The 56,379-nt window shown below is 69.8% G+C and carries 53 protein-coding genes (2 of these 53 running past the window's edge); 30 read left to right on the top strand and 23 right to left on the bottom strand.

The features are described 5' to 3' along the window. From KF887_18660 to KF887_18645, 4 genes are all read right to left on the bottom strand, one after another. On the bottom strand, window positions 1-217 hold the start of the coding sequence (locus KF887_18660) for a DinB family protein (protein ID QYK41362.1). The gene continues 308 nt to the left of window position 1, outside the view; only the first 217 of its 525 coding nucleotides appear in the window; the start codon lies at window positions 215-217; its stop codon lies beyond the left edge, outside the window. Beyond that, the gene (fahA, locus tag KF887_18655; GenBank protein QYK41361.1) at window positions 214-1,470 is read right to left on the bottom strand and encodes a fumarylacetoacetase; all 1,257 of its coding nucleotides are present in this window, start codon (window positions 1,468-1,470) and stop codon (window positions 214-216) included. The genes KF887_18660 and fahA overlap by 4 nt, the downstream gene beginning before the upstream one ends. After that, window positions 1,467-2,360 carry an MBL fold metallo-hydrolase gene (locus tag KF887_18650; protein QYK41360.1) on the bottom strand — a complete coding sequence of 298 codons (894 nt, stop codon included), beginning with the start codon at window positions 2,358-2,360 and terminating at the stop codon, window positions 1,467-1,469. The genes fahA and KF887_18650 overlap by 4 nt, the downstream gene beginning before the upstream one ends. A gap of 87 nt (window positions 2,361-2,447) precedes the next feature. After that, window positions 2,448-3,557, bottom strand: coding sequence for a hypothetical protein (locus tag KF887_18645; protein QYK41359.1), 1,110 nt, complete (start codon window positions 3,555-3,557; stop codon window positions 2,448-2,450). Between the two features lie 122 nt (window positions 3,558-3,679). Between KF887_18645 and maiA the strand changes: the two genes are divergently transcribed. Next, on the top strand, window positions 3,680-4,342 hold the full coding sequence (gene maiA, locus KF887_18640; GenBank protein QYK41358.1) for a maleylacetoacetate isomerase: 663 nt from the start codon (window positions 3,680-3,682) through the stop codon (window positions 4,340-4,342). Continuing rightward, the gene (bktB, locus tag KF887_18635) at window positions 4,339-5,514 is read left to right on the top strand and encodes a beta-ketothiolase BktB (protein ID QYK41357.1); all 1,176 of its coding nucleotides are present in this window, start codon (window positions 4,339-4,341) and stop codon (window positions 5,512-5,514) included. The genes maiA and bktB overlap by 4 nt, the downstream gene beginning before the upstream one ends. Before the next feature lie 23 nt (window positions 5,515-5,537). Here bktB and KF887_18630 read toward each other — a convergent pair whose 3' ends face one another. Beyond that, window positions 5,538-6,275 (bottom strand): endonuclease/exonuclease/phosphatase family protein, encoded by a 738-nt coding sequence (locus KF887_18630; GenBank protein QYK41356.1) that lies wholly within the window; start codon window positions 6,273-6,275, stop codon window positions 5,538-5,540. 209 nt (window positions 6,276-6,484) lie between these two features. Between KF887_18630 and KF887_18625 the strand changes: the two genes are divergently transcribed. Continuing rightward, complete coding sequence (locus KF887_18625; protein QYK41355.1) at window positions 6,485-8,083, top strand: glucan biosynthesis protein G; 1,599 nt, start codon at window positions 6,485-6,487, stop codon at window positions 8,081-8,083. Then, window positions 8,065-9,903 (top strand): glucans biosynthesis glucosyltransferase MdoH, encoded by a 1,839-nt coding sequence (mdoH, locus tag KF887_18620; protein ID QYK41354.1) that lies wholly within the window; start codon window positions 8,065-8,067, stop codon window positions 9,901-9,903. Before KF887_18625 ends, mdoH begins: the two co-directional genes overlap by 19 nt. Here the strand turns inward: mdoH and KF887_18615 are convergent. The 6 genes from KF887_18615 to KF887_18590 form a co-directional block, all read right to left on the bottom strand. Beyond that, window positions 9,885-10,628, bottom strand: a complete 744-nt coding sequence (locus KF887_18615) for an MBL fold metallo-hydrolase (GenBank protein QYK41353.1) — start codon at window positions 10,626-10,628, stop codon at window positions 9,885-9,887. The two genes, mdoH and KF887_18615, sit on opposite strands and share 19 nt — an antisense overlap. Beyond that, window positions 10,625-11,659: an ABC transporter ATP-binding protein gene (locus KF887_18610; protein ID QYK41352.1), complete on the bottom strand. Its 1,035-nt coding sequence runs from the start codon at window positions 11,657-11,659 to the stop codon at window positions 10,625-10,627. The genes KF887_18615 and KF887_18610 overlap by 4 nt, the downstream gene beginning before the upstream one ends. Continuing rightward, window positions 11,656-12,423, bottom strand: coding sequence for an ABC transporter permease (locus KF887_18605; GenBank protein ID QYK41351.1), 768 nt, complete (start codon window positions 12,421-12,423; stop codon window positions 11,656-11,658). The genes KF887_18610 and KF887_18605 overlap by 4 nt, the downstream gene beginning before the upstream one ends. Further along, window positions 12,420-13,250 (bottom strand): ABC transporter permease, encoded by an 831-nt coding sequence (locus KF887_18600; GenBank protein ID QYK41350.1) that lies wholly within the window; start codon window positions 13,248-13,250, stop codon window positions 12,420-12,422. The genes KF887_18605 and KF887_18600 overlap by 4 nt, the downstream gene beginning before the upstream one ends. 123 nt (window positions 13,251-13,373) lie before the next feature. After that, window positions 13,374-14,417, bottom strand: coding sequence for an extracellular solute-binding protein (locus KF887_18595; GenBank protein QYK41349.1), 1,044 nt, complete (start codon window positions 14,415-14,417; stop codon window positions 13,374-13,376). A gap of 37 nt (window positions 14,418-14,454) precedes the next feature. Further along, window positions 14,455-15,303: a hypothetical protein gene (locus KF887_18590; protein QYK41348.1), complete on the bottom strand. Its 849-nt coding sequence runs from the start codon at window positions 15,301-15,303 to the stop codon at window positions 14,455-14,457. A 102-nt stretch (window positions 15,304-15,405) separates the two neighbouring features. Here KF887_18590 and KF887_18585 point away from each other — a divergent pair, with 102 nt between their 5' ends. Then, complete coding sequence (locus tag KF887_18585) at window positions 15,406-16,416, top strand: LysR family transcriptional regulator (GenBank protein QYK41347.1); 1,011 nt, start codon at window positions 15,406-15,408, stop codon at window positions 16,414-16,416. On the opposite strand, the gene KF887_18580 is transcribed toward KF887_18585, so the two are convergent. Beyond that, window positions 16,343-17,386: a YeeE/YedE family protein gene (locus KF887_18580; protein ID QYK41346.1), complete on the bottom strand. Its 1,044-nt coding sequence runs from the start codon at window positions 17,384-17,386 to the stop codon at window positions 16,343-16,345. The two genes, KF887_18585 and KF887_18580, sit on opposite strands and share 74 nt — an antisense overlap. A 60-nt stretch (window positions 17,387-17,446) precedes the next feature. Further along, on the bottom strand, window positions 17,447-17,806 hold the full coding sequence (locus KF887_18575) for a helix-turn-helix transcriptional regulator (protein QYK41345.1): 360 nt from the start codon (window positions 17,804-17,806) through the stop codon (window positions 17,447-17,449). 156 nt (window positions 17,807-17,962) lie between these two features. On the opposite strand from KF887_18575, the gene KF887_18570 reads away from it, so the two are divergent. Next, window positions 17,963-18,664: a c-type cytochrome gene (locus tag KF887_18570; GenBank protein QYK41344.1), complete on the top strand. Its 702-nt coding sequence runs from the start codon at window positions 17,963-17,965 to the stop codon at window positions 18,662-18,664. A gap of 60 nt (window positions 18,665-18,724) precedes the next feature. Continuing rightward, the gene (locus KF887_18565; GenBank protein QYK41343.1) at window positions 18,725-19,987 is read left to right on the top strand and encodes an FAD-dependent oxidoreductase; all 1,263 of its coding nucleotides are present in this window, start codon (window positions 18,725-18,727) and stop codon (window positions 19,985-19,987) included. Window positions 19,988-20,098: 111 nt separating this feature from the next. On the opposite strand, the gene KF887_18560 is transcribed toward KF887_18565, so the two are convergent. Continuing rightward, window positions 20,099-20,311 (bottom strand): hypothetical protein, encoded by a 213-nt coding sequence (locus KF887_18560; GenBank protein QYK41342.1) that lies wholly within the window; start codon window positions 20,309-20,311, stop codon window positions 20,099-20,101. A 445-nt stretch (window positions 20,312-20,756) separates the two neighbouring features. On the opposite strand from KF887_18560, the gene KF887_18555 reads away from it, so the two are divergent. Continuing rightward, window positions 20,757-21,242, top strand: coding sequence for a gluconokinase (locus tag KF887_18555; GenBank protein ID QYK41341.1), 486 nt, complete (start codon window positions 20,757-20,759; stop codon window positions 21,240-21,242). 9 nt (window positions 21,243-21,251) lie between these two features. On the opposite strand, the gene KF887_18550 is transcribed toward KF887_18555, so the two are convergent. Together KF887_18550 and KF887_18545 are read right to left on the bottom strand one after the other, a co-directional pair. Next, entirely contained in the window at window positions 21,252-22,682 is a 1,431-nt protein-coding gene (locus KF887_18550) for an amidohydrolase family protein (protein ID QYK43652.1), read from the bottom strand. Window positions 22,683-22,690: 8 nt separating this feature from the next. Next, window positions 22,691-23,377: a GntR family transcriptional regulator gene (locus tag KF887_18545; GenBank protein ID QYK41340.1), complete on the bottom strand. Its 687-nt coding sequence runs from the start codon at window positions 23,375-23,377 to the stop codon at window positions 22,691-22,693. 187 nt (window positions 23,378-23,564) lie between these two features. Here KF887_18545 and KF887_18540 point away from each other — a divergent pair, with 187 nt between their 5' ends. Genes KF887_18540 through KF887_18500 form a run of 9 tightly spaced genes read left to right on the top strand, consistent with a single transcriptional unit; the run spans window position 23,565 to window position 33,182 of the window. Continuing rightward, complete coding sequence (locus tag KF887_18540) at window positions 23,565-25,130, top strand: ABC transporter substrate-binding protein (GenBank protein QYK41339.1); 1,566 nt, start codon at window positions 23,565-23,567, stop codon at window positions 25,128-25,130. Window positions 25,131-25,188: 58 nt separating this feature from the next. Continuing rightward, the gene (locus tag KF887_18535) at window positions 25,189-26,172 is read left to right on the top strand and encodes an ABC transporter permease (GenBank protein ID QYK41338.1); all 984 of its coding nucleotides are present in this window, start codon (window positions 25,189-25,191) and stop codon (window positions 26,170-26,172) included. 16 nt (window positions 26,173-26,188) lie between these two features. Further along, on the top strand, window positions 26,189-27,112 hold the full coding sequence (locus KF887_18530) for an ABC transporter permease (GenBank protein ID QYK41337.1): 924 nt from the start codon (window positions 26,189-26,191) through the stop codon (window positions 27,110-27,112). 6 nt (window positions 27,113-27,118) lie between these two features. Next, window positions 27,119-28,087 (top strand): ABC transporter ATP-binding protein, encoded by a 969-nt coding sequence (locus tag KF887_18525; GenBank protein QYK41336.1) that lies wholly within the window; start codon window positions 27,119-27,121, stop codon window positions 28,085-28,087. Further along, window positions 28,084-29,133, top strand: coding sequence for an ATP-binding cassette domain-containing protein (locus tag KF887_18520; protein ID QYK41335.1), 1,050 nt, complete (start codon window positions 28,084-28,086; stop codon window positions 29,131-29,133). Before KF887_18525 ends, KF887_18520 begins: the two co-directional genes overlap by 4 nt. Continuing rightward, a complete protein-coding gene (locus tag KF887_18515; protein ID QYK43651.1) occupies window positions 29,133-29,786 on the top strand; it encodes a flavin reductase family protein in 654 nt (217 codons plus the stop codon). The genes KF887_18520 and KF887_18515 overlap by 1 nt, the downstream gene beginning before the upstream one ends. Beyond that, a complete protein-coding gene (locus KF887_18510) occupies window positions 29,786-30,511 on the top strand; it encodes an aspartate/glutamate racemase family protein (GenBank protein QYK41334.1) in 726 nt (241 codons plus the stop codon). Before KF887_18515 ends, KF887_18510 begins: the two co-directional genes overlap by 1 nt. Then, the gene (locus KF887_18505) at window positions 30,508-31,713 is read left to right on the top strand and encodes an amidohydrolase family protein (protein ID QYK41333.1); all 1,206 of its coding nucleotides are present in this window, start codon (window positions 30,508-30,510) and stop codon (window positions 31,711-31,713) included. The genes KF887_18510 and KF887_18505 overlap by 4 nt, the downstream gene beginning before the upstream one ends. Continuing rightward, window positions 31,713-33,182 carry an amidohydrolase family protein gene (locus KF887_18500; GenBank protein QYK41332.1) on the top strand — a complete coding sequence of 490 codons (1,470 nt, stop codon included), beginning with the start codon at window positions 31,713-31,715 and terminating at the stop codon, window positions 33,180-33,182. The genes KF887_18505 and KF887_18500 overlap by 1 nt, the downstream gene beginning before the upstream one ends. Before the next feature lie 11 nt (window positions 33,183-33,193). On the opposite strand, the gene KF887_18495 is transcribed toward KF887_18500, so the two are convergent. Beyond that, entirely contained in the window at window positions 33,194-33,715 is a 522-nt protein-coding gene (locus KF887_18495) for a BrnA antitoxin family protein (GenBank protein ID QYK41331.1), read from the bottom strand. Window positions 33,716-33,862: 147 nt separating this feature from the next. Here KF887_18495 and KF887_18490 point away from each other — a divergent pair, with 147 nt between their 5' ends. Both KF887_18490 and KF887_18485 read left to right on the top strand, forming a co-directional pair. Continuing rightward, complete coding sequence (locus KF887_18490; protein QYK41330.1) at window positions 33,863-34,162, top strand: hypothetical protein; 300 nt, start codon at window positions 33,863-33,865, stop codon at window positions 34,160-34,162. Between the two features lie 46 nt (window positions 34,163-34,208). Then, window positions 34,209-34,835, top strand: coding sequence for a ParA family protein (locus KF887_18485; GenBank protein ID QYK41329.1), 627 nt, complete (start codon window positions 34,209-34,211; stop codon window positions 34,833-34,835). 165 nt (window positions 34,836-35,000) lie between these two features. Here the strand turns inward: KF887_18485 and KF887_18480 are convergent, their stop codons facing one another. After that, window positions 35,001-35,618 carry a GcrA cell cycle regulator gene (locus KF887_18480; GenBank protein ID QYK41328.1) on the bottom strand — a complete coding sequence of 206 codons (618 nt, stop codon included), beginning with the start codon at window positions 35,616-35,618 and terminating at the stop codon, window positions 35,001-35,003. A 153-nt stretch (window positions 35,619-35,771) separates the two neighbouring features. Between KF887_18480 and KF887_18475 the strand changes: the two genes are divergently transcribed. From KF887_18475 to KF887_18460, 4 genes are all read left to right on the top strand, one after another. Next, window positions 35,772-36,455 carry a hypothetical protein gene (locus tag KF887_18475; protein QYK41327.1) on the top strand — a complete coding sequence of 228 codons (684 nt, stop codon included), beginning with the start codon at window positions 35,772-35,774 and terminating at the stop codon, window positions 36,453-36,455. 157 nt (window positions 36,456-36,612) lie between these two features. Then, window positions 36,613-37,794: an aspartate aminotransferase family protein gene (locus KF887_18470; GenBank protein QYK41326.1), complete on the top strand. Its 1,182-nt coding sequence runs from the start codon at window positions 36,613-36,615 to the stop codon at window positions 37,792-37,794. Between the two features lie 73 nt (window positions 37,795-37,867). Continuing rightward, window positions 37,868-38,794 carry an ornithine carbamoyltransferase gene (gene argF, locus KF887_18465; GenBank protein ID QYK41325.1) on the top strand — a complete coding sequence of 309 codons (927 nt, stop codon included), beginning with the start codon at window positions 37,868-37,870 and terminating at the stop codon, window positions 38,792-38,794. A 29-nt stretch (window positions 38,795-38,823) separates the two neighbouring features. Continuing rightward, window positions 38,824-39,375 (top strand): isochorismatase family protein, encoded by a 552-nt coding sequence (locus tag KF887_18460; GenBank protein ID QYK41324.1) that lies wholly within the window; start codon window positions 38,824-38,826, stop codon window positions 39,373-39,375. On the opposite strand, the gene KF887_18455 is transcribed toward KF887_18460, so the two are convergent. The 4 genes from KF887_18455 to KF887_18440 all read right to left on the bottom strand — a co-directional run bounded on the left by KF887_18455 (window position 39,354) and on the right by KF887_18440 (window position 45,049). After that, entirely contained in the window at window positions 39,354-40,550 is a 1,197-nt protein-coding gene (locus KF887_18455) for an MFS transporter (GenBank protein ID QYK41323.1), read from the bottom strand. The two genes, KF887_18460 and KF887_18455, sit on opposite strands and share 22 nt — an antisense overlap. Before the next feature lie 59 nt (window positions 40,551-40,609). Then, window positions 40,610-41,725 carry an endonuclease/exonuclease/phosphatase gene (locus tag KF887_18450; GenBank protein ID QYK41322.1) on the bottom strand — a complete coding sequence of 372 codons (1,116 nt, stop codon included), beginning with the start codon at window positions 41,723-41,725 and terminating at the stop codon, window positions 40,610-40,612. Window positions 41,726-41,799: 74 nt separating this feature from the next. Then, window positions 41,800-44,247, bottom strand: a complete 2,448-nt coding sequence (gene hrpB, locus KF887_18445) for an ATP-dependent helicase HrpB (GenBank protein ID QYK41321.1) — start codon at window positions 44,245-44,247, stop codon at window positions 41,800-41,802. 7 nt (window positions 44,248-44,254) lie between these two features. Beyond that, a complete protein-coding gene (locus KF887_18440) occupies window positions 44,255-45,049 on the bottom strand; it encodes a DUF3108 domain-containing protein (GenBank protein ID QYK41320.1) in 795 nt (264 codons plus the stop codon). Between the two features lie 143 nt (window positions 45,050-45,192). Here KF887_18440 and meaB point away from each other — a divergent pair, with 143 nt between their 5' ends. After that, on the top strand, window positions 45,193-46,173 hold the full coding sequence (gene meaB, locus KF887_18435; protein QYK41319.1) for a methylmalonyl Co-A mutase-associated GTPase MeaB: 981 nt from the start codon (window positions 45,193-45,195) through the stop codon (window positions 46,171-46,173). A gap of 150 nt (window positions 46,174-46,323) precedes the next feature. Beyond that, the gene (locus KF887_18430; protein QYK41318.1) at window positions 46,324-48,615 is read left to right on the top strand and encodes a right-handed parallel beta-helix repeat-containing protein; all 2,292 of its coding nucleotides are present in this window, start codon (window positions 46,324-46,326) and stop codon (window positions 48,613-48,615) included. 58 nt (window positions 48,616-48,673) lie between these two features. Here KF887_18430 and KF887_18425 read toward each other — a convergent pair whose 3' ends face one another. Next, window positions 48,674-49,177, bottom strand: a complete 504-nt coding sequence (locus KF887_18425) for a pyridoxamine 5-phosphate oxidase (GenBank protein ID QYK41317.1) — start codon at window positions 49,175-49,177, stop codon at window positions 48,674-48,676. Window positions 49,178-49,571: 394 nt separating this feature from the next. Here KF887_18425 and acs point away from each other — a divergent pair, with 394 nt between their 5' ends. The 5 genes from acs to KF887_18400 form a co-directional block, all read left to right on the top strand. Next, a complete protein-coding gene (gene acs / locus KF887_18420; protein ID QYK41316.1) occupies window positions 49,572-51,536 on the top strand; it encodes an acetate--CoA ligase in 1,965 nt (654 codons plus the stop codon). A 5-nt stretch (window positions 51,537-51,541) separates the two neighbouring features. Further along, window positions 51,542-52,222: an adenylate kinase gene (locus KF887_18415; protein ID QYK41315.1), complete on the top strand. Its 681-nt coding sequence runs from the start codon at window positions 51,542-51,544 to the stop codon at window positions 52,220-52,222. Between the two features lie 64 nt (window positions 52,223-52,286). Next, window positions 52,287-52,541 carry a DUF4212 domain-containing protein gene (locus KF887_18410; protein QYK41314.1) on the top strand — a complete coding sequence of 85 codons (255 nt, stop codon included), beginning with the start codon at window positions 52,287-52,289 and terminating at the stop codon, window positions 52,539-52,541. A 15-nt stretch (window positions 52,542-52,556) separates the two neighbouring features. Beyond that, window positions 52,557-54,575 (top strand): cation acetate symporter, encoded by a 2,019-nt coding sequence (locus KF887_18405; protein QYK41313.1) that lies wholly within the window; start codon window positions 52,557-52,559, stop codon window positions 54,573-54,575. A 69-nt stretch (window positions 54,576-54,644) separates the two neighbouring features. After that, a protein-coding gene (locus tag KF887_18400; protein ID QYK41312.1) for a cyclic nucleotide-binding/CBS domain-containing protein crosses the window boundary here: on the top strand, window positions 54,645-56,379 show its 5' portion. The gene runs 89 nt beyond the window's last position; the window shows 1,735 of its 1,824 coding nt (coding positions 1-1,735); its start codon is at window positions 54,645-54,647; the stop codon falls past the right edge of the window.

The raw sequence follows: 56,379 nt of genomic DNA, 5'->3' as shown, positions 1-56,379 counted from the left end.
GATCGTACACGCCAAGCCCGCGACCGCCGCCCTCGACGGCGTCGATGTAGTAAAGATCGACGGCATGCAGGTGTTCCAGCGTCGCGCGCAGCGACGGGAAGAACGCGGTCCGCCGCGCGTCCCATTCCCCAGGCGCCAGTCCTGCGCAGGCCGCCAGTAGCGTCTCGTTCGCCCAGGCGTTGTTGCGCGCCATCAGGGAAAGCGGACGGAACGTCATGGCAGGGCGTAGGGACCGGCCAACGCCGGCACGACGCGCCCGGCGCATTCACCGAAACCGATCCGGAACCCGTCGCCCTGCGCATGGCCGCGCAGGATCAGGGTGTCGCCATCCTCCAGAAAACTGCGACTGCCGCCCGCGATGGCCAGCGGCTCCTTTCCGCCCCATGACAGTTCCAGCAGGCTGCCCCGGCTGCCTGCGGTGGGCCCCGAGATCGTGCCCGATCCCAGCAGGTCGCCCACCGTCATCGGGCAGCCGCACAGGGTGTGATGCGCCAGTTGCTGCGCCGCAGCGTAATAGAGTTCGCGCGCATTGGTCTGGGCGATCACCGTCTCGGTGCCGCCGTCCGGCCGCAGCGCCACGCTGAGATCGATGTCCTGCCCCAGCGGTCCGGGTTCGGCCAGATAGGGCAGAAGCGGCACCTCGCGTTCGGGCGTCGGCACGCGGAACCCCGACAGCGCCGCCCGCATCACGATCCAGGGCGAGATCGTCGTCGCCGTCGCCTTTGCCTGGAACGGACCCAGCGGCTGATACTCCCACGCCTGGATGTCGCGGGCCGACCAGTCGTTCAGCAGCACATAGCCAAAGATCATCTCGTCAGCCTCGGCCACCGTCACGGGCCGGTCCGACGCGCGGCCGACGATCGCACCCAGTTCCAACTCGAAATCGAACCGGGCCGAAGGTGCAAGGCGCGGCGCGGCGTCCTGCGGCCCCTTCAACTGGCCCCAGGGCCGCCGCACCGGCGTGCCCGAGACCACCACCGAGGATGCGCGGCCGTTATAGCCGATGGGAATGTGCAGCCAGTTCGGCGGCAAGGCGTTGGCCGGATCGCGGAACATCGAACCCACGTTGAACGCATGGTGTCGGCTGGCGTAGAAATCCGTGTACTCGGCCACCAGCATCGGCATGTGCAATGTGACGCCTGTCCGCGGATGCAGAAAGGGTTCGACCTCGGCACGGGTCTCGGCACCCTCCGCCAGATAGCCCGTCAGGATCGTGCGCATCCGCGCCCAGGCCTTCTGGCCCAGTTCCATCACCTCGTTCCAGTAGGGCAGGTCCATCACAGGGTCGTCGGCCAGCCGCAGCCAGCCCGCGCGCTCCATGCCGGCCACATCCAGCACCATGTCCCCGATGGCCACGCCGCAACGCGGGTCCTCGCCCGCCACCGAGAACACGCCAAGCGCAAGGTTGTTCAGCGGAAAGTCGCCGGCCGGATCGTTGGCGCCGGGCACCCAGCTTTTGCGCAGCGTCATAGTTCAATCTCCATTCCATCTCGGCCGACCGTCACCGGCCCGTTCCAGACCGCGGCGGCCCGCGCCAGCCAGTCTTCATCGGTGAACGCAGGGTCATCCACCGGAATCAGGTGGTTCAGCACCAGCCGTCCCGCACCGGCCGCCCGTGCGATCCGAGCCGCCTGCTCGACGGTCGAATGCGCCATGTGCAGATGGTTGCGCAGCCGCTGGCCCAGCCCCGTCTTGGCGATGATCGCCTCGATTCCCTCGGGCAGCATCGCCTCATGCACCAGCACCGCCGAGCCGCGTGCGAACTCGGCCAGCGGCGGGTGGAACGCCGTATCGCCCGACAGCGTCACCGACACTGCCCCGTCGAAACGCCAGGCGAAACAATGTTCCAGCGGCGGGTGCGGCACGCGCATGGCCCGGGCCACCAGGCCGGGGGCTGCAAAGACCTCGCCCTCGTCATGGACATGCAGGCGCACCAGATCGGCCAGCGGCATGCGCCCTTCATCATGCACGCGGATCGTGATGTCATAGGCCAGCGACGCCAGGAAGCCCTGCCAGTATACGTCAATGCCCGGCGGCCCCCAGACGTCGACGGGCCGGGCAAGGCCGGTGGTCCAGGCCGTGTGCAGCAGCGGGCCAAGCTCCAGCACATGATCCGAATGCAGATGCGTGATCACGATGTGGTCTATCGTCCGCAGGTCGGCCCCCGCCTCGACCAGCCCCTTTGCAACGCCGAGGCCGCAATCGATGACAATGCGTTGTCCCGCCATGTCCAGCAGCGTCGATGTCGGCATGGCGCCGCGTGCGCGGATCGCCGGTCCACCCTTCACGCCCAGCAGGACCAGGCGGTCGGGCCGGGTTGCCGCGCCGGTTTCCGGGGGTGTCGCGGTGGTGCCTGTCATGCGGTTTCCCCGTCGGGCCCCGCCAGCCGGGGCCGCGCCACAACCCTATCCGCCCGGCAGCGCCCCGAAAAGCCCGGATGCCGCCCCTCAGGCAGGGACAGTCCGCACCATGCCACGGATCATCGACAGGCCGAGCAGTGCCGTGACGCCGGTGACAGTGGCGACAAGCACAAAGAACACCTCGGCCCCCGCGCTGTCCATGATCGCGCCAAAGATCAGCGGAAGCGAGATGCCCCCCGCCAGCCCCGCCGCGATCAGCACCGGCGACACCCGCGGGTCCTGTCCCATCTGCGCGACCCCGGTCATGTAGAACGCGGGAAAGAACAGCGCCGCCGCCCCGCCGATGGCCACGAAAAGCCAGACCGGTCCGCCCGCAGCAATGGCCGCCGCCCCCAGCCCCGCTGCCGCAAGCGACCCCGCCAGCAGCGGAAATGGCGCGACCACCCCGGCCAGCGGCACTAGCAGCAGCCGCGCGACAAGAAATGCGACAAAGAACGCCGACAGCATTCCCGCCGCCCCGGTCTCGGACACGCCAAGCGCGATAAGCCCGGTGGGACCAAGGCCGATCAGGCAGGCTTCCACCCCGATGCCAAGCGCGCCGAACGCAAGCACCGGCAGGCGAAGCCGGAACCCCGACCCTGCCGCCGCCGTTGCCGCCACCGGTGCCGTTCGCCCGGTCGCCATGCAGGTCAGCGCGGCAAGCCCCGCCAGCACGCCATAGGCCAGTGCCGGGCTCGACCCCATGGCGACAAAGGCCAGCGGCGCGCCGATGGCGCCGATCCCGAAGATCGCGTTCAGCAGCGCCAGCATCGACGGTCCGCGCGGCCCGAACACGATCAGGAAGCGGCGGTTGTAGATGACGGTCGAGAACCCGTATCCCACCCCGAACACCACTGCCGCCGCGACGGTGAACGACCAGCCCAGCCCCGCCGCGATTCCCGCGGCCCCTGCGGTCATCGCAGCCAGCGCCATGCGCGGGCTGATCGCCTCGCCCCGCCAGAACATCAGCGCCACGCCCACCGCCGAACCGATCCAGTGTGCCGAGATCAGCAGCCCCGCCTGCCCGGTGCCGATACCGAATTCGCGCGCAAAGGCGGGCAGCGCCGGGCCGAACAGCGACTGCCCCGCACCCATCAGCACAAAGCTGACAAGCCCCGCCATCAGCAGGCCCAGATTCGCCGCCAAGTCCGCCCGCATCGCCAGATCCTCATCCGCGTTCCGCCCCGTCTCGCCGCCGCGTCACGGGCTGTCAATCCCGCGCGCCGCTTGCGCCACGCATGGCTTCCATGCAGTCATGGCAAGGCTTCCAGAGGTGCCCCATGTCCGCCCCCGATCCGTCCGAGACCGTGCTGTTCGACTACTGGCGGTCATCGGCCGCCTACCGTGTCCGCATCGCGCTGAACCTGGCGGGCATCGCCTATCGCGCGGTGCCTGTGAACATCGCCGCCGGTGAACAGCGGTTGCCGGAAAACCTGGCGCGAAACCCGCAGGGTCTGGTGCCCACGCTGGCCATCGACGGGCTGACACTGACGCAGTCGGTGGCCATCCTGGACTATCTCGAGGACACGCGCGGCCCGATCTTCCTGCCCGCCGATCCGGCGGGCCGTGCCCGGGTGCGCGCGCTGGCCCATGCCATCGCGATGGAGATCGCTCCGGTCGCCAACCTGTCGGTGCGCCGCCGCGTGGCCGAACTGTCCGACGGCCGCATCACGCCCGAGGGCTGGGCCAACGAGGTGATGGAACGCGGGCTGACCGCACTGGAGCGGATGCTGGATCATCCCGCGACGGGCATCTTCTGCCACGGCGACAGCGTGACCCAGGCCGATATCTGCCTGGTGCCCCAGATCTACAACGCCCGCCGCGGCGGGCTCGATCTGGCCCGCTGGCCGCGCATCCTGCGCATTTCGGCGGCACTAGACGCCTTGCCGGGCGTCGCTGCCGCGCACCCCGACCGCCACATTCCTGAAGGAGCCACCCCATGACCGGCATCGTTGTTCTCTCCGGCGCACGCACCGCCATCGGCGGATTCGGCGGCGCGCTGGCCGCCCTGGCACCCATCGACACGGCAACCATCGCGATGAAGGCCGCACTGGCGCGCGCCGGGGTCGATCCCGCCCGGATCGGGCAGGTCGTCATGGGCCACGTCATCAACACCGAACCGCGTGACATGTATCTGTCGCGTGTCGCCGCGATGCAGGCAGGGGTGCCGGAGTCGACACCGGCGATGAATGTCAATCGCCTCTGCGGATCGGGCGCGCAGGCCGTGGTTTCGGCGGCGCAGGCGCTGATGCTGGGGGACGCCGATTTCGCCATCGCGGGCGGCGCCGAAAGCATGAGCCGTTCGCCCTATGCCCTGTCCGCCGCACGCTTCGGCCAGAAGATGGGGGACACCAGGGCGGTCGACATGATGACCGGGGCGCTGACCTGCCCGTTCGGCACCGGCCACATGGGCGTCACGGCCGAGAACGTGGCGGATGAGCATGGCATCACCCGGGCCGACCAGGACGCCTTCGCACTGGAAAGCCAGGCGCGCGCGGCCCGCGCGATCGCGGAGGGCCGGTTCCGCGACCAGATCGCCCCGGTCGAGGTGGCCGGGCGCAAGGGCACCGTGGTCTTTGACACCGACGAACACCCCAAGGCCACCAGTGCCGAGGCGCTGGCGGGCCTGCGCCCGGTGTTCCGCAAGGACGGCAGCGTGACTGCGGGCAATGCCAGCGGCATCAACGATGGTGCGGCCGCTCTGGTGCTGGCCCGCGAGGATGCCGCCGCCGCCGCCGGGCTGACGCCCCGCGCCCGCATCCTGGGCTATGCCGTCGCCGGGGTCGCTCCCCGGGTCATGGGCATCGGCCCGGTTCCCGCCGTCCGCAGCCTGCTGGCCCGAATCGGGCGTGAGGCCAGCGATTTCGACGTGGTCGAATCGAACGAAGCCTTCGCCGCGCAGGCGATCGCCGTCACGCGCGCCCTGGGCCTCGACCCCGCGCGGGTGAACCCGAACGGCGGCGCCATCGCGCTGGGCCACCCGGTCGGCGCCACGGGCGCGATCCTGGTGGTCAAGGCGATGGCCGAACTGGAGCGCACGGACGGGCGCCGCGCCATCGTGACGATGTGCATCGGCGGCGGGCAGGGTATCGCGCTCGCGCTGGAGCGGGTCTGACCCCGGCCGTGCCCGGGGGCCGGCTATCCGTCACCGATCGACACATCCGCGCGCAGGGGCAGGTGATCGGATGCAAGGCTGATGCCGGGGTCGGTCACCGCGCGCACCGCCAGAACCCGCGCGCCGTCGCATCCGGCCACGCGATCCAGCGTCAGCAGGGGGCGTGCCGCCGGAAAGGTCGCGGCACGCGGGCCCTGCCACCGACGCCCCGTCACCGCCCGCGACAGCGCCAGTCCGCCCCAGGGCCGCCACTCGTTCAGGTCCCCCGCAAGTATCGTGGGCATCATGGGTTGCCGCGCCATGTACTGCCCGATGATGCGCATCTGCGCGATCCGCAGCACCTGCGACAGCGACAGATGCGTGGCGATCAGCCGGAACATGCGGCCGCCTCCCTCGGCCACGATCACCACCGCGCCCCGGTGGCAATGTCCGGGCAGGTCGATCAGTTCGGCCCGCCGGACCTCCAGTCCGGGGCGCAACAGCACGACCACCCCCAGGAAACCCAGGCTGTGCCCGCCCCACCGCAGCGTCGGCCCGGCATGGGCGTGGCGCAGGCCGGTCGCACGCTCCAGGTCAGCCGCCTCCAGCAGGGCGCGGTGCGGACGGCAGTCCTGATCCGCCTCCTGCAGGGTCAGGATGTCGGCGGCCTGCAATCCGGGCCGCGTCTCCATCATCGACAGGATGCGCGCGGGGTCGGCACGCCCGTCACGGCCGCGCGTGCGATGGATGTTCCAGGACAGGACCGACAGGCGCAGCGTCATCTGCGTCCGCCCGGTGCCGAACGCCTGCGCCGCCGTCCCACAGGGTCGGTGCCCGGTGTTTCCGCACGACTCGGCAAGTTCCCGCAAGCTTTGGCGATCATGCGTCCTTTGCCCTTGAATCCCGGCGCGTTCCGGCCACATTCCGCGCCGCAGCATGCTTCGGTCAGGGGAGGGTCCGTCGCATGCCGAAGACTCTGACATAGCCTGCCATGACCGCCTCGCCACATCCGGACACCCAAGTGAACCTACGTCGTCGCACACTTCTTGCTGGCGCGGCCAGCCTGCTTTTTGCCCCGTCCCTCGCACGGCCCGCGCTGGCGGAACCCGTCCTGCCCGAGGGCGCGGCCTTCGATTTCGACGCGCTCAGCGCGATGATGCGGGCGGCGGCGCAGCGCCCGCATGTTCCCCCGGTGCTTGTCGCCGCCGACGGGCTGGCCGCCACCTATGACGCCTGGCGGCGCATCCGCTGGCGGCGCTCGCAGACCCGCTGGTGGGAGGGTGCAGGGGCCGGCGGCTTCGGGCTGCAGGCGTTCGCGCCGGGCTGGCTCTATCGCGAACCCGTGGCGCTGTTCGACGTCACGGACGGCACGGTCCGCCCCCTGACCATGACGGCGGCGGATTTCGAGGATGACGCGGGTCCGCTGGCCGCCGATGGCCGGGCGCTGCCCGGCGTCGCCGGTTTCCGCCTGCTCTATCCGCTGAACGCGGCCGACCGGCAGGACGAACTGGTGGCCTTCCTGGGGGCAAGCTATTTCCGCGCGCTCGGCCAGGGCAGCGCTTACGGGATCAGCGCGCGCGGGCTGGCGCTCGACACCGCGACCGGATCGCCCGAGGAATTTCCGCGTTTCACCGCCTTCTATCTGGAACGCCCGGCCCCCGGCGCGCGGCAGGTGGTGTTCCATGCCAGCCTTGAATCGCCGCGCGTGGCCGGGGCGTTCCGCTTTGCCGTCAGCCCCGGCCCGGCGACCGAGGTCGACGTCACCGCGCGCCTCTATTTCCGTGGCGCGGTCGAGATGCTGGGCATTGGCTGCCTGACTTCGATGCACCTGTTCGACGGCAAGAACCGCGCCGCCTTCGATGATCACCGACCCCGCGTCCATGACAGCGAGGGGCTGGCCATCGTGACCGGGCACGGCGAGGAGATCTGGCGCCCGCTGAACAATCCCGTCCGGCTGTCCCAGTCGCTGTTTGCGGGCACCCCACGGTCCTTCGGCCTGTATCAGCGCGACCGTGACCTTGCCTCCTTCCGCGATCTGGAAGCGCTCTATCACCGCCGCCCCTCTGTCGAGGTCACGCCGCTGTCCGACTGGGGCGATGGCATGGTGCGGCTGGTCGAGATTCCCGCCCCCAACGAAACCGAGGACAACATCGTCGCCGCCTTCGTGCCGGGTGACGGGCGCGTCGGCGCGGGCGAGGCGCGCAGCTATTCATGGCGCCTTCGCTGGGGCGATCTGCCGCCGGAGGGCCGCCTTGCCCGTGCAGTGGTGATGCGGTCGGGCGCGGGCGGGGTCTCGGGCGTCGCCTCGCCCCTCGGCAAGCGCAAGTTCGTGGTCGATTTCGCGGGGCCCGGCCTGCCGCCGCCGCCCGCCGATCCGCAGGCGCCGCCGGTGCTTTCGGCCGACCTGCGTGTGGCCGATGCCGAGATTGTCACCCAGGTGCTGGAACCGCTGTCGGCCGGTGCCGGCTGGCGCCTGACGATCGACCTGCGCGCGACGCCGGGAACGGTCGTCGAAATGTCTGCCCGCCTTATATCCGACGGAACACCGGTCAGCGAGACCTGGGCCTATCAGTGGGTAAGCGCAGCATGATGGACAGGCCCGATCCGCAAGGCTTCGCGCTGGCCCCCACGCCGGTCGATCCGCTTGCGCTGCCCGATGCCCCGCTTGACATGCCGGTGCAGTCGGTGGCCGCGCCGCCGGTACCCTCGTCGCCGGTCCCGCTTCCCGCGCTGCCGTCGCGGACGCTCCGGTTGCGGATCGCGGCCGCCGCGGCCTCGCTGGCCATCGCGGTTGCTGCGGCGGTGCTGGCAATCGCGCCCGGGATCGGCGGCGGTCCCTGGATGATCATGCTGTCGGCGATGCTCGGCCTCTTGATCTTCCTGTGCATCGGCTGGGTCGCCTGGGGCGCGATGGGCGCGCTTTTCGGCGTGATGGCCGGCGCCGCCCCGGTCCCGGCGGCGTCCCGCAGCGATGGTCGCGCGCGCGCCGTCATCGCCATCCCCGTGCATCAGGAAGACCCCGAGGCCCTGGTCCGCCGCATCCGCTCCATGCGCAGTTCCCTGCGCGCCACCGGCCAGTCGCACCGCTTCGATCTGGCGATCCTGTCCGACACCCGCGATCCGGCGATGGCGTTGGCCGAACGCGATGCCGTCTGGCGCCTTCGGTCCGAGGTTCTCGCCCCGGGCGAGGGACGCATCTTCTACCGCCTGCGCGGCGACAACCACGGTCGCAAGGCGGGCAACATGGCGGAATTCCTGCGGCGCTCCGGCGCGGCGTGGGATTTCGTCGTGGTGCTCGACGCCGACAGCCTGATGGCGGGCGACACCCTTGTCGAGATGCTGCGCCGGATCGAGGGCGATCCGGGCCTTGGCCTGCTGCAGACCCTGCCCCGCATCACCGGCGCGCAGACGCTCTTTGCCCGCGCCCAGGCATTTGCCGCCTCGCTCTATGGTCCGGTGCATGCGCGGGGGCTGGCCCGCCTGCAGGGCAACACGGGTCCGTTCTGGGGCCATAACGCGATCTTCCGCACCCGCGCCTTCGCCGCCGCCTGCGGCTTGCCCGATCTGCCCGGCCGGGCGCCGCTTGGCGGGTCCATCCTGTCGCATGACACGATCGAGGCAGCCTTTCTGGCCCGGGCAGGCTGGCGGGTGCGGTTCGACCCCGATCTCGGCGGCTCGTGGGAGGAAACGCCCGAGACGATCATCGACCACGCCCGCCGCGACCGCCGCTGGGCGCAGGGAAACCTGCAGCACCTGGGCCTTGTGCGCGCGGCCGGCCTGCCTTTCTGGAGCAGGCTGCAGATCGTGCAGGGCATCATGGCCTATCTGGCGTCTCCGCTCTGGCTGGCGCTGCTGGTGGTCGCCGCCGCCGACGGCGTGGGGGCTGGCGCGCCATGGGGGCTGACGCTGCTGTCCGCGCTGCTGCTGCTGGCGCCGCGCCTGCTGATCGCGGGGCGCGAGCTCTGGCGCGGCGACTGTCGCGCCTGGGGCGGCCGCAGGGCCTTTGCGCGCTCGGCCGTCACCGAACTCCTGATGTCGGCGCTGATCGCGCCGGTGATGATGCTGTTGCAGACCCGCGCCGTCTGGGCCGTGCTGCGGGGCCGCGATGGCGGATGGCCGCCGCAGCGCCGGTCGGCCGGGGCCGTCGGAATGTCCGATGCCTGGCGCGCGATGCAGCCGGCGGTGCTGGCGGGACTTTCGGCGCTGGCTGCGGGCCTTGCCGTCCCCTCGCTGTTCCCCTGGCTGCTGCCGATCGCCCTGCCGATGGTCGTGTCGCCCTGGCTGGTGGTGGCGCTGTCGCGCAGCGGGCGCGGCCTGCTGTTCCGCTGCCCCACGGCCGATGCCGAACGGCCGCCGGGCCCGGTGGCGCTGGCCGGCGCCCCGCCGCAGCTTCAGCCCCGCCCGGCCTGAGCGTCCTTGGCGCGCAGCCAGTCCGCGACCATCCCGCGCAGCCGTTCGCCCGAGAAGCTGGCGAAATGCCCGCCATGCACCACACGCACCGGCAGCCGCGCGAGCCGTTCCAGCGACGTGCGGTACTGCGCCTGTTCCAGCGGGCTCTCGCCCTCGATCAGTTCGCCGTCATAGATGATGTCGCCGGTGATCAGGATGCCCGTCGCCGCCTCCCACAGCGCGATGCCGCCGGGAGAGTGGCCGGGCGTGTGGATCACCTCGAACCGCCGGTCGCCCAGGTCGATCACGTCGCCGTCCCACAGCAGCCGCGTCGCCGGGGCAGGGGCGATCGTGTAGGTGTCGCTGCGGTAGGGTTCGGGCGGCAGCGTCTCGAAGATCGCGTCGGTCACATACTTGTCGGCCCAGGTGTTCTGCCGTGTCGGCGCCCGCAGCAGATGCGCCTCGGCCGCGTGGCAGGACCGGCAGGGAAATTCGTGGTGGCATCCGATGTGGTCGAAATGCGTGTGGCTTGCCACGGCCTCCAGCGGCCGTTCGGTCACCAGCGGCACCCAGTCGCGCAGGCTGACCACCCCCATGCCCGAATCCACCATCATGTCGCGATCCCGCCCGCGCACATGCCAGATGTTGCAGCGGTACCATTCATGCACCATCGGTTCGTCGATCAGGGTCAGCCCGTCGCTGCCCGGGCGCATGCGCCACCAGTCCTTCGGGTCGATGCGGTTCATGGCGTCTCCAGCGGATGAAGATGGGTGGTGTCTGCCGCCAACTCGATCACATCGCCCGGCCCGGCGTCCATCCCCACCGGCAGCAGCGCCGTCAGTGCCAGGTCGGGCGCGGCCATCGGCAATGCCGTCACCTTGCGATGCGCGCCCTGGAACACCGCCGCCGCGATCCGGCAGCGGCCCGGCACACCGCGGCCGGGGTGCAGGTGTTCGGGTCGCAGCATCAGGGTGGCGCGGCTGGCGTCGGGCCGCCCTGCCTCTCCCAGGTCGCCGATCGCGCTGATCCACCGGCCGCCCGCCACCGTCGCGGGGATCAGGTTCGCCTCGCCCAGGAATGTTGCGGCAAAGCGGCTGCGGGGCGCGCGCCATACGCGCTCGGGCGGCCCCTCGTCCTCGATCCGGCCGGCATTCATCACCACGATGCGGTCGGCGATCGCCATCGCCTCTTCCTGGTCATGCGTCACATGCACGAAGGTCGCGCCGACCCGTCGCTGGATCGTCTTGAGTTCCGCCTGCATCGCCCGCCGCAGCGACAGGTCAAGCGCTCCAAGCGGCTCGTCCAGCAGCAGGACATCCGGCTCCACCGCCAGCGCCCGCGCCAGCGCCACCCGCTGCTTCTGCCCGCCCGACAGGTCGGACGGCCGCTTGCCCCCCTGTCCCGACAGGCCGACAAGCGCCAGCATCTCCTCGCCCCGCGCCACCCGGCGCGCGCGCGGCCAGCCCCGCATCCGCAGCCCGAAGGCCACATTGTCGGCCACCGTCATGTGCGGGAACAGCGCATAGTCCTGAAACACCGTCGTGGTCGGGCGCCGGGCTGCCGGCACGCCGCGCATGTCCCGCCCGTCGATGGTCAACACCCCGTCCGACGGGTCGGCAAAGCCTCCGATGATGTTCAGCAGCGTGGTCTTGCCGCAGCCGGACGGGCCCAGCAGCACCGCATATTCCCCCGCTTCGACCGTCAGGTCGATACCCGCAAGCGCCGTTGCCTGGCCATAGCGGCGCGTCAGACCCGTTGCCTCGATCCGCGCCGTCATCGCCGCCTCATCCCCAGTTCGACCGCCAGGAACGCCAGCGCCGAGACCAGGAACACCAGGCTTCCCACCGCATTGGTGCGCGGGTTCAGGCCGCCCCGCAGCAGCGACCAGATCTCGACCGGAAGGGTCGTGTCGAACCGTGACAGCAGGAAGGCGATGATGAACTCGTCCCAGGAAAACGTGACCGACAGCAGGAAGGCCGCCAGCAGCGCGGGCGCGATCATCGGCGCCGTCACCAGCCACATGATGCGCAGGTCCGAGGCGCCCAGGTCGCGTGCCGCGCGTTCCGCCTGCGCCTCGCCCGGCCCCAGCGCCGCGGCGCAGATCACAAGGCAGAGCGGCGCATTGATCACCGTGTGGCCGATGCCGACGGTCCAGAGCGACAGGCCCGTGCCCATCAGGTTGAAGCTCGCCAGCAGCCCGAGCCCGATCACCAGGTAGCTGACCGACAGCGGCGCCACCATCGCCCCGCGCATCAGCGCAGCCCCCGGCAGCCGTGCCGTGACAAAGGCCCGCGCCGCCAGGAACCCCAGCGTCAGCGCGGCCAGCGACGACAGCACCGCCACTGCCAGCGAATGCGCCAGCGCGCCCATCAGCCGGCCATCCGCCAGCACGGCAGCGTGCCAGCGCAGCGTCACGCCGCGCAGCGGCGGCACCGGCAACCGACCGTCCTGGAACGAAAAAAGCACCAGCACGGCGACCGGAAGGAAGATGAAGCCATAGATCAGCGCCATGTATCCGGCGGCCAGCGCATAGCGGGTCATCGTGGCCCCCGCATGAAACGCGCCGAACACAGATAGGCGATCGTCACCGCCGCCATCAGCACCAGCGACAGCGCCGAGGCCGCTGCGATGTCGCCCCGCCGCCCCAGTTGCAGCATGATCAGCTGCGGCAGCGCCAGGTCACGCCCCCCGCCCAGGATCTGCGGCGTCACATAGTCGCCGATGCACAGCGCAAAGGTCAGGAAGGCCCCGGTCGCCACTCCGGGCAGCGCCAGCGGCCAGACCACGTGCCGGAACGTGGCGACCGGTCCGGCACCCAGATCGGCGGCCGCCCGCTTCAGGTTCGGCGGCAGGCGCACCAGGCTTGCATAGATCGTCAGTGCCAGCAGCATCGTGAAGAAATGCGTGAAGCCGATCACCACCGCCGCGCGCGAGTTCGACAGCGCCAGCGCGGGCAGTCCCAGCCCCTCAAGCCAACCGTTCAGAACCCCCTGCCGGGCCAGCACCAGAGACCAGGCGTAGGATCGCACGACGTAGGACGTCCAGAACGGCACCACCGCCAGTGCCAGCGCCAGCCGCTGCCAGCGCGCGGGCACCATCTCGGCCACGATCCAGGCCAGCGGATAGGCCAGCGCCACCGACAGCAGCGTGACCGTCGCCGCGATCTCCAGCGAATTCAGGAAGGCGCCCAGATATTCGGGGCTGTTCCACATCGCGGCATAGGCGGCCAGCCCGCCCGGCCGCAGGCTGGTCAGTGCCATCACCGCCAGCGGCAACAGGAAGAACGCCGCCGTCCAGGCCGCAAGCGGCAGCACCAGCCCGGCGGCCCGCACCCGGTCGGCGGCCTCGATGCTGCGGCGCGCCGTCATCGCGCAGCCCCTGCCGCACCGCCCGCACCCCGAACCGGCCGACAGCGCGCCGCCCGCCCCGATCCTGCGGCAAGGAAGCGGGGCACCCCCATAGCCCGGGCCGCGATCGCCGCGGCCCTTGCCCTATCGCGCAAGGAACCGCGTCCAGACATCCTGCATCAGCGCGTCAAGCTCGGCGTCCGGCGCGGGGTAAAGCTGCGCCCGCGCCAGATAGGCCGCCTGGTCGTCCCAGCGCAGCGCCCGTTTCTGGTCATCGCTCAGCACCGTGCCCGCCGCCGCGTTGGCCGGCATCGCCCAGTAGCACGACGACGTGGCCAGCGCCGCCTGACCCTCGGGTGACAGCACATGCTTCACGAACTCGACCGCCAGGTCCTTCTTCTCCGACGTGGCGAACACCCCGATCGACTGCGACCACCGCACCGCGCCCTGATCGGGGATCATCCAGTCCAGATCGGGGTTCTCGGCCGTCAGGCCGGCGGTCACCCACTCGCCGCCGCCCACCAGGATATCAACCTCGCCCGTCGCGATGGCCGTCTGGCTGGCCACGACCTCGCCCACCGATGCCGCGCTGTCCTTCAGCTTCAGCAGCGCCTCCTCGATCGCGGGCAGGTCGGCGGCGCTCAGCTCGGCCGTCTTCAGCCCAAGCCCGGCGGCGACCATCCCCATCACCGGCAGGTAGTAGTCATAGACCGCCAGCCGCCCGGCAAACGCGCCCGACCACAGCCGCGTCATGTCGGCAAGGTCGGCCTGCGTCACCTTCTGCTTGTTGAAGGACACCGTGTTGTAGCCGAACTTCTCCGAGATCGCCCAGGTCTGGCCGTCGATGACATGGTTCTCGGCCATCACCAGTTCGGGGAACAGCGTGTCATAGGGCAACTGCTCCACCGGCAGCGGCGCCAGGATGCCCAGCCCCACCGCACGCGGCACGTCGATGCCGTCGATCACCAGCACGTCCCAGTCGCCCGGCCGCGACTGTTCGATGATCGACAGCGCCGCGCCCGTGCCTTCGTATTCCTTCAGGTTCACCTTCACGCCGTGCTTCGCCTCGAAGGGCGCGATCAGCGCGGGGTCCGTATGGTCGCACCACACCAGTGCGTTCAGGTCCTGCCCGGCGGCGGGCGCGGCAAGCGCCGCCAGAAGGGCGAGCGCGGAGGTCGTCGTTCTCATGGCTGTCTCCCTTTGGATGGTCGAGTATAGCGCGGTTTCAGTCCGCGTCGCGCCGCAGCGGCATCGTCATGCAATGCGCCGATCCGCCGCCATGCGCGAACAGCCGCAGGTCGGGGTCCAGCACCGTCAGCCCCTCGGCCCGCAGGGCGGCATTGGTGGCGGCCGAATGGCGCGGCGACAGCACGCGCCCCCCGCCCAGCGCCAGCACGTTGCAGGCCATGTCCTCCATCGCCGCGCGATAGCCCGTGTCGATCAGCCGGATCTGCCGGTCGCGGCACCACGCGGTGAAACTGTCGGGCAGCGCGTCGAGACAGGCCAGTGCAAGCCCCGGCGCCGCCATGGAAAATATCACGTCCAGATGCAGGAAATGGTCGTCGAAGGGCACCACCGCCACGTCCCAGCCTTCGCCCCGCAGCCAGCCCGCAAACTGCTCCGCCCCCGCCGCCGAGGTGCGTCCGCCGCTGCTGCCGATGGCGGCAAGGCCAGGCCGGATCAGGTGGATGTCACCGCCCTCCACCGTGCCCTGCGTGGCCATGCGCCACATCGACCCGTAGAATTCCAGGATCGCCGCATATTCCCCGCGCCGCTGCGGCATCGCCAGCATGGTCAGCGCAGGCCCCCCCGGGCAGACCTGCGAGGAATCGCGGGTATAGACCTGATAGGGCAGCCCCGCCTCCGGCGTCAGGTAGTGGCAGGCCACCCCCGCCTGCCGCAGGGCGTCCTCGAACTCGCCGTATTCGGCATCCAGCGCGGCGCGATCCATCGGCCGCCCCGCCGCCAGCGTGGCGCGGGCGATCGCGTTGGTGGGGATCCAGCCGTAGTGATCCGGACGGCACAGAAGAACATCCCGCAGCCGTCCGGTCTCGGTATCCAGGGTCCAGGTCATGGCGCCTTCGTTCCGTGAGTGCCCGTCATGTTGCGGGGCAGGGGATGCTGCGGTAAAGCCGGAATGAACCGCAGTTGACTTCGGAAATTTCGGAGTATCCCGATGCCCGCGCCCGGCCTTTCGGATGCCGACCTGCGCCACCTGCGCACCTTTGCCGGGGTAGCGGCGGCGGGCGGTTTCGCGCAGGCCACGGTGACGCTGGGCCTTTCGCTGTCCACGATCTCGGGGCAGGTCAAGGCGCTGGAAGACAGGCTTGGCCTGACGCTCTGCGCCCGCGGCCGCGCCGGTTTCCGGCTGACCGAGGCGGGCCGGACGGTCCTGGCCGAGGCCCGCACGCTGATCGCCGCCTCTGACGGTTTCGCGGCCCGGGTCGCCGGCCTGCGCGACCGGCTGGCGGGGCCGGTGCGCATCGGCATGCTCGATGCGACCCTGACCGATCCTGCCGCCCGGCTGACCGAGGCGGTCGCGGCCTTTGCCGCCGCCGCGCCCGAGGCCGAGCTGACGCTGGTCGCGCGCCCGCCCGACGAACTTCTGCGCGCCGTCAGCGAGGCGACGCTCGACGCGGCCGTGGGCAGCTTTCCCCGCGTGGCGCTGGGCCTCGACTATGCCGATCTCTACCGCGAACGGCAGCAGTTCCACGCCGGTGCCGGGCATCCGCTGTTCGCAACCCCCGATGCCGAGATCGACTTCGAGGCGGTGCGCCGCCACCGCATCGTCGCCCGCAGCTACTGGGGCGCCCGCGACGTCAAGGCCTTCGCGGGCACCCGCGTGGGCGCCGTCGTCGACGGGATGGAGGCCGAGGCGGTCCTGATCCTGTCGGGCGGGTTCCTGGGCTACCTGCCGGTTCACTACGCCGCGCCGCATGTGGCAGCGGGCCGGATGCGGGCCATCGCCCCCGCCCGCTTCGCCTATACCGCCCCGTTCCAGCTGGCCTGGCGCCCCGACCGCGCCGCCCTGCCGCGCGTCGCGGCGCTGCTGCGCGCGATCCTGCTCGCCCACGGCCGCGCCGTTCCGCCGTCGCTGGCGGCGGGCGGCCGCGCTACTGCGGCTGGAAACCCGCGATCAGCCGCCGCAGCCCGACCAGCGCGCCCACCGCAATCGCCGCCAGCGTGACCGGCCCCGACCAGGCCAGCGTGGCAAAGCCCGTCACCCCCTGGCCCACCGAACAGCCCATCGCGACCACGCCGCCCACGCCCATCAGCGCCGCGCCGCCCACCTGGCGGCCCAGTTCCCGCGGGTCCTCGCAGGCTTCCCAGCGGAACATGCCGCGCATCGTCGATCCGATCAGCGCGCCCAGCATCACGCCCGCCACCGATCCTACCGAAAAGGTGATCCCCCCGGCGGTCGAGGTCATCAGGAACATCAGCGTGCGCCCGACGGGCGCGGTAAAGCTCGGCCCCTCGACCGCGATGGCGCCAAGGCTCTGCTCGGCCACCCAGGTGGTGCCCGCCATCGCGCCCGCCACCGCCAGCCCCGCCACGACACCCCATCCGATCATGTGCGGCCGCGCGCGCAGCGGCGCATGCGACAGCGCCCAGGCCAGCAGCCCCAGCGCGATGGCCGCCGCCCCCGCCATCGCGGGCACCCCGGCCAGCGCCAGCGTCGCGGCGATGCCCTGCGGCGCCGTGGCCGTCTCCTGCGGGAACAGGGCGATGCGCAGCGGCGCCAGCGGCCCCGACAGTGCGATGAAGCCGAACAGTCCCATCACCACCACGACCACCAGCGACCGCAGGTCGCCGCCGCCAAAGCGCACCAGCGCGCCAAAGCCGCAGTTCCCCGCCATCGCCATGCCATAGCCGAACACCAGCCCGCCCGCGATGCTGGCCAGCGGGTCCCAGGCGATGTCATGATAGAACGTGCCGCCCAGGTCGATCAGCCCCGCGGCCGCGCCGGCCTGCGTGCCCAGGATCGCCACCGCCAGAACCACCCCCCACAGCCGCAGGCGCCGCTGGTCCTGCCCCCAGACGGCGGTTTCCAGCGCGCCCAGCGTGCAGAAATCACCCAGCCGCGCCGCCAGCCCCAGTGCCAGCCCGGCCCCGAGGCCCACCAGTGCCGCCAGCACCCCGAAGGACAGTCCATCCATCGCGTCGCTCCTCCACAGGACCGGGCTGCGCCCCGCGCATCCGGCCGGTTCCCCCCGGTCTCACGCCGGTTTGCAGTACAGCCTCGCCAGCAGCGCCACGGTCTCGCGCACCTTCGGATCGAGGATCGAATAGAAGATCGCCTGGCCATCGCGCCGCGCCTGTACCAGCCCCTCCAGCCGCAGCCGGGCAAGCTGCTGGCTGACCGCCGCCTGCCGCTGGTCCAGCAGGTTCTCAAGCTCGGTCACGCTCTTCGCGCCCGAGATCAGGTGGCACAGGATCATCAGCCGACCCTCGTGCCCCAGCGCCTTCAGGAACCCCGCGGCATGCTCGGCCCTATCCACCAGCCCGGCGACGGAATCGTCCTCCAGCGGTCCCTCCAGCGGCACGATCGCCCTCCCGGCGTGCGGCGGTTGCCGCATCTTCACATCGAAAGATGCTAATCTTCTTTGCCCGGCCTGCCTAGCCTGATCGGCATCGCCCGACCCGTCCGCCCGCCTGCCCCCGCCTCGGCGGTTGCAACCGCGGCCCTGTCCGGGTCAACATGGTGTCCGGAACCTGCCGGAAAGGAACCCCGGATGATTGCGGCCCTTCGACCTGGCATGCTGGCCCTGGCGGTGTCCGCTGCCCCGGTTTCGGCCGAAGGCTTTGGCGATGTTCTTCGCGGTGGCGATGTTTTTGAACGGGAGTGCGGTGCGTGTCATGAGATCGGGTCCGGGGCGTCGAACCGTGTGGGTCCGCATCTGAACGATCTTTTCGGGCGTCGGGCGGGGAGCGTGGCGTTCCGCTATTCGGCGTCGCTGTCGCGGATGGGGGCGGATGGCCTGGTCTGGACGCTGGAGACGCTGGACGCCTATGTGGAGAACCCGCGGACGCTGGTGTCGGGCACGCGGATGAGCTACCGGGGGCTGAAGGACGCGGGGCGCCGGGCGGACCTGATGGCCTATCTGCGCAGCGCCACGGCCTCGCCGGCCGACATTCCGGAATCGGCGCCGACGGCGCGGCCGACGATGCCGAACCTGCCGCCGGCGGTCCTGGCGATCGTGGGGGATGCGGATTACGGGGAATACCTGTCGTCGGAATGCACGACCTGCCACCTGCGCGACGGCGGCGATGCGGGGATTCCGGCGATCACCGGCTGGCCTGAGGAGGATTTCGTGGTGGCGATGCATGCCTACCGGCAGAAGCTGCGGCCGCATCCGGTGATGCAGATGATGGCGGGTCGGCTGTCGGACGAGGAGATCGCGGCGCTGGCCGCCTATTTCGCGAAGCTCGAGTGAGGAACCCGGCCCGGCTGCGTGTCGCGCATCCGGCCCATGTCGCAACGGGAGGAGACCGACATGAGACTGAACCGCCGTCTGTTTATGGGTACGACGCTGTCGGCCGGCGCGGCGCTGGCCGCGCCGGCGGTGCTGGGCCAGGGCAAGCCCCGGGTCGTGGTGATCGGCGGGGGCGCGGGGGGTGCGACCGCGGCGCGCTATCTGGCCGCCGACAGCGCCGGGGCGATCGAGGTGACGCTGGTCGAGGCGAACCCGGTCTACACGACCTGCTTCTTCTCGAACCTCTATCTCGGGGGGTTCCATGCCTTCGAGGACCTGCAGCACGGCTATGAGCGTCTGGCGGCGGGGGGCGTGACGGTGGTCAACGACCTGGCGACCGGGGTGGACCGCGACGCGCGGACGGTGACGCTGGCGGGGGGCCAGGTGCTGCCCTGGGACCGGCTGGTGCTGTCGCCGGGGATCGACTTTGCCGAGGGCGCGGTGCCGGGCTGGAGCACGGCGGATGCCGAGGTGATGCCGCATGCCTACAAGGCCGGGCCGCAGACGCAGCTGCTGAAGGCGCAGGTCGAGGCGATGCCGCAGGGCGGGGTCTTCGCGATGGTGGCGCCGCCCAACCCCTACCGCTGCCCGCCGGGCCCCTACGAGCGGATCAGCATGGTGGCGCATGTGCTGAAGGGGCGGAACCCGACGGCCAAGATCATGGTGCTGGACCCGAAGGAGAACTTCTCGAAGAAGGCGCTGTTCGAGGAGGGCTGGGGGCGGCACTACCCGGGCATGGTGGAATGGATCGGCCCGGACTTCGGCGGCGGCAAGGTCGAGGTGCGTCCGGCCACGATGGAGGTCGTGGTGGATGGCGAGGTGACGAAGGTGGACTGCTGCAACGTGATCCCCGGGCAGCGCGCCGGGGCGATCGCGGCGGCGGCGGGGGTGACGGCGGACAGCGGCTGGGCGCCGGTGGAACCCGACAGCATGCGGTCGAAGGCGGACGGCAATGTCTGGGTGCTGGGCGATGCCTCGGCGCAGGGCGACATGCCGAAGTCGGGCTTCTCGGCCAACAGCCAGGCCAAGGTGGCGGCGATGGCGATCCGGGGCGAGCTGACCGGCAGCCGGGTGTTCCCGGCGCGCTACACCAACACCTGCTGGTCGCTGATCGCGCCCGAGGACGGGGTGAAGGTGGGCGCGGCCTACGAACCCACCCCGGAAAAGATCGCCAGCGTCTCGAGCTTCATCAGCCAGACCGGCGAGGACGCCGCCCTGCGCCGCGCCACCTACGAGGAAAGCCTCGGCTGGTACGCAGGCATCACCGCCGACATGTTCGGCTGATCCACCACACCCCCCCCGGCCCCCGCGGCCGGGGGGGGCGGTACGGGTGTCGGGACGGATGCCATACGCCCGCGGGACGCGGGCCGTACCGAAAACCGACGCCCGGCTGCCCTACCGGTTGCGGCAGCCGGGCACGTTCAGGTCGCGGCAGAAATAGCCCGCGGCGCCGCCGACCACGGCGCCGGTCAGGGGGCTTCCGCCCGTCACATCGGCGATCACGGCCCCGCCGGCGGCACCGGCCAGCCCCCGCTCGACATCGCTGGACAGGCAGCCCGAAAGGCCGAGGACGAGGGCGGACATGACAAGAACGGAACGGATCGGCATGGCGTGATCTCCTCTGCGGGCGGTGGCGGGATGCCTTCGGGACAACGCGCGCGCCCGCATCGCGGTTCCGGCCGTCGCCCCGTCCGCAGGCGCGGCGGTTCTGTCGCAGGCCGCAGGGCATTGAAACAACAGGATTTCGGCTGCGTCCGGGCGGCGGAAATCCGCCCGTCCCGCTCCCTTGCCCCGCTCCCTTGCCGCGCGCCGCGCGCCGCGCCAGACTGGGCGGAACCAAGGGGGCAAGGTCGGGGCCGACGCGAGGTGCGGCTTGCACAGGCCCTCGCCGACTGCCCCGAAGCGGAGCCCTGGACATGCGCCTGACCCTGCCGGCCGCCCTTGCCGCCTTCGCCATCCCGGGCCTATCGGTTGCCGAGAGCGCCGGCCCCTGCCTGCTGCGGGCCGCCGCGCCCGGGGTCGCGCAGCCCCCGCCCCGGTGGCGGACCCGGTGATGCGGCATGTGGTGGTGATGGGCGTCTGCGGCTGCGGCAAGTCCACCCTCGGCGCCGCGCTGGCCCGCCATCTCGGCGCGGTGTTCCTCGAGGGCGACGACCTGCATCCGCCCGGAAACCGCGCGCGGATGGCGGCGGGCATTCCGCTGACCGATGCCGACCGCGCACCCTGGCTGGCCGCGCTGGCCGACCGTCTGGCGGTATCGCCCGGCCCGGTCGTGCTGTCCTGTTCGGCGCTGCGCCGGACCTACCGCGACCGGCTGAGCGCCGCAGGACCGCTGGTCTTCGTGCATCTCGCGCCGCCCGTCGCGGTGCTGCGCGACCGGATGGCGCTGCGGCAGGACCATTTCATGCCGCCCGCGCTGCTGGACAGCCAGCTTGCCACGCTGGAGCCCCTGATGCCCGACGAGCGCGGCTTCACCCTGACCTCGGCCGAGCCGCCCGACCGGCTTGCCGCCGCCGCGCTGGCCGCCCTGGCGGGCTGACCGGGGCGGCTATTCCGTCGATCCGGCGGCGCGGAACGCGCCCTTGTGCCGGCTGGCGCGGCCCCAGAGGTCGGCGCCCTCGGCCCGCGCGGCGTCATGGCCCGCCATGGCGAACACGCGGTCGGCCTCGGCCCGGGCGGTTTCCAGCACCGCATCCGCGTCCAGCGTCGCGACCTGCCGCGCCTCCATGATCACCCGGCCGTCCACCACGACCGTGTCCACATCCGCCGCCCCGGCGAAATGCGTGATCCGGTTCAGCGCCATGACCGGCGGCCACAGGTGCGGCCTGCGCCCGTCCAGCAGCACGATATCGGCCTTCTTGCCCGGCTCGATCGAGCCGAGGTCGCGCTCGAGCCCGATCGCGCGCGCCGCGTCGATCGTGCACATCTCCAGCACCTTGCCCTCGGGCAGCACGGCGGCATCGCGGAAATGGCGGCGGTGGTAGTGCATGGCCTGCGCCATGTGGCGGAACATGTCATGCCCCCGGTCCGGCGCCCCGGCATCCGACGCGATGCAGACGTTGATGCCCGCCTCGATCAGTTCGGGCACCGGGCAGCGCCCGCTGATCGACATGATGGCCGAGGGGTTGTGGATGATGCTGGCGCCGGTTGCGCGCAGCGCGGCGAAATCCTCGGGCGTCAGGTCGATGCTGTGGCCAAGCGCCGCGCGCGGCGACAGGATGCCCAGATCCTGCGCCACGGCCACCGATCCCGACCGGTGCCCGTCCTGCGTCAGGATCACGCCGGTGGCGTCCTGCATGGCCCGCACCGCCCGCGACATCGCGCGGATCTCGGCGTCATGCGCCGCCAGGTGCTCGGCCGTATAGACCGGCATGGTCAGCGCCACGCCGGTCCGTTCCGCCAGCACGTCGTCGTGCCGCGCGATCAGGTCGGCCGACACCGCCATCTGCGTGTCGAAGGACACCGCGCGCCGGTCCGGCCCGAAATGCAGCGGGAACGGCAGGCGCCCCGGCCCGACCGCAAGGATCGTGCGCAGGCCGGATGCCCGTGTCACCGCGCAATGCGCGTCGCCCGCCTCGGCGGTGTCGGTCCGCATCACGTCGGCGCCGCCGCCCAGCAGCGTCATCGCCGTCGTCACGCCCGACTGGATACGCTCCAGCTGCGCCAGCTGCGCCTCGGCCCGCCAGAATTCGGGCGTCGCCACGCCCGCGTAGATGTCGGCGCAGATGCGGAACCACAGGTCGCCGTCGCCATCCCCCGCCGCCCGGACAAGCCCGTGGCCCGCGTGGGAATGCGCGTCGATCAGGCCGGGCAGGGCGATCAGCCCGGGCCGGTCGATCCGGCGGCGCGCGGCAGGGGCCGGGCCGGTGCCCAGGGCCGCGATCCGGTCGCCGTCCACCGCGATCCAGCCGTCCTCCAGCACCCGCCGCGACGGATCGACCGTAACGACCGTCGCACAGCACAGCACCAGGTCATGCACGACCCCGGTCACAGCAGCATCTCGCGCAGGTCGGTCGGGCCGTCGTCGGCCCCCGTCAGGTCAAGCTGCCCCTCCAGATGGTCGATATGATGGTCCATCAGGTGCCGCGCCCGCGCCGCGTCGCCCGCCGCGATGGCCGTCACGATGCCGTCGTGTTCGTCCGGGCCGCATTCGGCCTGGCTGCGGGTCTGGTACATGGCGACGATCAGCGAGGTGCGTGATACCAGGTCACGCAGCACGTCCCACAGATAGGGCGATCCCGCCAGTTCCCCCACCAGAAGGTGAAACCCCCCGGACAGCCGCACGCAGGCCTTGGTGTCGCCGCGCAGCCCCGCCGCGCGTTCCTCGGCCACATGGGCGCGCAGCCGCGCGATGGCCTCGGGCGCGGGTGCGGCGCACAGCCGCTCGACCAGCCGCGCCTCGATGGTGCGCCGTGCAAAGAAGATGTCGCGCGCCTCCTCGATCGAGGGCTGCGACACGAAGGCGCCCCGGTTCGGCACCAGCGTCACCAGCCCGTCGCGCTCGAGTGCGGCAAGCGCCTGCCGCACCCGGGCCCGGCTGACCGAAAAGATCTCGGCCAGCTGCTCTTCCTTGAGTCGGGTGCCCGGCTTCAGCTTCCGCTCGGCGATCGACTGCCAGATCCGGTTGTAGATCGCCGTATGCGGCGCCTCGCCCATGGTTTCGGTTTCGCTCATCGAAACAGCCTCCGCCACTGATATTGCATCAGATTCGCGCCTCGCGCGGCCAAAGTCAACATTTCTGTTCCGAGACTGATAAAAAATTGTAGACAAAAAGTCAGCCGTATGTTTGCAATATATGCATCGCCGCCCTGCACCGCACGCAGGGCTCGCGTTGCCGCAACGCACAACGGGGAGACCGACCATGCTGCGCCCACTGATCACTTCCGCCACGCTCGCGACGCTTCTTGCGTCGGGGGTCAGCGCCGAGACGCTGCGCTATGCCACCGCGCGCGATGTCTACGGGCTCGATCCCCATGCGGTGACCGACAGCTTCACCAACATCTTCACGCATCACATCTACGAACCGCTGGTGCGCTACGACGCCGACCTGAACATCGAGCCCGCACTCGCCACCCGCTGGGAAATGATCGAGCCGAACCGCATCCGGTTCTTCCTGCGCGAGGGCGTCACCTTCCACGGCGGCGAGGCGCTCGACGCCGATGACGTGGCGATCTCGCTGATGCGCGCCGTCGATCCCAAATCGCCGCTGCGCGGCAACCTGCCCGGCCTCAAGGCGGTAGAAAAGGTCGACGACCTGACGGTCGACCTGGTGATGGAGGGGCCGACGCCGCTCCTGAACAACTACCTGACGAACATCTTCGTGCTGGATTCCGGCTGGCTGGAAACCCATGGCGCGACCGCCCCCATCGACGCCAGTCGCGGCGAGGAGGGCCATACCACCAACAACGCCAACGGCACCGGCCCCTTCCGTCTGGAAAGCCGCCGCCCCGATGCGCTGAACGTCCTGGTCGCCAACGAGACCTGGTGGGACACGCCGCAGCACAACCTGACCCGCATCGAGCATTCGCCGATCGCCTCGGCCGCCACCCGCGTCGCGGCGCTCCTGTCCGGCGAGATCGACCTGATCGAGCCCGCGCCGCTGCAGGATGCCGCGCGCATCGACGCCGCCCCCGGCGTGCGGATGCTGGAAAACCCCGGCCTGCGCAGCATCATGATGGGCTTCAACATGGGCCCCGCGCTGAACGACGGCAATGTCGAGGGCAACCCGCTGGCTGACCTCCGGGTGCGCCAGGCGATCTACCACGCCATCAACATGGACCTGATCCGCGACCGCATCATGCGCGGCAAGTCGCGGGTCACCGGTTCGCTGATCGCGCCCGAGGTCAAGGGCTTCACCGACGCGATGGACGAACGCCTGCCCTTCGACCAGGACAAGGCGCGCGCGCTGCTGGCCGAGGCGGGCTATGCCGACGGCTTCGCCTTCAACCTGAACTGCCCGAACGACCGCTACGTGAACGACGAGGGCATCTGCCAGGCCATGGCGGCGATGCTCAGCCAGGTCGGGCTGGAACCCCGCCTCGTGACCGAACCGCGCCAGATCCACTTCCAGAAGGTCGATGAACGCAAGGTCGACATGTTCATGCTGGGCTGGGCCACGCTGCCCATGCTCGACGGCTTCTCGGTGCTCTCGGCGATGCTCGCCACCCCCGGTGGCGAATACGGCACCTTCACCCCCTCGGGCTATTCCAACCCCAGGGTCGATGAACTGACCCGCGCCGTCGCGGTCGAGATCGACGAGGAAAAGCGCCAGGCGATGATGATCGAGGCGCTGATGCTCGCCAAGGCCGACATCGCATGGCTGCCCGTCCACCAGCAGCCGCTGTCCTGGGCCGCCAGCGACAAGGTCGAGGTGCCGCAGGCCGCCGACGATCTGGTCCGCCTGTGGTATGCACGGGTAAACCCCTGATCCCCCGGGGCCGCGCGCCGGACGCGCGGCCCATTTCCCGCCGGAACGAGGTGATGCCATGCTCGGCTTTCTGATCCGCCGCATCGTCCAGTCGGTCTTCGTGATGCTTGCCGTCGCGCTGATCGCCTTCATGATGTTCCGCTTCATGGGCGACCCCGTGAACTCGATGGTGGCCGAGAACGCCAGCACCGAGGAACGCGACGCCGTGCGCGAAAGGCTGGGCCTCGACCAGCCGCTCTACGTGCAGTACGGGCGCTTCGTGGTCCGCGCCGCGCAGGGCGATTTCGGCCTGTCCTGGCGCAACGCCCGCCCGGTGTCGACCCTGCTGGCCGAACGGTTCCCGGCGACCGCCGAACTCGTCCTGGTGGCGGCGGGGCTGTCGCTGCTCCTCGGCATCCCGCTGGGCATCCTGACGGCGCTGCGACCGCGCAGCCTGTCAACCCAGACGCTGCAATTCATCTCGCTCGTCGGCATCTCGCTGCCCACCTTCGTCACCGGCATCCTGCTGATCCTGGTGTTTTCGGTCTGGCTCGGATGGCTGCCGTCCTTCGGGCGCGGCACCGTGATCGACATCGGATGGTGGTCCACCGGGTTCCTCACCGTCTCGGGGCTCAAGGCGCTGATCCTGCCCTCGGTCATGCTCTGCCTGTTCCAGCTGACCCTGATCATGCGCCTTGTCCGGGCCGAGATGATGGAGGTGCTGCGCACCGACTACATCAAGTTCGCCCGCGCCCGCGGCCTGTCCGACCGCTCGATCCACTTTCGCCATGCGCTGAAGAACACCCTGATCCCGGTGATCACGATCTTCGGGCTTCAGCTTGGCGGACTGATCGCCTTCGCGATCATCACCGAAACGGTGTTCCAGTGGCCGGGGATGGGCGCCCTGTTCATCCAGGCCGTCAGCTTCGGCGACGTGCCGGTGATGGCCGCCTATCTGGTGCTCGTCAGCCTGATCTTCGTCGTCATCAACACCACCGTCGATCTGCTCTACGCCGTGCTCGACCCGCGCCTGCGCGTCGAAGGCACGCGCGCCGCGCACTGACCGCAGGAGCCACGCCATGTCCGCAGCCCTCTCACCCCTCGCCCGCGTCTGGGCCAGCGATGTCGGCTGGAGCTTCCGCCGGTCCTGGACCGCGCGCATCTCCGCCGTGCTGATCGTCATCCTGTTCGCTGCCGCGGCGCTTGCCCCCCTTCTGGCGACGCAGAACCCCTATGACATCTCGCAGCTCAGCCTGTTCGACAGCGAACTGCCCCCGGCCTGGGTCGACGGCGGCGACCCGCGCTATCTGCTGGGCACCGACACCCAGGCGCGCGATGTCTATTCCTCCATCCTCTACGGCCTGCGCCTGTCGCTGCTGGTGGGCTTTGCCAGCGTCGCGCTGGCCGCCGCCATCGGCATCTCGCTGGGGCTGCTGGGCGGCTTCGTGGGCGGCTGGATCGACGGCGCGATCATGCGCTTCGCCGACATCCTGCTCAGCTTCCCCGCGATCCTCGTGGCGCTTCTGGTCAACGGCATCGCCCGCGGCATCCTGCCCCCCTCGCAGCACCAGGAGGCGGCGATCTGGGTGCTGATCCTCGCCATCGGGCTGACCAACTGGGTGCAGTACGCCCGCACCGTGCGCGGCTCGACCATGGTCGAGCGGCAGAAGGAATACGTGCAGGCCGCGCGCATCAACGGCGTCTCGGGCGCGGGCATCATGTGGCACCACATCCTGCCCAATGTCCTGGGCCCGGTCCTCGTCATCGCCACGATCAACCTCGGCATGGCCGTGCTGACCGAGGCGACGCTGTCCTTCCTGGGCGTCGGCATGCCCGCCACCCAGCCCTCGCTCGGCACCCTCATCCGCATCGGGAACGAATACCTGTTCTCGGGCATCTGGTGGGTGGTGATCTTTCCCTCCGTCGTCCTTGTCGTGCTGGTCCTTGCCGTCAACCTGATGGGCGACTGGCTGCGCGACGCGCTGAACCCGAAGCTGAGGTAACCCGCCATGACCCTGCTTTCCGTCGAGAACCTCACCGTCGCCTTCCCGTCGCGCACCGGCAGCACCAATGCCATCGAGGACGTCACCCTGACCGTCGCCCCCGGCGAGATCCTCGGAATGGTCGGCGAAAGCGGCGCGGGCAAGTCGATGACGGGCGCCGCCATCATCGGCCTGATCGAACCGCCCGGCCGCATCGCCGGGGGCCGCATCCTGCTCGAGGGGCAACGCATCGACAACCTGTCCCCCGACGCGATGCGCCGCATCCGCGGCCGCCGCATCGGCGCGATCTTCCAGGACCCGCTGACCAGCCTCAACCCGGTGCTGACCGTGGGCGAGCAGCTGGTCGAGACCATCCGCACCCACCTGCCGCTGTCCCGGGCGGAAGCCCGCGAACGCGCAATCGACTGGCTGCGCCGCGTCGGCATCCCGGCCCCCGAGAAACGCATCGACACCTACCCGCACCAGTATTCCGGCGGCATGCGGCAGCGCGTGGTGATCGCGCTGGCGCTCTGCGCCGAACCGCGGCTGATCATCGCCGACGAACCCACGACCGCGCTCGATGTCAGCGTGCAGGCGCAGATCATCGCGCTCCTGCGCAGGCTCACCCGCGAAACCGGCGCGGCGGTGATCCTCGTCACCCACGACATGGGGGTGATCGCCGAAACCGCCGACCGGGTGGCGGTGATGTATGCCGGGCGGCTGGTCGAGGTCGGCGCGGTGGCCGAGGTTCTGGAAAGCCCGCGCCATCCCTACACCGCCGGCCTGATGGCCTCGATCCCCCGCATCGGCCCGCGTCCCGATCGCCTGCCGCAGATCGAGGGCGCGATGCCCCGGCCCGCCAACCGTCCCGCGGGCTGCGCCTTCGCCCCGCGCTGCCCCCGCCGCATCGACCGCTGCGCCACGATCCGCCCCGAGCTTGTCACCACGGGCGCGCGCGCCACCGCCTGCCACCTGACGGAAGAGGTTCCCGCATGACCGACACTCCGAACCTGGTCGAGGTCGCCGGTCTGAAAAAGACCTTCGACCTGTCGCGCCCGCTGCTCAACCGCCTGATCGAGGGAGGCGGACGGCAGTTCGTGCATGCCGTCGACGGCGTCGATTTCGTCATCCCGCGCGGCCGGACGCTCAGCCTCGTGGGGGAATCGGGTTGCGGCAAGTCCACCGTGGCCAAGCTGATGATGGGCCTCACCCGCCCCACGGCGGGCAGCATCCGCTTCGACGGCCAGGAACTGGCGGGGCAGCCCGCCGGCAAGCCCGCCGCCACCCGCCGCCGCATGCAGATGATCTTTCAGGACCCCTATGCCAGCCTCAATCCGCGCTGGCGCGTGGCCCGGATCATCGGCGAACCGATGCTGTCCTTCGGCACCCATCCCGACCCCGCCGCACGCCGGCGAGAGGTCGACCGCCTGCTGGAATTCGTCGGCCTGACCGCCGCGGATGGCGAGAAGTTCCCGCACGAGTTCTCGGGCGGGCAGCGGCAGCGCATCTCGATCGCGCGCGCGATCTCGACCAGGCCCGAGTTCCTGGTCTGCGACGAGCCGACATCGGCGCTCGACGTCTCGGTGCAGGCACAGATCCTGAACCTGATGCGCGACCTTCAGCGCGAACTGGGCCTGACCTACCTGTTCATCAGCCACGACCTTGCCGTGGTGAACTACATCTCCGACATGATCGGCGTGATGTATCTGGGCCGCCTGGTCGAACTCGCGCCCGCCGACGACATCTTCGCCCGCCCGCAGCATCCCTACACCCGGCTGCTGCTCGATACCGTCCCCGACATCTCGATGAAGAACCGCGACGCCGACCGCCCGGCGGGCGAGGTGCCGAACCCCATCACGCCGCCGCCCGGCTGCCACTTCAACCCCCGCTGCCGGCTCGCCATCGACCGCTGCCGCGCCGAGGCCCCGGACTTCGCGCGCCATGGCCGGGCGCAGGTGCGCTGTCACCTCGCGGGAACGCCTGCCATGCAACCGCGGATGCAGGCCCAGGTCGGCCCGCTGGCGCAACGAAAGGCCGGATGATGCAGTTCGACTTCACCAGCCTGCCGCCCGAAGACCGCTATCGCCTGCTGACGAACTTCGTCGGCCCGCGGCCCATCGCGCTCGTCACCACCCGCGCCGAAGACGGCCACGACAACGCGGCACCGATGAGCTTTTTCAACGTGTTCTCGCACGAACCGCCAATCGTCATCATCGGCTTCAGCGCCCGGCCGAACGGCGGCGAGAAGGATACGCTGCGCAACATCCGCCGCACCGGGCAGTTCTGCGTCAACATGGTCGACATGGCGCTGTCCGAGGCGATGATCCTCTGTGGCATCAACTTCGCGCCCGAGGTCGACGAACTCGCCTTCGCCGGGCTGGCCGCCGCGCCCTGCCGCCAGATCGGCGCCGCGCGCCTGGCCGACACGCCCTGCGCGATGGAATGCCGGGTCGAGCGCATCATCGACTTTCCGCGCCGCGCCATCGTGCTGGGCGAGGTGCTGGAAATGCACGTCCGGCGCGACTGCCTCGACGAACGCGGCCGCTATGTGAACCCCGATGTCTACCAGCCCATCGCGCGGCTTCACGCCGACAACTACATCGTCAGCGACCGCCAGTTCGAGCTGAAAAAGCCCGCCGACGCCGCGGTCTGGGAAGCCGCGCAGCTGGCCGCGCCGAAGGAAAGGGTCGGCTGATGCGCCTGCATGTCGTCAATCCCAACGGCACCGCGTCGATGACGGCGCAGGTGGGCCGGGCCGCCGCGCGGGTCGCCGCTCCCGGCACGGTCATCGACCTGTGCAACCCCGACGGCGCCCCCGCCTCGATCGAGGGCTACGCCGACGAGGCGCTGGCCGTGCCCGCGATGCTGGCGGCGATCCGCGCCGCCGAAGCGCGCGGCGCCGCGGCCCATGTCATTGCCTGTTTCGACGATCCCGGCCTCGATGCCGCCCGCGAGGTCGCGGCCGGCCCGGTGTTCGGCATCTGCCAGGCCGCGATGCAGGTGGCGATGACGCTCGCGGCGCGGTTCTCGGTCGTCACCACGCTGCCCCGCTCGGTCCCGATCATCGAGGATCTGGCCGATGCCTATGGCGCCGGCCGACGCTGCCGCCGGGTGCGCGCCATTGACCTGCCGGTGCTGGCGCTCGATGACGATCCGGCCCGCGCGCAGGCCCTGCTCGCCGCCGAAATCCGCGCCGCCCGCCTGCTGGACGGGGCCGAGGCCGTGGTGCTGGGCTGCGCCGGGATGGCCGACCTCTGCGCCGCCCTGACCGAGGAGACCGGCGTTCCGGTGATCGACGGGGTGACCGCCGCCGTCAAGCAGGCCGAGGCCCTGGTCGGCATGGGCTACCGCACCTCCAAGCTCGGGGCCTATGCCTGGCCCCGCGCCAAGACCGGCGGCTTCCGGCTGGAGGTCGCATGACCGCCGACCTCCTGATCCGCAACGCCCGGCCGATGGGCGGCCCCCCGGCCGATATCCTGATCCAGGCCGGCCGCATCGCCGGTATCGGCCCGGGCCTTGCCGCCGCCGCGCCCCCGGGCATCGCCGCCGAGGACGCCCGGGGCGCCATCGCCATCCCCGGCCTGGTCGAGGCGCATACCCATCTCGACAAGACGGTGATGGGCATGGGCTGGTATCGCAACGCCGTCGGCACCGACCTGCGCGCGATGATCGACAACGAACGCCGCGCCCGCACCACGCTCGGGCTCGATCCGCACCGCCAGTCGATGCGCCACGCCCTCGCCCTCGTCGGCAACGGGACCACCCACATCCGCAGCCATGTCGATGTCGACACCGACCACGGCCTTGCCATGCTCGAAGGCGTGCTGGCCACCCGAGAGGCGCTTGCGGCCGAGGTCACGATCCAGATCGTGGCCTTCCCGCAGTCCGGCCTCGTCATCCGCCCCGGCACTGCCGACCTGCTGGACGCGGCGCTGCGCATGGGTGCCGATCTGGTCGGCGGGCTCGACCCCTGCGCCATCGACCGCGATCCCCGTTCGCATCTCGACACGATCTTCGCCCTGGCCGACCGCCACGGCAGGGAAATCGACATCCACCTGCACGAGGCGGGCGAACTCGGCGCCTTCACGACCGAGCTGATCCTCGAACGCACCCGCGCCCTCGGCATGAAGGGCCGCGTCGCCATCAGCCATGCGTTCTGCCTCGGCATGAACGACCACGCCCGGACCGAGGCGCTGATCGCCGCGCTCGCCGATCAGGACATCGCCATCCTGACCACCGGCGCCCCCTCGCGCGAGGTGCCGCAGGTCCGGCGCCTGACGGCGGCGGGGGTGCGGATGGGCGCGGGCTGCGACGGGGTGCGCGACACCTGGAACCCCTGGAACCGCCCCTGCATGCTCGACCGCGCCCGCATCCTCGCCCTGCGCAACAACCTGCGCGCCGATGCCGATGTCGAACTGGCCCTGTCGGTCTGCACCGCCGGGGGCGCGGCCGTCATGGCGCTCGACGGCTACGGCCTCGCCCCCGGCTGCCGCGCCGACCTGACGCTGCTCACCGGCACAACCCTGGCCGAGGCGGTGGCCGATGCCGCCCCCCGACCGCTCACCGTGAAATCCGGCCGCGTCGTGGCGCGCGACGGCCGCGCCCTCAAGGATGCCCCCTGATGCTCGACAGCCTCACCCTCGGCCAGCGCCCGGCGGGCCGCACCGCGCTTGCCGCCCGCTGGATCGTGGCCCATGCCGATGGCGGCCACCGCCTGCTCGAGAACGGCGAACTGGTGATCGAGGGCGACCGCATCCTCCACGTCGGGCCCCGCTTCCCCGGCGAGGTCGCGCGCCGCCTCGACCTGGGCGAGGTGCTGGTCTCTCCCGGCTTCATCGACCTTGACGCGCTCTCCGACCTCGACACCACGATGCTGGGCGTCGATTGCGGCCCGGCCTGGGCCAAGGGCCGCGTCTGGCCGCAGACCTACATCGACCGTGGCCCCTACGAGATGTATGCCCCCGAGGAACTGGCCTTCCAGAAGCGCTTCGCCTTTGCCCAACTGTTGTGCAACGGCATCACCTCGGCCCTGCCCATCGCCTCGCTCTTCTATCGCGAATGGGGCGAGACGGTGCCGGAATTCGAGGCCGCAGCCCAGGCCGCGGGCGATCTCGGGCTGCGCGTCTGGCTCGGCCCGGCCTATCGGGCGGGGGGCATGGTCTGCACCGCGCCCGGCATCCTCGAACCCCGCTTCGACGAGGCGCGCGGCCTGCGCGGCCTGAATGACGCCATCGCCTTCGTGCAGGCCCAGGCGGGCCGCTTCGGCGGGCTGGTGCAGGGCATGCTGGCGCCCGACCGGGTGGAAACCTGCACCGAGGCGCTCCTGGCCCGCACCATGTCGGCCGCCCGCGACCTCGACGTGCCGGTGCGGCTTCACATGGCCCAGGGCGTGATGGAACGCGAGGCCGTCGCCCGCCTGCACGGCACCACCGCGCCGCAATGGCTGGCCCGCTTCGGCGCGCTGACCGACCGCCTGATCGCCCCCCATGCCGTGCAGGCCACCGCCGATGACCTTCTGCTCTACGCCGACCATGGCGTCACCATCGCGCATTGCCCGCTGGTCTTTGCCCGGTCGGGCGGGGCGCTGAACTCGCTGGCCAGGGTGCGGCGCATGGGTATCCGGCTGGGCATGGGCACCGATACCGCCCCGCCCGACATGGTGCTGAACATGGCGGTCGGGGTGATGGCGGCGCGGATGATGGGCGACGGCATCGACGATGCCGCGCCCCAGCACCTGTTCGACGCGGCCACCACCGGCGGCGCCGATGCGCTGCGCCGCCCCGACCTCGGCCGCCTGATGCCCGGCGCCCGGGCCGACATCGCGGTGTTCGACATGGCCGATCCGCTGATCGCGCCCCGCGTCGATCCCGTGCGCAGCCTGATCCTCGGCGCCACCGGCCGGGTCACCCGGGCGGTCTTCGTGGATGGCCGCCTGTCGATGCGCGACGGCCAGGTCGCGGGGTTCGACATGGTCGCGGCGCGCGCCCGGGCGCAGGCCCAGTTCGACGGCCTCGTGGCGAAATACCCCGACCGCACCTTCGGCCACCCCTCCGTGGGCGCGATCTTCCCGCCATCCTATCCGCCCCTCTGATCCGCGACGCGCTACTTCACCCGCAGGTCCGGCAATCCGCCCTCGGGTTCGCCCTCGGTGGCATAGCGGGCCTGCAGCACCTCGATCATCTCGACCTTCTTCGGCACCGTATGGGCCGCCGTCACGCCGTCCTCCTCGTCGAACTCCCGCGCCGTCGCGCCGAACCGGGGCTTCGGCCCGTCAAGCCCCGCGCCGGTCCGGGCGCGGTAGTAGTCCACCGTCTCGGCACCCCGGATCACCCCCGCCAGCCGGGCGTGCATCCAGCTTTTCAGGATGTCGTTCGCGCGCGGGCCCCAGCCCTCGCCCATCGACTTCAGGAACTTCACCACATCGGCCTCCAGCCGCAGCGTGACCTTCACCGTGGCGCTGTGCGGCTCGGCCCGGGCGATCTCGTGCCAGGCGGCGGGCACGCGACCGGTCATCGCGATGGTGTTGTGCAGGTCCCATTCCAGGCGGCGCATGACATCGGCCATATAGGCGTAATGGGCGGCCTGGCGGGCCGGACGGCGGGCGGGCGGGGTACGGCGGGGCATGGCGTCTCCTGTGCTGCGCCAAGGCTCGCGCGGCGGCATGAACGACGCCTTACCGGCGCGCGCGCCGTCCCGACGCAGGCCAGACGTGCGCCAGACGCCTGCCAGACCGTCAACCTTTCCTTAACCAAGGAGCCGTTCCATGGCGGAATGTCACCATGGCGCACGCTCCTTGCCGTCTGCCCGATCCTCGCCGCCTGCGGTGCAAGCCCGGCGCCCGAATTCTTCGGCGCGGCCCGCCGCGACGTCACCGTGGATGGGCGGCAATATACGGTATTCTTTACCGAAAACCGCGTCCAGGTGATCCGGCTCGGCTATGCCGCAAGGGGTGAACACCAGGCGATCCGGGCCACCATGATCGGCCTGATCGAACCCGTCACGGGCTGCCGGCTGGCCGATCGCAGCCTCCAGGGTGACAGCGGCGAAATGCGCGGAACGCTGCGCTGTTAACCCCGCGCGAATCACCCTATGCTGCACCGCAGCAAAGGGGGTTCCCATGGCCCATGTCCTCACCATCGCCCAGCAGAAGGGCGGCAGCGGCAAGACCACGCTCGCGGTCAACCTCGCCGTCGAGATTGTCCGCCGCGGTCAACGGGTTGCGCTGCTCGACACCGATCCGCAGGGGTCGCTCGGCCGCTGGTTCATGACGCGCCGCGACCGTGGCGTGTCCGACATGGACTTTTCGACCGCCTCTGCCTGGGGGGTCGGCTATGAGGTTGAAAAACTCAGGAAAAGCAATGACTTCGTGATCATTGACACGCCCCCCAAGATCGACAGCGACCTGCGCCCGGCCCTGCGAGAGGCCACCCTGATCCTGATTCCGGTCGCGACCAGCCACGTCGACCTCTGGGCCACCGATGGCGTACTCGATCTTGCGGCCCGCGTCAGCAAACCCACAACACTTGTGCTCAACCGCACCCGCTCCGGCACCCGCCTCGCCGAGGAAGTGGCCGCCGCCGCCGCCGAACTGACCCCCGACATCGCCCGCGCCCGCCTCGGCCAGCGCATCGCCTTCGCCGAGACGCTGGGTCAGGGCCTGGGCGTGGCCGAAACCGGCCAGAGCCCGGCAGCCACCGAAATCGCCGCCCTGGCGGACGAGATCATCGCCCGCCTCAACGCCTGAGGATCAGCACCCAAAAGGCATATCCGGCGGCCGCGAGGAACATCGCGGCCCAGATCCAAGCCCCTGTGGACGCTTCGAAAATTGCCCATGCGCCAGGCACCGCGACGGTCGCCCAGCGAACCCAGGCCCGTGCGAACATCGGGTGGTCCGCGTCAAGAAACCGCTTCAACGCCGCCGGTCCCGCCGCGCGCTCATCGGCTGGAACGCGACGCCGACATGCGCCTCGCAATAGGGCTTGCCGGGCAGCGACGGCAGGCCGCAGAACCAGAAATCATCCGTCGCCGGATCGCCCACCGGCCATTTGCAGGTGCGTTCCGTCAGTTCCATAAGCGTAAGTTTCCGCGCCCTTTTTTCGACCTCGCGCACCGAAGCCAGGGCCTCGGGGCTGATCTCGTTGGCCGATGGCTGGGGCGGCAGCGGCTGTCCGGCGGGCACGATCGGCTTGCGGGCGGGCAGGGGCGTCACGTTCGACGCGGGCGCCACCGGCGGCACCGTTGCCGGGCGCTCGGCGGCCGGGCGGGGAATCTCGGCCGGCCGGGCGGCCGCCTCGGCCTGCACCACGCGCGGCGCAGGATCGGCCGCAGCCACCTGCGGCACGGCCTCTTCCTCGCCATCCTCGCGGCCGCCGACCCCGCCAACCCGGTTCGACAGGCCCAGGCGATGCACCTTGCCGATCACCGCATTGCGCGTAACCCCGCCCAGTTCCTTGGCAATCTGGCTTGCACTCTGGCCCTCGGCCCACATGCGCTTGAGCGTCTCGACACGCTCGTCGGTCCAGGACATCCGTCGTCTCCCATGGCAATGGCGGGCAAAGGACGGGCGGCCCTTCGCAAGTCGCGCATTTTAGCTGCCCCGGTCGCGGATACAAGCCGCCCCGGCGTTGACGCATGCCCGCCGCGCTGCTAGCCGCCACACGGCCACAACCGGGGGCGCGCCATGTCCGATCTCGTGCTCGGCGATCACCTGACCGTCCTGCGCCCCGCCGCGCTCGCGGCGCGGCGGGTATCGGCCACCTTCCTTGTGGTGGGGGCGGCGCAGGGGATGACCTCGTTCCTGGCCTATGCGCTGATCCGCGCCGGGGTCCACCTGGGCGACCGTTTTCGCGAGGTGAATCACGAGGATGCCGAATTCGCGGCGCTGTTCTTCAACCCCCGCCGCGGGCGCACGCCCGCCGAGACGGCGGCGCTGCATGATCTGATCGCGCGGCGCAACGCCATGCACCCCCGCTGGGGTTTCAAGTTTCCCCGCGCCATCGCCCTCGTGCCCGACCTGGCACCCCTGCTGCGCGACCCGGTCGTCGTGGTGGCCCTGCGCAATCCGCTCGCGGTGATGCAGTCGATCCGGTCGCGCAACCTCGACACCGGGCGGGATGGCCTGTGGCTGCTGCGCAAGGGGCTGGCTGCGCATCTGGCGTTGTCCGACGTGGCCGACCGCACCGACGCGCCCTTCGTGCTGTGCGACATGGACGCGGCCCGCGCCGCGCCGCTGCCGTTCCTGACCGATCTCTTCGCCATGCTCGGGATCGAGGCGGATGCCGCGACGATTGCCGCCGAGATCGCCGAACCCGGCTATCGGCCGCTGCCCGATGCCGCTGGACAAGACGGCGACGAACCGGCATAGAGCGCCGATGATCGCGCTCATGGCCCCCCTGCCCATCCGACGCCGACGCTGACGCACACCCGTCCGCGCGGGCCATCCGCCTGCGATCCCTTCCCTCTTTGTTGACATGCCGTCTGCCCTCGGGCACCCCTTGGGCCTTGCAATCGGGAGCTTGCCGATGACCTCTGCCGTCCTTCCCACCTACAACCGCGCGCCGCTGTCCTTCGTGCGCGGCGAAGGCTCCTGGCTGATCGCGGAGGACGGGTCGCGATACCTAGACCTCGGTGCCGGGATCGCGGTGAACGCGCTTGGGCACGCGCATCCGGCCCTTGTTGCCGCGGTGACGGCGCAGGCGCAGAAGCTCTGGCATGTGTCGAATGTCTACCGCATCCCCGAGCAGGAGGCGCTGGCAGAACGGCTGGCGAATGCGACCTTCGCGGATCGCGTGTTCTTCACCAACTCGGGGACCGAGGCGGCGGAACTGGCGATCAAGATGGTCCGCAAGTACTGGCACGAAAAGGGCGACCCCGACCGGACGCAGATCGTGGCGTTCGAGGGGGCATTCCATGGCCGGTCCACCGGCGCCATCGCGGCGGCCGGGTCCGAGAAGATGACCAAGGGCTTCGGCCCGCTGATGCCCGGCTTCACGCACCTGCCCTTTGGCGACCACGATGCGCTGCGCGCTGCCGTGACCGACCGCACGGCGGCGGTTCTGGTCGAGCCGATCCAGGGCGAGGGCGGCATCCGCGTGTTGCCGGACGCCTGCCTGAAGGGGCTGCGCGATCTTTGCGACAGCACCGGCGCGCTGCTGGTGTTCGACGAGGTGCAATGCGGCATGGGGCGCACCGGCAGGCTGTTTGCCCATGAATGGGCCGGGGCCGCGCCCGACATCATGATGGTGGCCAAGGGCATCGGCGGGGGCTTTCCGCTGGGAGCGGTTCTGGCGACCGAGGCGGCCTCGGCCGGAATGACGGCCGGAACCCACGGCTCGACCTATGGCGGCAATCCACTGGCCTGCGCCGTGGGTCTTGCCGTCATGGACCATGTCGACGATCCGGCGTTCCTTGCCGAGGTGTCGCGCAAGGGCGCGCTGTTCCGCCAGCGGCTAGAAGGGCTGGTGGCCGCCCACCCCGACGTGTTCGAGGCCGTGCGCGGTCAGGGCCTGATGCTGGGGCTCAAGTGCCGCGTGGCGCCGGCCGATGTCGTGAAGGCGGGATATGCGCAGAACGTGCTGACCGTTGCTGCCGCCGACAGCGTGGTGCGCCTGCTGCCCGCGCTGAACATCCCCGACGACGACATCGCCGAGGCGGTCCGACGCCTGGATGCAGCCGCCACGGCGCTTTCGCAGAAGGCCGCCTGACCCGCTTCCCATTCCAGATGCCCCCGGGGGAACCGGGGGTCCGGCCCGCCGGCCGTGCTGCAAGAGACACGACATGAACCATTTTCTCGACATCCATACGACCGACGCCGCCGCGCTGCGCGGCATGATCGACGCCGCCCGCACCATGAAGACCGCGCGGGGCGACCGTCCGCGCGGCGCCCCCGACGACGACCTGCCGCTTGCCGGACGGATGGTCGCGCTGATCTTCGAAAAGCCGTCGACCCGCACCCGCGTCAGTTTCGACGTCGGCGTGCGCCAGATGGGCGGTGCCACCATGGTGCTTTCGGGAAAGGAGATGCAGCTTGGCCATGGCGAGACCATCGCCGACACGGCCCGGGTGCTGTCGCGCTATGTCGACCTGATCATGATCCGCACCTATGAGGAGGCGACGCTGCACGAGATGGCGGAACATGCCACGGTGCCGGTGATCAACGGCCTGACCAACCGCACCCATCCCTGCCAGATCATGGCCGACGTGATGACCTATGAGGAACACCGCGGCCCGATCGCCGGGCGCAAGGTGGTCTGGTCGGGTGATGGCAACAATGTCTGCGCGTCCTTCATCCATGCCGCAGGCCAGTTCGGGTTCGACTTCACCTTCACCGGCCCGCCGCCGCTGGACCCCGAGGAGGCCTGGGTGAAGTTCGCCCTGTCCAAGGGTGTGGGCATGCGCATCGAGCGCGATCCGTTCAGGGCGGTCGAGGGGGCCGATCTGGTGGTGACGGACACATGGGTCAGCATGCACGACCCCGAAAGCGCCAAGGAGCGCCGCCACAACCAGCTGCGTGGCTATCAGGTGAACGAGGCGCTGATGGCGCGCGCCAAGCCCGATGCGCTGTTCATGCACTGTCTGCCCGCGCACCGGAACGACGAGGTGACAAGCACGGTGATGGACGGGCCGCATTCGGTGGTTTTCGACGAGGCCGAGAACCGCCTGCATGCGCAGAAGGCCGTCATGCGGTGGTGCCTGGGCGTCTGATCGGCATCGACGGAGCGAGGGGGAAAGCCATGGCCACGGGACTGCTGGTCATCGACATGCAGATGGGGATGGCGGACCGCACGACGGCCGGGCGGCCGCGCGCGAACCCGCAGGCCGAGGATCATGTGGCGGCGCTGCTGTCGCTGTTCCGGGAACGCGGGCTGCCGGTGGTGCATGTGCATCATGACGATCCCGACCCTGCCTCGCCTTTCCGCCGCGACGCGCCGGGCGGGGCGCCGATGCCCTGCGCGCTGCCGGTCGCTGGCGAGGCGGTGATCTGGAAATCGGGGTCGTCGGCCTTTGCCGGGACCGGCCTTGACGCGCATCTGCGCCGGGCGGGCATCGACCGCCTGGTGCTGGTGGGGGCGGTTGCGGCGTTCTGCGTCACCTCGACCTGCCGCTGGGCGCATGACCTGGGCTTTGCCGTCATCCTGCCGGGCGATGCCCTGATCGGGTTCGACATTCCTGCCCATGACGGCGGCAGGATCGACGCCGCCACGGTCCTGCGCGTGACGCTGTCGCTGCTCGGGGCCGATTTCGCACAGCTGGTGACGGCGGATCAGGTGGCGGGCCTCGTCTGAACGGCGCCGGGGATCACGGCCGCGTCCGCCGCCGCCGCGCGGGCCGCCAGGGACGACACGAACAGCAGAAGCGCCGCCAGGACACCGAAGGTCAGGCGGAAGCCGACCGCCTCGGCGGCGAAGCCGATGGTGGAGGGCGCGACCAGGATGCCCGCGTAGCCGACCATCGTGACCACCGAGATCGCCGCGCCCGAGGGAAGCCCGGGGTGGTTCCCGGCCGCGGAAAAGATCACCGGCACCATGTTCGCCACACCGAGCCCCGCCAGGGCGAAGCCCGCGATCGCGATCCCGGCGTCGGGCGCGGATGCCGCGACGGCAAGCCCTGCCGCGCCGATCAGGCCCGATACGCGCAGGGTGCGGACGGCACCGAAGCGGTTGCGGATGGCATCGCCCGCAAAGCGCACCACGGCCATGGCCCCCGCGAACAGGGCGAAGGCCAGGCCCGAGGTTTCGACGCCCGCGCCGAGTTCCTTGCCGAGGTAGAGTGCGGCCCAGTCGAGGACCGCGCCTTCCGGCACCATCGACAGCAGGGCAAGCGCCCCCAGAAGCCACAGCGCCCCGTCATGCGGAATCAGGCGCGTCTGCGGCTCCGTCCGGTCGCGGGCGGCAGGGGGATCGCCGGCCATCAGGTAGGGTGCGGCGATCAGCACGAGCGCCAGGGTGATCCCTGCGGTCGCCATGGCCTGCACTTCGGACCCGGCCCGGGCGATGATCACGCTGCCCGAGGCGCCGCCCGCAAAGCCCCCGAGGCTCCAGAACCCGTGCGAGGAGGACATGATGGCCCGGCCGAGCCGACGCTCGACCTCGACCGCGTTCGCGTTCATCGCCACGTCCATGCAGCCGATCATCGCGCCGAACAGGGCCATCGCAACTGCCAGCAGCGGCACCGAAGGGGCAAAGACGACCACCGGCAACACCGGCACGATGGCGAGCATGAAGGTCCGCAGCACGGCGCGTGCGCCGAAACGCCCGATCAGGCGCCCGCAGAACAGCATCGCCCCCACGGCCCCGGCACCCAGAACCAGGATCAGCAGGCCCAGTGTCGCTTCGCCGATCCCGTGCCGGGGCAGAAGCAAGGGGATTTGTGGCGCCCAGGCCCCCATGACGAAACCGTTGGCCAGGAACATGGTGGCCACGGCCCACCGGCCCCGCGTGGCTGAGGTTGCGTCATCCATCCTGCTGTCCCCTGGCCATGCGCCCCGCTTCCTAGCCTGCCGCCGGGCCGATGGGAAGGTCAGGACGTGGCCTGCGCCCGCCGGTCGAAGATCATCGAGACCGCGCGATGATCGCTGGTCTGCGCCTTCCTGCCGCGCGCGGCGGCGACCCGGTGGTGCACGTCATGTTCGATCTTGCCGCCACCGGACCGCGCCCGGAACGCCGCGACCTGCGGACGGTCGGCGCCGGTCAGGGCTTGCGTGAACATGATGTGATCCAGCAGGATGCGGGGGTTGCGTGCGGGGTCCAGCCGGTCGCGCCCCAGATCGTAGGACCAGCGGGCGGTGTCGTCGAAGTCGAACAGCGCATGGTTCAGGAACTGCCGCGCGAGAAAGACATCGCCCTGCAGGTTGCCGACGAGATCGTGGTAGAGAAACCGCCGCTCGATCCGCTCCTTGCCCGGCCCGTCGTTCAGGTCGCCCGCGACGATGATTGCGGCATCGGGTTCGGACTGGAACCGGGCATCGATGTAGTGGCGGATATCGGTTGCCTCGGTCGTCAGCTTGATGCGCGAGGTCATGATGTCGGCCACGAGCGCCGGTTGGCGATCGAAGAAATCCGCCGCATAGGCATCGCCCTTGGGGTAGACGCCGTTGATCTTGCTTTTCAGGTGGCAGCCGATGATCTCCAGATGCTGCATCTTGCCGTTCGGCAGGTCGATCTCGACCTGCAGGACCTGCGGATGCCGGTAGTGGCCGTGCGTGCCCGGCACGAGGAACCGCAGGTTCGCCGCTGCGGCATCGAAGATCGGAAACGAGACTTCCCACCGGTCGCCACGCCGCTGGTTGCCCCAGGCGGGCGCGGTCAGTGCGCGCCAGCGGTCCAGATGCTGGAGCCGCCCGCGAATCGGCACCCCGCGCCGGACCAGGAACCACAGCCACTGCGCGCCCTGCGTGCCATAGTCGCGCCAGTCGGCGGAACCCCGGGTCACCAGATCATAGCCGGGCGCGACCCGGTCAAAGAAGGCGGCGGCGCGGGCCTCGCCCTTGGGGCCCTCGCCGACCAGCAGGACGTCGGGGTCGATGCCCGCGATTTCTTCCGCGATCGCATCAAGGCGCGGTTCATCCTCGGGGCGGGGGACGGCCAACTTGTCGCCATGTTCGATGTTCCAGGCCGCGAGCTTGAAATGCTCCATCGTCAAATCCTCTGCGGGTTGAATATCCGCAAAATCTGGCAGCCCGGGGTTGGGCAGACAAGCTATGCCAAAGGTCAGGTGCCGCGCGGCTTGGCGCGCGTGGTGGGTTCCGCCGCGGTCGGGTCGTCCGGCCAGGGGTGCCGCGGATACCGGCCCCGCATGTCGCGCCGGACATCCGCGTAGCCGCCCTTCCAGAACCCGGGAAGATCGGTCGTCACGGCCACCGGCTTGCCCCCCGGCGACAGCAGCGTCAGGCGCAGGGGCCGGCGGTCGGGGCCGACGGCGGGGTGTTCGGTGACGCCAAAGAATTCCTGCACGCGCGCCTCGATTCCCGGCGTGTCGGCGTCATAGTCGATGGGCAGGCGGCGCCCGAGCGGGGTTGTCACATGCGCGGGCCAGAGCCGGTCGAGCGCGGCGACGCCATCGCGCCCCAGATGGTCGCGAAGCGCCTCTGTCAGGTCCAGGCCACGCAGGTCGGCCCGCGTGCGCAGGTTCACCAGCCAGGGCAGCAGCCAATCCCCGGCAATGGCCATCAGTGCGGCATCATCGACCGGTGGCAGCGGCAGGCCGGCTGCCCGCCCCTCGACCGCGCGCGCGCGCAGGCGGGCGGCGGCGGGCGTCCAGGGCAGGCCCTCGGCGCGGAGGCCGTCAAGCGCGGCGCGGGCCAGTGCATCGGGATCGGGATCGGGCAGCGCGCGGTCAGCCAGCACCAGCGGACCGAACCGTTCCTGCCTCCGCGCGACCACCCGGCCCTCGCGGTCCGACCATTCCACGCGGTCCTCCCAGCCGATGCGGCCCGGGAAGAGATCCCGCAACTCGGACTCGGTCAGCGATGCGGCCTGGCGCACCGTCGCCTCGCGCCCTGCGCCGTCCAGATCGGTCGCCACGATCAGACGCGCGGCCGACAGCGGGCCGCCCGGTTCCATCGCCGCACCGCGTCCGTTCGACAGAAGCCAGCGGGGTGCATCGCCCGGACGGCGCAAGCCGATGCGGTCGGGATAGGCGAGGGCGGCCATCGCGCCGGGTGATGGCGCGGGGCGGTCGGGGGCCAGCCTTGACAGCCGCGCCGCTTCCGCGCGCACCCGTTCCAGCGTCATGCGGTCGGCGGGCCAGGGGTGGCGTCCGGCATAGTCGCGGGGATCGCGCAGCGCTGTCAGCCGCAAGGAGAGGTCTGGAGGTGCGCCGCGAAGCGGATCGCGGTCTGACAGCAGCGCGGCGACGGGCGCCGCCGCGCGGCCTGCGACCGCCAGCATGTGCGCCAGACGGGGATGCAGCGGCATCGCGGCAAGGCTGCGGCCATGGGCGGTGATGCCGCCCCTTGCATCGAGCGCGCCAAGATCGCGCAGCGTGGCGCGCGCCTCGGTCAGGGCGGCCGCCGGTGGCGCGGTCAGGAACGGCAGATCCGAGGCACCCCAGAGCGCCAGATCGAGCGCAAGCGCGGTCAGGTCAGCGGTGGCGATCTCGGGCGGGGCGAAGGCAGGCAGCGCGCCTTCCTCGGCCCGCGCCCACAACCGATAGCAGACACCGGGGGCGACCCGGCCCGCGCGACCCCTTCGCTGCTCGGCCTCGGCGCGACTGACCCGTTCGGTAACCAGCCGCCCAAGGCCGGTGGCAGGTTCGAACCGCGCCCGCCGTGCGCGGCCGGCGTCAACGACAACCCGGACGTCGGGGATGGTCAGCGAGGTTTCCGCGATCGAGGTGGCCAGAACCACCTTGCGCCCCTGCGGCAGGGGCGACAGGACCGCGCGCTGTTCGGCCAGCGACAGCGCGCCGAACAGCGGCTGCACCAAGCATCCCGCTGGCAGTCGGCCCTCGACCAGACGTGCCACCCGGCGGATTTCGCCCTCGCCCGGAAGGAAGCACAGGACGCCGCCCTCGGTGGCATCGACGGCATCGAGCAGCAGCCGCGCGGCCTCGGTCTCCCATCGGGCATCGGCGGGCAGGGGGCGGGCAAGCCAGTGTGTCTCGACCGGAAAGGCCCGCCCTTCGGCGGTCACCACGGGCGCATCCCCCATGAGCGCGGCGACCGGAGCGGCATCGAGCGTGGCGGACATCACGATCAGCAGCAGGTCCGGCCGGAGTGCCGCGCGAAGTTCCAGCGTCAACGCAAGTCCGAGGTCGGCGTTCAGCGACCGCTCGTGAAACTCGTCAAAGATCACCGCGCCGATGCCCGAAAGTTCCGGGTCCGACTGGATCATTCGGGTCAGGATACCCTCGGTCACCACCTCGATCCGGGTGGCCGCCGAAATCTTCGCGTCGCCCCTGATGCGGTAGCCGACGGTCTGCCCGGCCGTTTCGCCCAGGGTCTGCGCCATGCGTTCGGCCGCTGCCCGCGCCGCCAGCCGCCGGGGCTCCAGCATGACGATGCGCCCGGGCGCTAGGTTCGCCGCAAGCAGCGCCGGCGGCACCCGCGTGGTCTTGCCTGCGCCGGGCGGGGCCTGAAGCACCACACGCCCTGCGCTGCGCAGGGCAGCCAGGAGGTCGGGCAGTACGGCGTCGATGGGCAGCGCGGCGTCGGTCACCCGGGCCTTATCGGCGTTTCATGACCGCATTTCCATAGAGCGTCTGGACCCGGACTTCATCGACGCGCATCATTCCGCCCGGAGCGGGAACATAGATGACGGTGAAGGGAAACCGGCTGCGCTCGGCCATCTCGGAATCGGAATAGCCGGCGACCCGTCGATACTCGCCCCGGCAGACCAGACCCTCGCCCTGTGGCCGGGGATCGGACAGGCGGGTTGTGGTGCGGCGCCGGCCATCGAACGTGGTGATCGCCGCGGTGCATGCCGCCTCGCGCGGAACGTCGCGGAGGATGGCATAGATCGATGTGACCGGATCGAGCGTGCCGCCCTGCGTCGCCGGATCCACGACGTTCAGACGATGATCCTTGTCGGACCGATAGGTCACGACGGTCGGAACACCCCGCTTGTACTCGATCACCGATTTCGACTGGCGCTTGCCGGTGTCGGCGTCTTCGGCATAGCGCGCGGGGGCATAGCGGCCGTTCGCGATACCGCCCTCGGACGAGGCGAGGAAGCGCACCCGCCGGATTGCCGCCCCGGCCCCCCTGCTTTCCAGGGCCAGCTCTGCCCGATAGGCGTTGCCGCGCTGTTCGCCGGACAGCCGGACGGTTCCCGCGTAGACCCCGAGCACGGTAACCCGGTAGCTGTGTTCGTCACGGATGTCGCGCGAGACCGGCACCGCGGCCTCGGCCCGGGACTGCGCATGCAGGTGCGGCGTTGCCGCGATCAGCGTGGCCAGAAACACCACGCCGATCAGGCAGACAGTCAGCAGTTTTCGCAGCGGCTGGCGGGGTGGAAGCATGTCGGACCTGTCGGAATGCGCAAATGCAAGGTGGGTACGGATAGTGCCGTTACACCCCCCGCGCGCGACGCGGCGTTGACATTCCTGCGACCATGGGCGCGTCTGGGCGCCGGTTGGGCGAAAGTTTGCCGGGAATTCGCAGAATGGACGAAAGCGATCTGGCCGAGCGGGTGATTGCCGGGGACCGGCGGGCCGTGGCGCGGGCGATCACGCTTGTGGAAAGCGCGCGGGCCGATCACCGGTCCGCGGCGTTGCGGCTGGGCGAGCGGCTGCGGGTGGCAGGGCGTCAGGCCCTGCGAATCGGGCTGTCCGGGACGCCTGGGGTTGGAAAGTCGACCTTCATCGAAAGCTTCGGCCTGATGCTGACGGCGCAGGGGCTGCGGGTGGCGGTTCTTGCGGTGGACCCGTCTTCGGCGCGCACCGGCGGGTCGATCCTGGGTGACAAGACCCGGATGGATCGGTTGAGCCGCGACCCGCGAGCCTTCATCCGCCCGTCGCCCAGTCGCACCCATCTGGGTGGCGTGGCCCGCCGCACGCGCGAGGCCGTGGCGATCTGCGAAGCGGCCGGTTTCGACGTTGTGCTGATCGAGACCGTCGGCGTGGGCCAGTCGGAAACGGTGGTGGCCGACCTGTGCGACCTGTTCGTCCTGCTGATGGCGCCGGGCGGGGGCGACGAGTTGCAGGGTGTCAAGCGCGGCATCATGGAGATGGCCGACCTGATCCTGGTGAACAAGGCCGATGGCGACCTGCGCCCGGCCGCGCAGCGCACCTGCGCCGAATATGCCGGAGCACTGCGGTTGCTGCGGCGCAGGCCGCAGGACCCCGAGGGCTTTCCGCTCGCCATGACCGTCTCGGCGCTTGCGGATCAGGGGCTTGATGCCGCGTGGTCGGCAATGCGGCGGCTGGCGGACTGGCGCCGTGACGAGGGGCACTTTGCCGCCATCCGCGCCGGTCAGGCGGTGCGGTGGTTCGAGGCCGAGGTCCGCGACGGCCTGATCGCCCGCGTCATGGCGCGACCGGCGCTGCAGGCCGCGCTCGACCAGCAGGGTCGGGCGGTGGCCGACGGGCGCGCATCGCCCGATGCCGCCGCCGCGGCCGTGCTGGAGATGATCCGCCTGCCCTGAGTTCCGCGCTGTTGCGCCGCCGGCCGGGCAGCGTGCGGTCGGCCAAGTCGCGGTTAACGTTCCGTTGCTAGACCCTGTGCCCATCCGAAACGGCACGCCCCCGAGCGGGCCGGTGCGGGAAAGGGCACAGCGAAGCAAGGGGCAAACGCGATGAATGTGGCAGTAACCGATGGGCTCCAGCTGATGCCGCCGCCCTTTTCGGCGGACCTCGGCCTCTGGTCCCGCGAGGATGGGACGCCCGGCTCGGCGAGCTACGCCGGTCAGCCCAACGCCGCCTTCGTGCCGGCCGATCAGGATTTCGCCGGTTGTCTGGAACTGCAGAAAACCGCAACGACGCAGCGGCTGCGTTCCTACGCACAGACACCCATCCTGCCCGGCGTCTACCTGCGGATTACCGCACGCGTGAAGGCGATATCGGGAAACCTGCCGACCGTCCGGATCGCCGCCTATGCGGCACGCGCCAATGGCACCAACGTGGGGTCGGTGCTGCAGACCGGGCCGGCAGTTTCGCTGACGTCTTACGGGCAGGTCGTGACGGTCACCGCAATCGTGGGAACCGGCGGGCGTACGGGCGTGAACATGGTCTGGGGCCTGACACCCGTCTACGGCCATTTCGGGCTGGATCTGACCGGTCCCAACGGCGGCGTGGTGCGGATCGATGACATCGTGATCGAGGACGTGTCGTCGTTCTTCCAGCGGAAGCTGATGGACTGGGTTGATGTCCGGGATTTCGGCGCCGTGGGTGATGGCGTTACCGATGACGCGGGCGCCTTCATCGCGGCGGACGCGGCGGCGGCGGGGCGGAGCGTTCTGGTGTCGGCGGGAACCTACTTCCTGAACTCGAACACCACATTCAACACCAAGGTCCGGTTCGAGGGAAAGGTGGTGATGCCCGCCAACCGCCGCCTTGTCTGCACCCGCGACTACAACATGGATACCTACGAAGCCGCGTTCGGCAGCGAGCCCGAAGGCTTCCGGCGGGCGTTGCAGGCGCTGTTCTATTTCACCGACCACGTGACGCTCGATCTTGGCGGGCGCAGGGTCCAGCTGACCGAACCGGTGGACGTTGCGGCCGTTGCGGGCCTCGACACGCTGGCGCAGCGGCGCGTTCTGGCGAACGGGCAGCTGGAGGCGCAGCCCGGATCGGGGTGGAACACCACCACGGTCACATCGGTTGCCACCTACACCCCCGCAAGCAATGCGACGCTGCTGACGGCGGTTGCGAATGTGGCCGGCATTCCGGTGGGCGCGCGGGTCAGCGGCACCGGGGTCGGGCGCGAGGTCTATGTCCGGTCGAAGAACGTCGGCGCGGGCACGGTCGAGTTGTCGCGGCCGCTGTGGGGGGCGGCTGGCACCCGCACGCTGACCTTCACCCGCTATCGCTACATGCTCGATTTCAGCGGTTTCGCATCCCTGAGCCGGTTCGAGATCATCGACATGGAATTCCAGTGCGGCGGGCTTGCGAGTGCCGTCATGATACCACCTGCGGGGTCGACCTTCCGGGTGGCGGACAGCGTGATCAACCGTCCCAAGGATCGTGCGCTGACCTCGATCGGCACGGGATGCCAGGGGATGTTCGTGGACCAGTGCCAGTTCCTTTCGGATGAACAGCCGCTGCCCGCACAGGACCGCACGACGATCTGCCTGAACGTGAACGCCAACGATGCCAAGATCCGCGACAACCGGATCGTCCGGTTCGCCCATTTCGCGATCCTGTCAGGGTCTGGCAACGTGCTGACGGGGAACCACTTCTTCCAGGGCGACGACCAGGCGCTCGGGGTGCGCCGCGCCGGTGTCGTGTTCGCGTCGACCAACGTCAAGTCGACGATGACGGCGAATTACATCGACAACTGCTTCATCGAATGGAGCAACGAGCATGATGCCGTTCCAGCCTTCGCGTCGGGGTTCTCGTTCGGCGGGCTGACGCTGACCGGCAACATATTCACCGTGAACGACGTGGCCCCCTCGTTCCGCTGGATCGTGGTGTCGCCCTATGGCTCGGGCCACTTCATCAACGGGTTCATGGTGAATGACAACGTGTTCCGGACGGTCAACACCAACGTGGATCGCGTCGACGGTGTGGACACGACGCTGGCGACCCTCGATTTCACGCGCTTCCGCAACATCCTGTTCGAGGCGAACACGTTCAACGGCGTGAACCAGATCACCCAGAGCCCGGTCGTGGTGCGGCACACGCAGAACACCGCCGCGAACACCTGGGTGATCGACGGCTCGGCGATCCTGCCGTTCGGATCGCGGGCGCGCAATGTCACGGCCGTGGTGGCGGACGGACAGATCACGACGGCGGCGAACGCCGGCAATTCCGAGATGCCCTGGACATTGTCGGAGCAGGGCCCCGGGGGTGCGCAGGTCCATCTGCGGTGGTCCACGGCGCTGAAGGGCAAGGCCAATGTGACGATCCGGTGCGACAACCCGAACTGACGGAGGGCGGGACGGCGCAACGGGCGGGGCGGACCGGACGGTCCGCCCCTTCCCGCAGCTACGGCAACAGATCGGCGGCCGCCAGCCGGAACGCGCGCGCGAAGCCCGCGTTCAGCAGGGCCGAGACGGGGTGGAAGCGCACGAAGGCGAAATCGGCAAGATCGACATAGACGGCGGCCTTCGGGTGCTGCGCCAGCCATAGCGCGCGCAACATTGCGCGGTCCTCAGCAGGCGCGAATTCGGCACGGGCCCGCAGCATCAACCGGGGATGAACGAGAGGGTCGCCCCGTGGCGGGACATCGCCCAGAAGCAGCGCGCAATCCCGGATCAACCGCAGTGCCGGAGCGTGCGCGGTGAGCCCGGACACAAGCGCGATCGACACGCCTTCGGCGTCGCGGCCATGCGCGATCCGGCTGATGCCCGGTGTGCCGCTGGCCGGGTCAAGAAAGGACAGCGCAGCGTGCCTGGCCCCGGCCAGCAGGCTGCGGGCCATTGCCCGCGCGGCGTCGTCGGGCGGCAATGTCCGGTCTGTCGGTTCGCGCGGCGGCGCCGGGTCGGTCATCGGACCAGCATCCTAGGGGGTGATTCGGCTGTCGAATCAGCGGCCGAAGAGTTTCAACCTGCAGCAGTGCTGAAAAGCCCGGCGCCTGCCAGTGACGTTGCGTCACAGGGGCGTGCGGCGATCATCCGTCGCGCCATGCCGCCGCAGATGCCGGTTTCGTGAGCAGAAATGAACAGCCAAGCCCTTGATCTGAAACGCGGCGAAAGCATCGCGCCCAGACAGCTTTACAGGTTGGTCGGATAATGGAAAAAGTATTTACAAAAAAACATATACATTAAATATAGTTACGCATTCCTTTTCACATCGGGTATTGTCTTGTGAGGGTCGGCTGCCGTCACGGGGGCCGACGGATGGGCTGGCCCCTGGCCGCGCCCTGACACGAGGGGGAGTTATCTTGGCAAATGTCGTTCCGGCGCAGGGGCGCTATTCGGCTTCTTCCGATTTTGTGGCAAACGCCCATGTCGATGCCGACCGCTATGCGGAAATGTATGCGGCTTCGCTGGCCGATCCCGAGGCCTTCTGGGCCGAGCAGGGGCAGCGCATCGACTGGATCGCGCCATACACCCGCGTGAAGGACACCGATTTCACTTTCGGCAAGGTCTCGATCAAGTGGTACGACGACGGGTCGCTGAACGTCAGCGCGAACTGCATCGACCGCCATATGCTGACGCGCGCCAATCAGACCGCGATCATCTGGGAACCCGACGACCCGAAGACGCCCGCCCAGCACATCACCTATGCGCAGCTGCTGGAGCAGACCTGCCGGATGGCCAATGTGCTCAAGGCGCATGGCGTGAAGAAGGGTGACCGGGTGGTGCTGTACCTCCCGATGATCCCGGAGGCCGCCTATGCCATGCTTGCCTGTGCGCGGATCGGTGCGATCCATTCAGTTGTCTTTGCGGGCTTCTCGCCGGATGCGCTGGCCAACCGCATCAACGACAGCGAGGCACGGATCGTCATCACCGCCGACCATGCGCCGCGCGGCGGCAAGAAAACGGCACTGAAATCCAACACCGACAAGGCTCTGCTGGACTGCGACGACCATGTGAAATGCCTGGTGGTCAAGCATACCGGCGACCAGACGACATGGATCGACGGCCGCGATGTCGACGTGAAGGCCGAGATGGCTGCGGCAAAGCCCTACTGCCCCTATGTCGAGGTCGGTGCCGAGGACCCGCTGTTCATCCTCTACACCTCGGGATCGACGGGCAAGCCGAAGGGCGTGGTGCATACCTCGGGCGGCTATCTGGTCTATGCCGCGATGACGCATCAGCTGACGTTCGACTACCACGACGGCGATGTCTTCTGGTGCACGGCCGACGTGGGCTGGGTGACCGGGCACAGCTACATCATCTATGGGCCGCTGGCGAACGGTGCGACGACGCTGATGTTCGAGGGCGTGCCGACCTTCCCCGATGCGGGGCGGTTCTGGGAGGTCTGCGCCAAGCACAGGGTCAACCAGTTCTATACGGCACCCACCGCGATCCGCAGCCTGATGGGCCTCGGGCCGGAATGGGTCGAGAAGCACGACCTGTCCAGCCTGCGGCTTCTGGGTTCGGTAGGCGAGCCGATCAACCCCGAGGCGTGGAACTGGTACAACACCCATGTCGGCAAGGGCCGCTGCCCGATCGTCGATACCTTCTGGCAGACCGAGACTGGCGGTCACCTGATCACGCCGCTGCCGGGAGCGATCCCGCAAAAGCCGGGATCGGCCACGCTGCCGTTTTTCGGGGTGAAGCCGGTGGTTCTCGATCCGGCGACGGCGGCGGTGCAGGAGTCGACCGAGACGGATGGCGTGCTGTGCATCGCCGACAGCTGGCCGGGCCAGATGCGGACGCTTTGGGGCGACCACAAGCGGTTCGAGGAAGCCTACTTTGCCCAGTATCGCGGATACTACTTCACGGGCGACGGCTGCCGCCGCGATGCCGACGGCTACTACTGGATCACCGGTCGCGTCGATGACGTGATCAACGTGTCCGGCCACCGGATGGGCACGGCGGAGGTCGAAAGCGCGCTTGTCGCGCATGAGATGGTGGCCGAGGCGGCCGTGGTGGGCTACCCGCATGATATCAAGGGGCAGGGCATCTATGCCTATGTCACGCTGATGAATGGCGTGGAGCCGACCGAGGCCCTGCGCAAGGAGCTTGAGGGCTGGGTCCGCAAGGAAATCGGCCCGATCGCCAAGCCCGACCTGATCCAGTGGGCCCCCGGTCTGCCGAAGACCCGTTCGGGCAAGATCATGCGCCGCATCCTGCGCAAGATCGCAGAGAATGACTTCGGGGCGCTTGGCGATACCTCGACGCTTGCCGACCCGTCGGTGGTCGAGGACCTGATCGAGAACCGGATGAACCGGGGGTAATCGGCATGGCGGATGTAGTCACCACCCCCGCCGTGCTGATCCTGCTGGGCCCCCCCGGCGCCGGCAAGGGCACGCAGGCGCGGATGCTGGAAGAGGCGTTCGGGCTGGTCCAGCTTTCCACCGGCGACCTTCTGCGCGCCGCCGTCGCTGCCGGAACCCCGGCAGGACTGGCGGCGAAGGCCGTGATGGATGCCGGCGGGCTGGTCAGCGACGAGATCGTGCTGGCCGTCCTGAAGGACCGGATGGCGCAGCCGGATACGGCACGGGGCGTCATCCTCGACGGCTTTCCGCGCACGGATGGGCAGGCCGGGGCGCTCGACGCGCTGCTGGCCGGGCAGGGACAGAAGGTAACTGCCGCTGTCAGCCTGGAGGTTGACGACGAAGCAATGGTTGGCCGTGTTTCTGGCCGCTACACCTGCGCCGGTTGCGGCGAGGGCTATCATGACGAGTTCAAGCAACCCGCCATCGCGGGCGTTTGCGACAAATGCGGCGGCACGGCATTCAAGCGCCGGGCCGACGACAACGCCGAAACGGTGCGGGCGCGGCTTGCCGCCTACCACGCACAGACGGCACCGCTGATCGCCTACTACGAAGGTCAGGGCGTTCTGGAGCGCATCGATGCGATGAAGGACATCGCGGATGTGGCCGGGATGCTTTCGTCCATCGTGCGGCGGGTGGCGGCATAACAGACGGGCCGGTGCCCGCATGCTGCGGGGACCGGTGGGAAGGGAACCTCAGGGAGTAGCAGACATGGCGGACAAATCCTCCAATGCCTACTGGGCCGCAAACATCCGGATCATCATCATTTCGCTGGTGGTCTGGTTCGCGTGCTCGTTCGGCCTTGGCATCATCCTGCGTCCGATGCTGAAGGGCATCAGCGTAGGCGGCGCGGACCTTGGTTTCTGGTTCGCCCAGAACGGGTCGATCTACGTGTTCCTTGTGCTGATCTTCGCCTACGCATGGCGGATGAACAAGCTCGACAAGGAATTCGGTGTGGACGAATAAGGGGATAGCGGGGACATGGATCAGTTTACCCTCAACCTGCTGGTGGTGGGTGCGACCTTCGCGCTCTACATCGGCATCGCGGTCTGGGCCCGTGCGGGCTCGACTGCGGAATTCTACGCCGCCGGTCAGGGTGTGAACCCGATCATGAACGGGATGGCCACGGGCGCCGACTGGATGTCGGCCGCGTCGTTCATCTCGATGGCCGGGATCATCGCGCTGGCACCTGCGGGCGGCTACACGCAGTCGGCCTTCCTGATGGGCTGGACCGGTGGCTACGTGCTGCTGGCGCTGCTGCTCGCGCCCTATCTGCGCAAGTTCGGCAAGTTCACGGTGCCCGAGTTCATCGGCGACCGCTTCTATTCGGGTGGCGCCCGTCTGGTGGCGGTGATCTGCCTGATCGTCATCTCGGTGACCTATGTGATCGGGCAGATGCGTGGCGTCGGCGTGACCTTCTCGCGCTTCCTCGAGGTGTCCACCGATACCGGCCTCTACATCGGCGCGGCCATCGTGTTCGCCTATGCGGTGCTTGGCGGCATGAAGGGCATCACCTACACGCAGGTGGCGCAGTATGTCGTGCTGATCATCGCCTACACGATCCCGGCGATCTTCATCTCGCTGTCGCTGACCGGCAACTTCCTGCCCCAGATGGGTCTGGTCGGGGGCTATGCGCCCACGGGCGGCGACATCTCGATGCTGGCCAAGCTGGACCAGGTGGTGACGGAACTGGGCTTCACCGCCTATACCGCCGACACCAGCAGCGTGCTGAACATGGTGCTGTTCACGATGGCGCTGATGATCGGCACGGCGGGTCTGCCGCACGTGATCATCCGCTTCTTCACCGTTCCCAAGGTGGCGGATGCCCGTTCGTCGGCCGGCTGGGCGCTGGTGTTCATCGCGCTGCTCTATACCGTGGCCCCGGCCGTGGGTGCGATGGCCCGTCTGAACCTGACGACGACCTTCTGGCCCGCTGCTGTCACCGGCAACGCGCTTGACGGCGAGGCCCTGTCGATCGCCGACATCGACAGCAAGCCGGAACTGAGCTGGATCAACACCTGGAAGAACACCGGCCTGCTGCAGTTCAGCGACCGGAACGGCGACGGCAAGATCCAGTACTTCAATGACGCTCCGATCGCCGCCGTGAACACTGCGGTGGCCAATGCGACCAAGGCGCTGACCGACGCGCGCACTGCCGCCGGTCTGCCCGAAGCCGCCGACCTGACCACCCCCGAGGCGGTCACCGTCAACGGTGCGGTCGATGCCAACCTGCAGGGGCTGCAGACCGCCATGGTCGAGGCCGTTGCTGCCCGTGACGCCCGGTTCGCCGAAGTGAAGTACGGCGGCAAGACGGTGGCCGAACTCGGCTGGGTCGGCAACGAAGTGACCCGCGTGGACAACGACATCATGGTTCTGGCGAACCCTGAGATCGCGCGTCTGCCGGGCTGGGTCGTCGCCCTGGTTGCTGCCGGCGGTCTTGCGGCGGCACTGTCCACCGCGGCCGGTCTGCTGCTGGCGATTTCCTCCGCCGTGTCGCACGACCTGATCAAGGGCTCGATCAACCCCAACATCAGCGAGAAGGGCGAACTTCTGGCCGCCCGGGTCTCGATGGCGGGCGCGATCGTGCTGGCGACCTGGCTTGGCCTCAACCCGCCCGGCTTTGCCGCGCAGGTGGTGGCACTGGCCTTCGGTCTGGCTGCGGCGACGATCTTCCCGGCGCTGATGATGGGCATCTTCTCGAAGCGCATCACCAAGGAAGGGGCGATCCTCGGCATGCTCGTCGGGCTCGTGTTCACCTCGTTCTACATCTTCATGTATCTCGGGTTCTTCTTCATCCCCGGGACCGCATGGTATCCGAACACGGCCGCCAACCACTTCTTCGGCATCTCGCCGCTGTCCATCGGTACCGTCGGCGCGATCCTGAACTTCGTCGTGGCCTATGTCGTCTCGATGGCGACCAAGGCCCCGCCGCAGGACGTGCAGGACCTGGTGGAATCCATCCGGGTTCCCCGTGGTGCCGGCAAGGCCGTCGCGCACTGACAAGACCGCGCCCCCCGGGAGTCACCCGGGGGGCGCACCCCAACCCCCGGCCCGAGGCATGCCAGCCACATGGACGCGCAGCTTCAGACCATCCTCGGTTTCCTGGAAACCGTGCATCCCTACGACAGCCTGCCGCAGGACGAACTGGCGCGGGTCGCCGGTTCCTTCAGCCGCAGGGAATATGCTGCCGGAGAAGAGGTCTATCACGCGGGCGAACCGCTGAAGGGGCTCTATCTGGTCAAGCGCGGCTCGGTCGAGGTGCTGGACCCTTCGGGTGCGCTCGTCTCTCTGCTCGGTCCCCGCAACACCTTCGGCGAACGCGGCCTGATGCGCGACGGGCTGGCGGTGACCACGGCGCGGGTCACCGAGGACGCCGTGCTGCTGCTGCTGCCCACCGTCGAGTTCCGGCGCCTCATCGCGGATTTCCCGGCCTTCGAGCGCCTTTTCAACCGCCACCGCAACCATGAAGGGCGCAGCCCCGACCTGACGACGATGAAGGTCGGCGATCTGATGGCGCGCAAGCCCGTCACCGTTTCGCCGCATGATCCGATCCGCCTTGCCGCACAACGGATGCGGGATGCGCATGTGTCGTCGCTGGGCGTCGTCGACGGGAACCGCTTCGTGGGTATCCTGACGACCCGCGACATGACGAACAAGGTCGTGGCCAGCGGCATCGACGCGGGTTCGCCCGTATCCGGCATCATGACACCCGATCCGGTGCATCTGGCCCCCGACGCCCTCGGCTCGGACATCCTGCACATCATGCTGGAACGCCGCATCGGGCATCTGCCGGTGGTCGAGGGCGGCCAGCTGGTCGGGATGGTCACCCAGACCGATCTGACGCGGTTCCAGGCCGTCAGTTCGGCGCAACTGGTGCGTGACGCGGCCACCGCCGAGACGGTCGAGGATATGGTCGCCGTGACCGCGCGCATTCCGAAACTGCTGGTGCAACTGGTGGGTGGAAACAACGCGCATGAGGTCGTCACGCGGCTGATCACCGACATCGCCGATACCGTGACGCGCCGGCTGATCGCCCTTGCCGAGGCCGAACTGGGGCCCGCGCCCGCACCCTGGCTTTGGCTCGCCTGCGGTTCGCAGGGGCGGCAGGAACAGACCGGTGTGTCCGATCAGGACAACTGCATGGTGATCGACGACTCCGCGACGCCCGGCGACATGGAGTGGTTCCAAGCCCTTGCACGCCGCGTTTCGGACGGGTTGAACCTGTGCGGCTATGTCTATTGCCCGGGCGACATGATGGCGACCAACCCCCGCTGGTGCCAGCCGGCGCGGGTGTGGCGCGACTATTTCCGTGGCTGGGTCGCCAAGCCCGACCCGATGGCGCAGATGCTGGCCTCGGTGATGTTCGACCTGCGGCCGATCGGGGGGGCGCCTTCCCTGTTCCGCGACCTGCAGGCCGAAACGCTGGAGATGGCGGCGAAGAACTCGATCTTCGTGGCCCACATGATTGCGAACAGCCTGAAGCACACGCCACCCCTGGGCCTGCTGCGCGGCTTTGCCACGATCCGGTCGGGCGAGCACAAGAACATGATCGACATGAAGCACAACGGTGTCGTTCCGGTCACCGATCTGGGGCGGGTCTATGCGTTGATCGGGCAGTTTCCGGCGGTGAACACCCGCGCCCGGATCACCGCAGCCGAGGAAGCGGGGGTCATTTCCGTCACCGGCGCCCGCGACCTGATCGAGGCCTATGACCTGATCGCGCAGACCCGGCTGGAAAACCAGGCGCGTCTGGTCCGTTCGGGGCGCAGGCCCGACAATTTCCTTGCCCCGCACGACCTGAGCG

The sequence above is a fragment of the Paracoccaceae bacterium genome (genome assembly GCA_019454225.1).
In the GTDB taxonomy this organism is placed as follows: domain Bacteria; phylum Pseudomonadota; class Alphaproteobacteria; order Rhodobacterales; family Rhodobacteraceae.
Note: the sequence above shows the minus strand (reverse complement) of the source record. Positions and strands in the feature narration are given on the sequence as shown.

Excerpts from the sequence above, each read along its gene's own strand:
- KF887_18470 (QYK41326.1), top strand. The coding sequence starts at position 36,613 with ATGACCTCTGCCGTCCTTCCCACCTACAACCGCGCGCCGCTGTCCTTC.
- maiA (QYK41358.1), top strand. The coding sequence starts at position 3,680 with ATGTCCGCCCCCGATCCGTCCGAGACCGTGCTGTTCGACTACTGGCGG.
- KF887_18560 (QYK41342.1), bottom strand. The coding sequence starts at position 20,311 with ATGCCGATCCGTTCCGTTCTTGTCATGTCCGCCCTCGTCCTCGGCCTT.
- KF887_18615 (QYK41353.1), bottom strand. The coding sequence starts at position 10,628 with ATGAACCGCATCGACCCGAAGGACTGGTGGCGCATGCGCCCGGGCAGC.
- KF887_18625 (QYK41355.1), top strand. The coding sequence starts at position 6,485 with ATGACCGCCTCGCCACATCCGGACACCCAAGTGAACCTACGTCGTCGC.
- KF887_18590 (QYK41348.1), bottom strand. The coding sequence starts at position 15,303 with ATGACCTGGACCCTGGATACCGAGACCGGACGGCTGCGGGATGTTCTT.
- KF887_18630 (QYK41356.1), bottom strand. The coding sequence starts at position 6,275 with ATGACGCTGCGCCTGTCGGTCCTGTCCTGGAACATCCATCGCACGCGC.
- KF887_18415 (QYK41315.1), top strand. The coding sequence starts at position 51,542 with ATGGCGGATGTAGTCACCACCCCCGCCGTGCTGATCCTGCTGGGCCCC.
- KF887_18535 (QYK41338.1), top strand. The coding sequence starts at position 25,189 with ATGCTCGGCTTTCTGATCCGCCGCATCGTCCAGTCGGTCTTCGTGATG.
- KF887_18505 (QYK41333.1), top strand. The coding sequence starts at position 30,508 with ATGACCGCCGACCTCCTGATCCGCAACGCCCGGCCGATGGGCGGCCCC.
- KF887_18455 (QYK41323.1), bottom strand. The coding sequence starts at position 40,550 with ATGGATGACGCAACCTCAGCCACGCGGGGCCGGTGGGCCGTGGCCACC.
- KF887_18485 (QYK41329.1), top strand. The coding sequence starts at position 34,209 with ATGGCCCATGTCCTCACCATCGCCCAGCAGAAGGGCGGCAGCGGCAAG.
- KF887_18580 (QYK41346.1), bottom strand. The coding sequence starts at position 17,386 with ATGGATGGACTGTCCTTCGGGGTGCTGGCGGCACTGGTGGGCCTCGGG.
- KF887_18500 (QYK41332.1), top strand. The coding sequence starts at position 31,713 with ATGCTCGACAGCCTCACCCTCGGCCAGCGCCCGGCGGGCCGCACCGCG.
- KF887_18405 (QYK41313.1), top strand. The coding sequence starts at position 52,557 with ATGGATCAGTTTACCCTCAACCTGCTGGTGGTGGGTGCGACCTTCGCG.
- KF887_18605 (QYK41351.1), bottom strand. The coding sequence starts at position 12,423 with ATGACCCGCTATGCGCTGGCCGCCGGATACATGGCGCTGATCTATGGC.
- bktB (QYK41357.1), top strand. The coding sequence starts at position 4,339 with ATGACCGGCATCGTTGTTCTCTCCGGCGCACGCACCGCCATCGGCGGA.
- KF887_18460 (QYK41324.1), top strand. The coding sequence starts at position 38,824 with ATGGCCACGGGACTGCTGGTCATCGACATGCAGATGGGGATGGCGGAC.
- KF887_18610 (QYK41352.1), bottom strand. The coding sequence starts at position 11,659 with ATGACGGCGCGGATCGAGGCAACGGGTCTGACGCGCCGCTATGGCCAG.
- KF887_18585 (QYK41347.1), top strand. The coding sequence starts at position 15,406 with ATGCCCGCGCCCGGCCTTTCGGATGCCGACCTGCGCCACCTGCGCACC.
- KF887_18565 (QYK41343.1), top strand. The coding sequence starts at position 18,725 with ATGAGACTGAACCGCCGTCTGTTTATGGGTACGACGCTGTCGGCCGGC.
- fahA (QYK41361.1), bottom strand. The coding sequence starts at position 1,470 with ATGACGCTGCGCAAAAGCTGGGTGCCCGGCGCCAACGATCCGGCCGGC.
- KF887_18440 (QYK41320.1), bottom strand. The coding sequence starts at position 45,049 with ATGCTTCCACCCCGCCAGCCGCTGCGAAAACTGCTGACTGTCTGCCTG.
- KF887_18450 (QYK41322.1), bottom strand. The coding sequence starts at position 41,725 with ATGGAGCATTTCAAGCTCGCGGCCTGGAACATCGAACATGGCGACAAG.
- KF887_18595 (QYK41349.1), bottom strand. The coding sequence starts at position 14,417 with ATGAGAACGACGACCTCCGCGCTCGCCCTTCTGGCGGCGCTTGCCGCG.
- KF887_18425 (QYK41317.1), bottom strand. The coding sequence starts at position 49,177 with ATGACCGACCCGGCGCCGCCGCGCGAACCGACAGACCGGACATTGCCG.
- KF887_18600 (QYK41350.1), bottom strand. The coding sequence starts at position 13,250 with ATGACGGCGCGCCGCAGCATCGAGGCCGCCGACCGGGTGCGGGCCGCC.
- KF887_18515 (QYK43651.1), top strand. The coding sequence starts at position 29,133 with ATGCAGTTCGACTTCACCAGCCTGCCGCCCGAAGACCGCTATCGCCTG.
- KF887_18555 (QYK41341.1), top strand. The coding sequence starts at position 20,757 with ATGCGGCATGTGGTGGTGATGGGCGTCTGCGGCTGCGGCAAGTCCACC.
- KF887_18525 (QYK41336.1), top strand. The coding sequence starts at position 27,119 with ATGACCCTGCTTTCCGTCGAGAACCTCACCGTCGCCTTCCCGTCGCGC.
- KF887_18490 (QYK41330.1), top strand. The coding sequence starts at position 33,863 with ATGTCACCATGGCGCACGCTCCTTGCCGTCTGCCCGATCCTCGCCGCC.
- KF887_18540 (QYK41339.1), top strand. The coding sequence starts at position 23,565 with ATGCTGCGCCCACTGATCACTTCCGCCACGCTCGCGACGCTTCTTGCG.
- KF887_18570 (QYK41344.1), top strand. The coding sequence starts at position 17,963 with ATGATTGCGGCCCTTCGACCTGGCATGCTGGCCCTGGCGGTGTCCGCT.
- KF887_18575 (QYK41345.1), bottom strand. The coding sequence starts at position 17,806 with ATGCGGCAACCGCCGCACGCCGGGAGGGCGATCGTGCCGCTGGAGGGA.
- KF887_18545 (QYK41340.1), bottom strand. The coding sequence starts at position 23,377 with ATGAGCGAAACCGAAACCATGGGCGAGGCGCCGCATACGGCGATCTAC.
- argF (QYK41325.1), top strand. The coding sequence starts at position 37,868 with ATGAACCATTTTCTCGACATCCATACGACCGACGCCGCCGCGCTGCGC.
- KF887_18410 (QYK41314.1), top strand. The coding sequence starts at position 52,287 with ATGGCGGACAAATCCTCCAATGCCTACTGGGCCGCAAACATCCGGATC.
- KF887_18520 (QYK41335.1), top strand. The coding sequence starts at position 28,084 with ATGACCGACACTCCGAACCTGGTCGAGGTCGCCGGTCTGAAAAAGACC.
- KF887_18480 (QYK41328.1), bottom strand. The coding sequence starts at position 35,618 with ATGTCCTGGACCGACGAGCGTGTCGAGACGCTCAAGCGCATGTGGGCC.
- KF887_18430 (QYK41318.1), top strand. The coding sequence starts at position 46,324 with ATGAATGTGGCAGTAACCGATGGGCTCCAGCTGATGCCGCCGCCCTTT.
- KF887_18475 (QYK41327.1), top strand. The coding sequence starts at position 35,772 with ATGTCCGATCTCGTGCTCGGCGATCACCTGACCGTCCTGCGCCCCGCC.
- KF887_18510 (QYK41334.1), top strand. The coding sequence starts at position 29,786 with ATGCGCCTGCATGTCGTCAATCCCAACGGCACCGCGTCGATGACGGCG.
- KF887_18650 (QYK41360.1), bottom strand. The coding sequence starts at position 2,360 with ATGACAGGCACCACCGCGACACCCCCGGAAACCGGCGCGGCAACCCGG.
- KF887_18495 (QYK41331.1), bottom strand. The coding sequence starts at position 33,715 with ATGCCCCGCCGTACCCCGCCCGCCCGCCGTCCGGCCCGCCAGGCCGCC.
- meaB (QYK41319.1), top strand. The coding sequence starts at position 45,193 with ATGGACGAAAGCGATCTGGCCGAGCGGGTGATTGCCGGGGACCGGCGG.
- KF887_18645 (QYK41359.1), bottom strand. The coding sequence starts at position 3,557 with ATGCGGGCGGACTTGGCGGCGAATCTGGGCCTGCTGATGGCGGGGCTT.
- KF887_18530 (QYK41337.1), top strand. The coding sequence starts at position 26,189 with ATGTCCGCAGCCCTCTCACCCCTCGCCCGCGTCTGGGCCAGCGATGTC.